The sequence below is a fragment of the Enterobacter cloacae complex sp. S2 genome, from assembly GCF_015159675.1.
GTDB classification, from domain to species: Bacteria; Pseudomonadota; Gammaproteobacteria; order Enterobacterales; family Enterobacteriaceae; genus Enterobacter; species Enterobacter intestinihominis.
The window spans coordinates 1-57,553 of record NZ_JADDTS010000042.1 but is presented as its reverse complement, the minus strand read 5'-3'; the positions used below and the strand labels follow the sequence as shown (position 1 = coordinate 57,553).

The window sequence follows — 57,553 nt, the reverse complement described above, 5'->3', positions numbered from 1 at the left end:
TGGTCAGCAGAAAGTGGCGATGGACGTAACCTGGCGTTTCCTGAAAAACGTTCAGCATACCTACGATCGCGAGAAGAAACTGGTTGAGAAGTACGATGTCTCTTCGACCGGTACCGGCGGTGGCGGCGGTGAGTATCCGTTGCAGGACGGTTTCGGCTGGAGTAACGGCGTGACGCTCAGGATGCTGGACATGGTCTGTCCGAAAGAGAAGCCGTGCGACAGCGTACCGGAGAATCAGCCTGCGGCAAACGATGATGTTGCACCTGCGAAACAGGCGGCGCAGTAGCGCCCCTCACCCTGACCCTCTCCCCGGTGGGGCGAGGGGACGGTTCCGTGCAATAGATTGGCCCGGTAGCGAAGCGCCACCGGGCTTTTTTCAGAAGCTGTAACTCGCCCCGACCTGGAACGTGCGGTCGCGGCCTATCCAGCAGTTGGTCGCGTCATAGCAGGTGAGCGTCTCTTTGTTGGTGACGTTCTGCGCGCTCGCTTTCAGCGTCAGCCCCTCCAGCGATGGCGCCAGCTCGCCCATGCGGTAAGATGCCGCCAGATCGTATTGCGTCGTACCGCCCAGCTTGCCTGCGTCGTTGGCTGGCGAGATCTCCATTGGCCCGGTGTAGCGTGCCCCTGCCCCCAGCGTTAACCCTCTCAGCGGTGTGCTGTCAAAGGTGTAATCTCCCCACAGATTAAAGGCGTTCTCAGGGACCTGCGTCGGTCGTTTGCCCTGGTACTTGTCATCTTCGGTATTGATGGCGTGGGTGTAGGCATAGTTGGCAATCAGCGTCAGGTTATCCGTTGGACGACTCATAGCGGAAAGCTCCGCACCTTTCGATTCCACTTCCCCGGTCTGGCGATAGTTGAGGAAGCCCGGATCGCTGGTCACCACATTTTTCTGACGAATGTTAAACACCGAGGCGGTGAAGGTGGTTGCGTAATCCGCCAGCAGGTATTTCACCCCACCCTCCACCTGCTTGCTGGTGGTGGGCTTAACGTCTTTCGCGGTCAACGTGCCCTGCGGCGATACCGGGGCGAACCCTTCCGAATAGCTGATAAACGGTGAGAGACCATTGTCGAAGGCATAAAGCGCGCCCAGTCGCTTAGTGAGGCGATCCTGCGATACCCAGGCTTTGTCACCGTTTTGCAGATAGTTGGTGGTGACAGAACGGTAGTCGTCATAGCGCAGGCTGGCCAGCACGTTCAGCCCGCCAAACGCAATCTGATCCTGGAGGTAATAGCCATTCTGCTGATAGCTGAGACGGTTTTTCTGCGCGGTTTCAAGCCCCAGCGCATCGTTATCGATCTGCGAGTGATCCGGATTACGCATATCGATACCCGGTGTGGACGAGGCGTAACGATAATGGAAGTGAGAGTTCAGCTTCTGGTAGTCAAAGCCCGCCAGCAGATGATGTTTCCAGTCCCCCAGCGCGACGGTTCGGGTGACCTGGTTATCAATGTTGAAGCTCTGTAAATCTTCATCCGTGGTATAGGCGAAGCGGTTAAGCTGGTAGACCTCGCTGCCCGTCCCGGTTGAATAGGCGCTGCGCTGGTGGGTGTCCACGTCAAAGTAGCGCGCTTTCTGGCTAAAGCCCCAGCCACTGTCAAACTCATGTTCAAAGCTGTAGCCCAGCATCCACTGACGCTGCTTAAAGCCGCTCCACTCATCCCCGGCATAGTCACGACGATCGGCGTATTTAGACCGTAGATAGCTTAGCGGCATCGGATCAGACGGCGTCAGGCTCGGCGTATTTTGCGCCAGCGCGTCAATGGTCAGGCGCGTTTTGTCATCCGGCTGCCAGGTCACGGAGGGGGCCACCAGATAGTTTTCATAGCGCGTGGTGTGCGCCTGTTCGTCACTCTCTGTCGCTTTACCCAGCAGGCGATAGTTCCAGTCGCTGGTCGCAATCTGCCCCGTGGAATCCAGGTACCCCTCTTTCAGATTGCGGTTTCCGGTGTTAAAGCCCAGTTCTGTTTTCGCCTCTTTCTGCGGCTTTTTACTCTGAATATTGACCAGCCCGCCCGGGGAGCCGCCGCCATACAGCACGGATGACGGCCCCTTCAGAATATCGACGCTCTCAATCAGCAGCGGATCGATTCGCGCTTTAGTGTTCCCGGTGACGTTATAGGGAAGTTGCAGGCCGTTGTAGAACTCCTGCTCGACGTTGAACCCGCGGATTTTGTACTCGCTCATGTAAGAGGTGCTCCCGCGCACCTCCGTGGAAACGCCCGGCGCATAGCGCAGGATCTCGTTTACCGAACTGGCGTGCCGCTGCTCAATCTCTTTAGCGGCGATGGTGTTGATCACCTGGGGCGTTTTACTTTCCGCGACGGCTGATTTCGTGGCGCTGTTGGTCCAGGCAGGGAGCGCGCTGCCCTGCTCTGTACCGGTCACCACGATGGTGGGTTCTTCTGCAAAAGCCTGTGTTTGCAATGCCAGCGTGACGGCGCCTGCTAACGCGCATAACGCAAAACGTGAGGTGCTCATAGTGTTGTCTTGTTATTAGATGGTATTGGGAACGCCAATTATTATCATTTCCATTAGCAAATCAATATCGGCGGAGAAAAACAGATCGTTTGTATTAAGTTTCATGCCAGCGTGCCGATAACCCAGAGACAGTCTGTCATCTATCGAGGAGCCATCTGGCGTGAGTAGCTACAGTGAGCAGTTCCTGAAACAAAATCCGCTGGCTGTATTAGGGGTGTTACGCGACCTGAAAAAGGGCGAGGTGCCGCTGCGCATCAACTGGTCAACCAGCCAGTTTATCAGCAAGATCCTGGACGTGACGGCAGAACACCTGATCGTGGATCTGGGTAGCCAGAGCGAAGAAAACCGTGCCGCGCTCCAGGCAGAAAACCTCTCGGTGATGGCCGAAACGCAGGGGGCTAAAGTCGAGTTTATACTGCCCCGCCTGACCACGATCGCGTACCAGGGTTTGCCTGCGTTTATCGCTCCCCTGCCCGCTAACCTCTGGTTCGTGCAACGCCGCGAGTTTTTTCGCATCAGCGCCCCGCTTCACCCGGCCTATTTCTGTAAGGCAAAAATGCCGGACAAAAAAGAGATCCGCTTTCGTCTCTTCGACCTGTCACTGGGCGGGATGGGCGCGTTAATGGATACGCCGAAGCCGGAAGGACTGGTGGAAGGCATGCGTTTTAGTCAGATTGAGCTGGATATGGGCGGATGGGGACGCTTCTGGTTTGACGCCCAGCTGATTGCCATCAGCGAGCGTAAGGTGGTGGACAGCAAAAACGAAACCATTACCACGCCGCGACTGAGCTTTCGCTTTCTGAATGTCGGGCCAGGCGCCGAACGCGAACTACAGCGCATCATCTTCTCACTGGAGCGTGAAGCGCGGGAACGCGCGAACAAAGTGCGCTGAAAGGCGTCGGGCAGCATGCTGCCGCCCGACAAAGGCGTTACATGGCGTCCATCGCTTTCTGTACTTTCCAGATATAACGTGGAGCCTGTGCTGAAGGATGATTCTTCACAACGTGCTCGAAGAATTCATCTTTATCCATATCGTTAATCTCTTCTATCGCCTCTTTGCGATCGGATGAGAAGGTTCGGAGCAGCGCGCCGGCTCCGTTAACGTACGACACCACCAGCGCATATTGCATCACTTCCGGATCGTCAATCCCCTTCAGAATGCCATGCTCGAGAATACTCAGGTAAGCGGTTCCCATAGAGATATTACGTTCCGGGTTTTTCAGCTCGCTGGTGGATGGCTGTCCCTTCCAGCCCATGTAGCGATAGACCTCTCTTCCCGCCGTCGAGGCTTTTAACTGCATCAGCCCCACCGCATTCGATTTACTCACCAGCGTCGGGTTGCCACCGGATTCCACGGCAATGATCGCCGTGATCAGACGCGGGCTCACGCCCCAGGCCTTCCCGGCTTGTTCGCTGATCGGCATCCACTGCATGGCCCGCTTTACCGGCACTTCAGGGTTCCAGGGGGGATTTTGATAATCATGTTTTGAACTACAGCCAGCGAGCAGCACAATCAAAAAAGCAAACCATCTCAATTTCACGTCATCTATCCTTATAGCCGGTCATCGCGGTACGTCGCCCCTTGAAGCAGGCGGCGTATAAGCGGCATGATATAGACAATTAGATTCTCATTCAGCAAGGAATTGCCATGCCTCAGTTTCATCTCATCGCACCGTCAGGCTACTGCATCAACCAGGAGGCGGCACAGCGGGGCGTTCAGCGCCTGCTGGAAATGGGCCATCAGGTAGAAAATCAGACAATTATCCCCCGCCGTATGCAGCGTTTTGCCGGTACGGAGGCGCAGAGACTGAGCGATATCAACAGCCTGGCGACGCTGGAAGGTGAAAACACTATTGTGCTGGCCGTGCGCGGCGGCTATGGCGCAAGCCGGCTGCTGGAGAGCATCGACTGGGCCGGGCTGGCCGCGCGCCAGCAGCAGGATCCGCTGTTAATCTGCGGACACAGCGATTTCACGGCGATCCAGCTCGGCCTGCTTGCGTTGCATAACGTCATTACCTTTAGCGGCCCGATGCTGGCCGGCAACTTTGGTGCGCCGGAGCTGGATGCATTTACGCAGGACCATTTCTGGCGCGCCCTGCAAAACCCGACGTTCACCGTCGAGTGGCAAGGCAATGGACCGCACTGGGAATGTGAAGGACAGCTGTGGGGCGGCAACCTCGCGATGCTGGTGTCGCTGATTGGAACGCCGTGGCTGCCGCAGATCACGGACGGCATACTGGTGCTGGAAGATATCAACGAACACCCGTTCCGCGTCGAACGTATGCTGTTGCAGCTGTATCACGCCGGGATCCTGGATCGGCAGTCGGCCATTGTGCTGGGCAGTTTTAGTGGTTCAGCCCCCAACGATTACGATGCGGGCTATTCCCTGGAGACGATGATTGATTTCATTCGTTCCCGGCTGGATATCCCGGTGATCGCCGGTCTGGATTTCGGCCATGAGCCGCAAACCGTTACCCTGCCGCTGGGTGCCCAGGCGCACCTTGTACACGATAATTCAGGCAGTCGGTTAACAATCAGCGGTCATCCGGTCTTAAAGGCATAAAAAAGCCGTTATTCCCCCTCAATAAAACGCAGTTAACGTTGTTATTATGTTAGGGTTTTAATAACAGCGTTCACATTGAGGTGGGAGTAAGACGACATTGGGTGCCACAGCGATAATCAGTCTTTTCATTCTGGGTTCCATCCTGGTAACCTTTAGCATTTTATTAAGTTCATTTTCATCGCGTCTTGGCATACCTATTCTTGTCATTTTCCTGGCTATCGGCATGCTTGCCGGGATCGACGGTATCGGCGGTATCCCCTTCGATAATTACCCTTTCGCCTATATGGTGAGTAACCTCGCGCTGGCGGTGATTCTGCTGGACGGCGGCATGCGCACCCAGGCAAGTTCGTTTCGCGTTGCCTTAGGCCCGGCGCTGTCTCTGGCGACCGTCGGCGTGCTGATCACCTCCGGCCTGACCGGCATGATGGCGGCCTGGCTGTTTAACCTCGATATAATGGAAGGCCTGCTGATTGGCGCGATTGTCGGCTCTACCGATGCGGCGGCGGTTTTCTCGCTGCTCGGCGGCAAGGGGCTGAACGAACGCGTGGGCTCCACACTTGAGATTGAATCCGGCAGTAACGATCCGATGGCGGTGTTTCTGACCATTACCCTGATTGAGATGATCCAGCAGCACGAAACCGGCCTGAGCTGGATGTTCGCCTGGCACATCCTCCAGCAGTTTGGCCTCGGGATTATCATTGGTCTCGGCGGCGGTTACCTGTTACAGCATACGATTAACCGTATTACGCTGCCTTCCGGCCTTTACCCGCTGCTGGCCCTGAGCGGTGGGATCCTGATCTTTGCCGTCACCACCGCGCTGGACGGCAGCGGTATTCTGGCGGTTTACCTTTGCGGTTTCCTGTTGGGCAACCGACCGATTCGCAACCGTCACGCCATCTTGCAGAACTTCGACGGTCTGGCCTGGCTGGCGCAGATCGCCATGTTCCTGGTGCTGGGCCTGCTGGTGACGCCGTCGGACCTGCTGCCTATCGCCGTACCGGCGCTGCTTTTGTCGGCCTGGATGATCTTCTTCGCCCGTCCGCTGTCGGTGTTTGCCGGGCTGCTGCCGTTCCGCGGGTTTAACCTGCGTGAGCGGATATTTATCAGTTGGGTGGGGCTGCGCGGCGCGGTGCCAATTATTCTGGCAGTGTTCCCGATGATGGCCGGGCTGGACAACGCCCGCCTGTTCTTCAATGTCGCCTTCTTCGTAGTGCTGGTGTCGCTGCTGTTCCAGGGAACGTCGCTGGGCTGGGCGGCGAAAAAAGCCAAAGTGGTGGTACCGCCCATTGGCTGGCCGGTCTCCCGCGTGGGGCTGGATATTCACCCTGAGAATCCCTGGGAACAGTTTGTCTACCAGCTAAGCGCCGATAAGTGGTGCGTGGGCGCGTCCCTGCGCGATCTGCATATGCCCGCTGAAACGCGCATTGCCGCCCTGTTCCGGGATAACGCCCTGCTTCACCCGACCGGCAGCACGCGGCTGCGTGAGAACGATATCCTCTGCGTGATTGGCCGCGAGCGCGACCTGCCTGCCCTCGGCAAGCTGTTCAGCCAGTCGCCCCCGGTGGCGCTGGATCAGCGTTTCTTCGGCGATTTTATCCTCGAAGCCAGCGCCCGCTTTGCGGATGTGGCGCTGATTTATGGCCTGGAAGGTGGACTGGAGAATCGCGATAACCAGCAAACACTGGGTGAAATTATTCAGCAATTATTAGGGGCTGCGCCGGTCGTCGGTGACCAGGTGGAGTTTGCCGGGATGATCTGGACGGTAGCGGAGAAAGAAGATAACGCGGTGCGCAAAGTCGGCGTAAGGCCGATGGAGGAGGAGGCGGAGTAGCTGCTTTTTTGCCGGGTGGCGCTAACGTTTACCCGGCCTACGTTCGGGCTTTTGTAGGCCGGGTAAGGCGAAGCCGCCACCCGGCACACACATGTTACACCGTCACAACAGGCACTCTTGACGCCAGCGCGCACATCAGCTCATACCCGACTGTGCCCGCCGCAGCGGCCACATCATCAATTTTAACCTCGTTGCCCCACAGCTCAACCGGTGAGCCGATCCCCGCCTGGGGACACGGCGTCAAATCGATGGCCAGCATGTCCATGGAGACGGTACCTACCGTGCCGGTGCGCACGCCATCGACCCACACCGGCGTGCCGCTCGGGGCGATGCGCGGATAACCATCTGCATAGCCCCCCGCCACGATACCGATGCGCTGTTCACCTGCTGCCCGATAGCGGCTGCCATAGCCCACCGTATCGCCCGCTTTCAGGGTTTGCACGCCGATAATCTCGCTTCGTAACGTCATCACCGGCTTCAGGCCGCTGTTGGCAATATCCTGCCACTGACCTGAGGGTGACGCGCCGTACAGTACGATCCCCGGACGTACCCAGTTGTAGTGCGCCTCGGGATGCCAGAGCGTTGCCGCTGAGTTCGACAGCGAGCGCGGACAGTCCAGACCTTCTGCCGCCTGCTCAATGCGGACCATGGCATCGGCAATGCCGTCCGGCTTTTCCGCATCGGCGAAGTGCGCCATCAGCGTCATCTCACCGACGTTTTTCAGCGCACGAAGCTGCTGCCAGACCGTATGCACCCGTTCAGGCTGGAAGCCCAGACGGTTCATCCCGCTGTTCACTTTGAGATAGATATCCAGCGGGGCATGCAGCTTCGCGTCCTGGATGGCCTTGATCTGCCAGTTACTGTGAACGCTGGTCGTCAGGCGGTACTTATCCAGCAGAGGCAGATCCTGCGCATGAAAGAATCCTTCCAGCAGCAGGATCGGTCCTTTCCAGCCGCGCTCGCGCAGCAGGATGGCCTCTTCCAGATTCAGCAAGGCAAAACCATCGGTGCCGCCGAGCGCACTCCAGATACGGTCGATACCATGACCGTAGGCGTTGGCTTTCACCACCGACCAGACACGAGAACCCGGCGCAGCACGGCGAACAATTTGCAGGTTATCCTTCAGCGCCTGCAAATCCAGCTGGGCCAGAATAGGACGGGACATGACGACTCCTTAATTATGCGCGCCGTGCAGGTGTTGTGGACGCGATGGGGTAAACCCTGATTGATAGCGTGCGGCGCTCAAATCGTCAAACGGAATTGCCGGCGTCCTTCCGGAGATCAGGTCGCTCAGCAGCTGGCCCGAACCGCAGGCCATGGTCCAGCCAAGCGTGCCGTGGCCGGTGTTAGTCCACAGATTTTTGTATGGTGTACGGCCCACAATCGGCGTGCCGTCCGGGGTCATTGGGCGCAGGCCGGTCCAGAACGTCGCCTGCTCAATGAAGCCGCCGCGCGGGAAGAGATCGCCCACGACCATCTCCAGCGTTTCACGACGCGGTTTGAGCAGCTCGGTATTGAAGCCCACGATTTCCGCCATGCCGCCGACGCGGATCCGGTTATCGAAGCGGGTGATGGCGATTTTGTAGGTTTCATCGAGAATGGTCGAGACCGGCGCGCCGCTGTCCTCTTTCACAGGAATGGTCAGGGAGTAGCCTTTCAGCGGATAGACCGGGATATCCAGGATGCCTTTCAGCATCGCGGTTGAGTAGGAGCCAAACGCCATCACGTAGGCATCGGCTTTAATTACCTCTTCCCCACACTTCACGCCGTAAATCTTCTCCCCTTCCGACAGCAGTTTGTCGACAGAAGTATTGAAGCGGAATTTCACCCCGGCCTGCTCACACATGCGCGCCAGACGCTGGGTGAATAGCTGGCAGTCGCCGGTTTCATCGTTCGGTAAACGCAGACCGCCCGTGAGCTTGTGCGCGACCTCGGCAAGCGCTGGCTCCACCTGCGCCAGCTGGCTGGCTTCCAGCAGCTGATACGGTACGCCCGCATCTTCAAGCACGGCGATATCGCGGGTCGCGTTTTCGTACTGTTGCGCGGTACGGAACAGCTGAAGCGTGCCGCCCTGACGCCCTTCATATTCAATGCCCGTTGAGGCACGCAGCGCCTTCAGGCAGTCGCGGCTGTATTCCGCCAGCCGCACCATACGCCCCTTGTTTTCCATATAGTGGCGGGTGTCGCAGTTGCGCAGCATCTGCCACATCCACTTAAGCTGGAACTGCGTGCCGTCAAGGCTGATCGCCAGGGGCGCATGTCGCTGAAACATCCATTTGATCGCCTTCAGCGGAACGCCCGGGGCCGCCCACGGCGCAGCGTAGCCCGGAGAGATTTGCCCCGCATTCGCCGCACTGGTTTCCAGCGCCGGACCGGATTCGCGATCGATAACGGTAACCTCATGTCCCGCCTGACTTAAATACCAGGCGCTGGTTACGCCAACGACACCACTTCCCAGTATGACAACACGCATAGCCACTCCATTATGAGCAAAAGAACAATCATCTAATTACAGATTGATAACCTAGTTGAAAATATTATTCAACATATGACTTTTTTATGGTGACTCAACTCACATATCCCGCTGTATCAGGGGATGGCGCTTATTTGGGATCTCCTGCTGCGCGTTATTTTTAACCAGTAGAAAATTCTGTGAGCACCGCATTATTTGCCGTATCGAAAACGCGAAATCGCAAAGAAAAAATTTCTGCGCCCCGCGTATTTGAATGGGGTGATCTATGCTTGAAAGGAGGCTCTCCAGTCAGAGAGAGCGACCAACAACGAGGGCGCGCTAATGGCTACACTAGATTCCATGTCCAGGGACAGCACCCGTCTGAGCGATGGACCCGACTGGACCTTCGAGTTGCTGGATGTCTACCTGGCGGAGATCGACCGGGTGGCCAAACTCTATCGTCTGGATACCTATCCCCATCAGATTGAAGTCATCACCTCGGAACAGATGATGGACGCTTACTCCAGCGTCGGGATGCCAATTAACTATCCGCACTGGTCGTTTGGCAAAAAATTCATTGAGACAGAGCGGCTGTATAAGCACGGGCAGCAGGGACTGGCGTATGAAATCGTCATTAACTCTAACCCGTGTATTGCCTACCTGATGGAAGAGAACACCATTACCATGCAGGCGCTGGTGATGGCGCACGCCTGCTATGGACATAACTCGTTCTTCAAAAATAACTATCTGTTCCGCAGCTGGACGGACGCCAGCTCCATCGTCGATTACCTGATCTTCGCCCGCAAATACATTACCGACTGCGAAGAGCGCTACGGCGTGGACGAGGTGGAGAAGCTGCTGGACTCCTGCCACGCGCTGATGAACTACGGCGTTGACCGCTATAAGCGTCCGCAGAAGATCTCATTGCAGGAAGAGAAAGCCCGGCAGAAGAGCCGCGAGGAGTATCTGCAAAGCCAGGTGAATATGCTGTGGCGCACCCTGCCGAAACGTGAAGAGGAGAAAACCGTCGCCGAGGCGCGTCGCTACCCTTCCGAGCCGCAGGAAAACCTGCTCTACTTTATGGAGAAAAACGCCCCGCTGCTGGAGCCGTGGCAGCGTGAGATCCTGCGCATCGTGCGCAAGGTGAGCCAGTATTTCTATCCGCAGAAGCAGACCCAGGTGATGAACGAAGGCTGGGCGACCTTCTGGCACTACACCATTCTTAACCACCTGTACGACGAAGGAAAAGTCACCGAGCGGTTTATGATGGAGTTTCTGCACAGCCACACCAACGTGGTATTCCAGCCGGCATATAACAGCCCGTGGTACAGCGGCATTAACCCGTACGCGCTCGGCTTTGCCATGTTCCAGGATATCAAGCGTATTTGTCAGTCGCCCACCGAAGAGGACAAATACTGGTTCCCGGATATTGCCGGTTCCGACTGGCTGGAAACGCTGCACTTCGCGATGCGTGATTTTAAGGATGAAAGCTTTATCAGCCAGTTCATGTCGCCGAAGATCATGCGTGATTTCCGCTTCTTCACCGTACTGGATGATGACCGCAACAACTACCTGGAGATCTCCGCGATCCACAACGAAGAGGGTTATCGCGAGATCCGCTCGCGCCTGTCATCCCAGTACAACCTGAGTAATCTTGAACCAAACATTCAGGTCTGGAACGTGGATCTGCGCGGCGACCGCTCCCTGACGTTGCGCTATATTCCGCACAACCGCGCGCCGCTGGATAAGGGGCGTAAGGAAGTGCTGAAGCATGTGCATCGCCTGTGGGGATTTGACGTGTTGCTGGAGCAGCAGAACGAAGATGGCAGCGTGGAGCTGCTGGACCGGTGTCCGGCGCGGTTGAATACGCTGTAGTTTGTTGCCGGGTGGCGGCTACGCCTTACCCGGCCTACGGGTTTTGTAGGCCCGGTAAGCAAAGCGCCACCGGGCGAAAAAAAACCTCTCAATCGAGAGGTTTTTTATTTCAGCGACTCTGAATCGCTAAATCACCCGGCAGCGTTTTCTGCATCCGGTGCCAGATTTCACCGGAGTCGTGGCCGTAACGACGCACCGTTTCATAGACCTGATCGTGCAGCCCTTCGGTGCAGAGTTTGCTCAGTTTATGGTAGAAGCCGAGCGCCAGGCTGCGGGCTTCAGGGTTAGCAAAGTAGTGACGACCAATGCGCGTATATAACCCTTTCATTCCATTCAGGATCAGACCGTAAACCGGATTGCCGGAAGCAAACGCCAGACCGCGGAACACATTGTAATCCAGGGTCGCAAAGGCATCCGCGTGGTCTTCCACCTCATTAGCGGTGGCAAGCACTTTCAGCGCATCTTCAGGATGCTGACGAAACGCGGTGCGGATGAAAATGGTGGCGATGTTGGTGCGCACGGAAAGCAGATTATCAATCAGCTGCGGTACGCTTTCGTGGTCGAGACGCGCCAGCGTTTCCAGAATGTTCAGCCCGGACGTTTCCCAGAAGTTGTTCACCTTAGTGGGTTTGCCATGCTGTATCGTCAACCAGCCATCGCGCGCCAGACGCTGGAGCACTTCTCGCAGCGTGGTACGGGTGACGCCAATCAGTTCAGAGAGTTCGCGTTCAGCAGGTAGAATTGATCCCGCAGGGAAACGATTATTCCAGATGCTTTCAATGATGTACTCTTCCGCGAAACCCGCCGGGCTCTGCGCCTTAATGACCATAGTGAGATTTCCATTACACAGCTTTAGCAAATTGCACTCATCATACCAGAGGCGCGCAGAGGCAGATAGCGCAGCAGAGACAGAAAAGAGGGATCGCCGTTTCATTTTTATGAAATTTACAAATGGCTTAATCCCCCGCTCTGCCGCCATTTTTGCGTATACTGATGTCTTGTCTTATTTGACGGGTAAAGGACGTCTGTCGTGGAAATTTCATTTGGGCGCGCGCTGTGGCGCAACTTTTTAGGTCAGTCACCTGACTGGTACAAACTTACTTTACTGGTATTCCTGGTCGTTAATCCCGTTATCTTTTTGCTGGATCCCTTCGTTGCCGGGTGGATGTTGGTCGCCGAGTTTATCTTTACCCTGGCGATGGCGCTGAAGTGCTATCCGCTGTTGCCCGGCGGGCTGCTGGCGCTGGAAGCCGTGGTCATTGGAATGACCAGCGCGGAGCATGTTAAAAACGAGATAGCGTCGAATCTTGAAGTCCTGCTGCTGCTGATCTTCATGGTGGCGGGGATCTACTTTATGAAGCAGCTTCTGCTGTTTATCTTCACCCGTTTGCTGCTGAGCATTCCGTCGAAAACGCTGCTCTCGCTGGCGTTTTGCCTCGCCGCGGCCTTCCTCTCTGCCTTCCTGGATGCGCTGACGGTCGTTGCGGTGGTGATCAGCGTCGCCGTCGGCTTTTACGGGATTTACCACCGGGTGGCCTCGTCTCGTCCTGGCGATAACTTGCAGGACGACAGCCACGTTGAGGCGCACAACCGCGATGTGCTGGAACAGTTCCGCGCGTTTCTGCGCAGCCTGATGATGCATGCGGGCGTGGGGACGGCGCTGGGCGGCGTGATGACCATGGTCGGGGAGCCGCAAAACCTGATTATCGCCAAAGCGGCTGAGTGGCATTTTGGCGAATTTTTCCTGCGCATGGCGCCCGTCAGCGTGCCCGTGCTGGTCTGCGGGTTAGCCACCTGTGTGCTGGTCGAAAAATTCAACCTCTTTGGGTATGGCGCGAAGTTGCCCGATCAGGTCCGCCAGGAGCTGCATAAGTTTGACGAGCAGAGCCGCAAACAACGCACGCGCCAGGAGACGCTGCGCCTGATTGCACAGGGTTTCATCGGCGTGTGGCTTATCGCGGCGCTGGCCTTCCACCTTGCCGAGGTGGGGCTGATTGGCCTGTCGGTAATTATCCTTGCAACCAGCCTGGGCGGCGTTACGGACGAACATGCTATCGGAAAAGCCTTTACCGAAGCGCTGCCGTTTACCGCCCTGCTGGCGGTGTTTTTCGCGGTCGTGGCGGTGATTATTGACCAACATCTGTTCGCGCCGATCATCGCGTTTGTGCTTCAGGCTACGCCAGATTCGCAGCTAACGCTGTTCTATTTGTTTAACGGTCTGTTGTCCTCTATATCCGATAACGTCTTTGTCGGGACGGTATACATCAATGAGGCCAAAGCCGCGATGGAGCAAGGGATTGTCAGCAGTGAACAGTTCGAGCTGCTGGCGGTGGCGATCAACACCGGAACCAACCTCCCCTCCGTGGCAACCCCGAACGGTCAGGCGGCATTCCTCTTCCTGCTGACCTCGGCGCTGGCACCACTCATACGACTTTCTTATGGAAGAATGGTCTGGATGGCGCTGCCGTATACGCTGGTGCTTACCCTGGTTGGTTTGCTGTGCATCAAAATTACTCTCGTTCCCTGTACGCAATGGTTATTGCAAGAAGGTATACTTGCGGCGCATTAAAATTCGTTTACACTGCGCTGTCTAAGCATGTTCCAGGGAAATGATTATGTTGCGATTTTTGAACCAGTGCTCACGCGGTCGCGGAGCGTGGTTGTTGATGGCCCTGACCGCCTTTGCGCTGGAAATGGTCGCGCTGTGGTTTCAGCATGTGATGGGGCTGAAACCTTGCGTACTGTGTATTTATGAGCGTTGTGCGCTGTTCGGCATTATGGGCGCGGGTCTGGTAGGTGCGATTGCACCCAAATCACCGTTACGCTATGCGGCAATTGCCATCTGGCTATACAGCGCCGGGAAAGGGATTGCGCTTGCCTGGGAGCACACCCAGATGCAGCTTCACCCGTCGCCGTTTATGACCTGTGATTTTGCCGCCCGCTTCCCGAGCTGGCTGCCGCTGGATAAATGGCTGCCGCAGGTGTTTGTGGCCTCCGGTGACTGCTCTGTACGCCAGTGGGAGTTCCTGACGCTGGAGATGCCGCAGTGGCTGGTGGGCATTTTTGTCGCCTACTTTGTGGTGGCACTGCTGGTGCTGATTGCCCAGCCGTTCAAACCAAAGAAACGCGATCTTTTTGGAAGGTAAAAGCAAAACGGCAACGTCAGTTTTGTTGGTCGGGTAAGCGCAGCGCCACCCGACAAAATTGCGCACAATAAAAAACCCGCCGAGGCGGGTTTTTTATTGTCACCGATTAGGGTGATTCATAATGTGGTCTTCCCAGTCGCGCACCTCGGACTCTTTCACCGCAATGTGGCGCACGGAAATACGTTCACCGTGCATCGCCGCTTTCGACCCCGTCAACAGCGGATGCCATGTGGGCAGATCCTTTCCTTCCGCCAGCAGGCGATACGCGCAGGTATGCGGCAGCCACTCAAAGGTCGGCAGATTTTCACGGGTTAACTTGATGCAGTCCGGCTCATATTCGAAACGGCGCTCATAGTTGCGGCACTGGCAGGTTTTGATGTTTAACTGCTTGCAGGCTACGTTGGTGAAATAGATCTCGTCCGAATCTTCATCCATCAGCTTATGCAGGCAGCACTGCCCACAGCCGTCACACAACGATTCCCACTCCGCGTCGGTCATGTCGTCGAGAGTTTTGCTTTGCCAGAAAGGAATGTCGTTCATCGGGATGTCCATACGTCAAAATAGAGCGCACCTTATAACGAGTCTGGCACGTTGATGCAAGTTTTGCCGCCCTTTTCAGGCGGCAAGGTGCTTTTACAGCACGCGGGTTTTCAGCGACAGGCCGTTAAAACTGACGTCCAGTTCGTCGCCGCTAAGCAGCGGCCCCACACCTTCCGGAGTGCCGGTGAGGATCACGTCGCCAGGTTTCAGGGTGAAGAAGCGGCTCATGTAGGCAATCAGCGGAACGATCTTATGGATCATGTCAGCGGTTGTTCCCTGCTGGCGGATCTCGCCGTTGACCTTCAGGCTGAGCGGCGTGTTCTGCGGATCGTCGGTAAATTCACTCACCGGAACGAAACCGGAAATCGGGCATGAATTATCAAAACCCTTGGCTTTTTCCCACGGCTGCCCCGCTTTCTTCATTTTGCCCTGGACGTCACGCAGCGTCAGGTCGAGCGCGACACCGTAACCCGCAATCGCCTTCTCTACATGCTCTTCAGTTGCCTGGCGCAGCGTCGCGCCGATCAGCACCGCCAGCTCCACTTCATGATGCACCGAGCCCAGTCCCTGCGGCAGAACCAGCGGCTGGCGAATATCGCACAGTGCGGTTTCTGGCTTAATAAACAGAACCGGCTCTTCCGGCACGGCGCTGCCCATCTCCTGAATATGTTTTGCATAGTTGCTGCCCACGCAGACCACTTTGCTGACGGGATAATCCAGTAATGCACCTTGCCAGTTATGATGTTGATACATGGTCGACCCCTAATCGGTTGATGAGTTGTTCCCGGAAGGACCCGGGCTTATTTCTTTCCGCTCAGCTCAAGGTGCTGTTTTAATAAATTCTCTGGTGGCGGCGGAAGCTGTAAATAATAGCCCTGCTCGATTAACGCCTTTTTGACTTTCTCAAGATCGGCGTTCACCAGCTTCTTACGGCCGTCCAGCGGCAGCAGCATCGCCAGCTGCGGTCGGCCAAAGCTTTTCATTAATTCTTCAGGCACGCGGGAAAAATCGTCTTTCTTTTCGACATAAAGGTAGGTCTGGTCGCGGCTGGTACTTCTGTAGATCACACAAAACATGTTTTTACTCTGAATTAACGGGTGGTTGCTTGCCTCAATATACTCCTGACTATAACATGCCTGATACTCTTCGGAATATCGCGGCGATGTGTTGCGGTTAATAGCAAATTGAGTAAGGCCAGGATGTCAAATACGCCCATCGAGCTTAAAGGCAGTAGCTTCACCTTATCAGTGGTTCATTTGCATGATGCAAAACCCGAGGTTATTCGTCAGGCGTTAGAAGACAAAATCGCGCAGGCTCCCGCTTTTCTTAAGCATGCTCCTGTCGTCGTCAATGTAAGCGACCTTGAGGGGCCGGTTAACTGGAAGCGACTCCAGCAGGCCGTCGTCTCCACGGGGTTGCGCATCGTGGGTATTAGCGGCTGCAAAGACGCAGAGTTAAAAGCCGAAATTGAACGCGCGGGTTTGCCCTTGTTAAACGAGGGCAAAGAAAAAGCCCCGCGTGCAACGCCTGCAACCGTTCCCGCTCCCCCGCCTCCGGCGCAAAATGTAGCCCCAGTCACAAAAACGCGATTGATTGATCTGCCGGTTCGTTCCGGCCAGCGCATTTATGCGCCAAACTGTGATCTGATTGTTACAAGCCACGTCAGTGCGGGCGCAGAACTGATTGCAGATGGCAATATTCACGTTTACGGTATGATGCGTGGGCGTGCGCTTGCGGGCGCCAGCGGCGATCGAGAAGCACAAATTTTTTGTACTCACCTGACGGCAGAACTGGTGTCTATCGCAGGTGAATATTGGCTGAGCGATAAAATCCCAGCCGAATTTTATGGCAAAGCGGCCCGTCTGCAACTGGCAGATAACGCTTTGACCGTTCAACCGTTAAATTGATCCCTTTTAACAAGGAATTTCTATGGCACGCATTATTGTTGTGACTTCGGGTAAAGGAGGCGTTGGCAAGACCACCTCCAGCGCGGCCATCGCTACTGGTTTGGCCCAGAAGGGAAAGAAAACCGTCGTAATCGACTTCGATATCGGTCTGCGTAACCTGGACCTGATCATGGGTTGCGAGCGTCGCGTGGTGTATGACTTCGTGAACGTCATTCAGGGCGATGCCACCCTTAACCAGGCGCTGATTAAAGATAAGCGTACCGAGAACCTCTACATTCTTCCGGCGTCCCAGACCCGTGATAAAGACGCCCTGACCCGCGAAGGCGTGGAAAAGGTGCTCGACGATCTGAAAAAGATGGAGTTCGACTTCGTGGTCTGCGACTCCCCGGCCGGTATCGAAACAGGGGCTTTGATGGCGCTCTACTTCGCGGATGAAGCCATCATCACCACCAACCCGGAAGTCTCGTCAGTACGTGACTCCGACCGTATTCTCGGCATTCTGGCCTCGAAATCCCGTCGCGCGGAAAATGGCCAGGAGCCAATCAAAGAGCACCTGCTGCTGACCCGCTACAACCCGGGCCGGGTGAACAAAGGTGACATGCTGAGCATGGAAGACGTGCTGGAGATCCTGCGCATCAAACTGGTTGGCGTGATCCCGGAAGATCAGTCCGTGTTGCGCGCCTCTAACCAGGGCGAGCCCGTGATCCTGGATACACAGGCAGACGCAGGTAAAGCGTATGCGGATACCGTTGACCGTCTGCTGGGAGAAGAACGTCCTTTCCGCTTCATTGAAGAAGAGAAGAAAGGTTTCCTCAAACGCCTGTTCGGAGGATAAGTTATGGCATTACTGGACTTTTTTCTCTCGCGGAAAAAAAGCACCGCCAACATCGCAAAAGAACGTCTGCAAATCATTGTGGCGGAACGTCGTCGTAGCGACGCCGAACCGCACTACCTGCCGCAGTTGCGCAAAGACATTCTGGAAGTGATCTGCAAATACGTGCAGATTGACCCGGAAATGGTCACCGTTCAGCTGGAGCAAAAAGACGGGGATATTTCGATTCTGGAGCTGAACGTGACGCTTCCGGAAGCGGAAGAGTCGCGTTAATCCGTTTGTGGTTTTGTAGGCCGGGTAAGCATCGCGCCGCCCGGCAATTTCCCCGGTGGCGCTGCGCTTACCGGGGCTACAATTCTTTAGCGCGGATACCCTTCCAGCAGGGTATTCAGGCGTTCGGCCATCAGTTCCCCCCGCCATCCGGCGACCAGTTCCGGTAAACCATTTTGCGGTTTCAACTTCCAGTGCCAGTTCAGCAGCTGGTTAATCTGACGACGTGAAGCCAGCAGTTCGGCACTCAGTTTGCTTTCCCCCGCCACCGTCTGCACCAGCGCTTTGATATCTTTGAACGCCTTGCGGTAGCCCGGCATATCCATCAGGTTAAGCAGCGGTTCTGGCAATGCGTCCTCCGGCAGCTGCTGAGCTTTCTCTACCAGCGCGAGCAGCGTTTTACCGTGGAAACGGATCTCACTTCCGGAAAGGCCAATGCTGTCCAGCTCACCAAGGCTACCCGGCATATAGCGCGCCACCGCCCACAGGTGTTCTTCACGCACCACGAAGTTAACCGCCAGATCGCGCTCACGCGCTTTACGCAGACGCCAGTCAGCCAGCAATTGCAGACAGGCCAGTTGACGGGTGCGCAGCTGCCAGGCGTTGGTGATGTCACGCCAGGCTTCTTTCGGATCAACCACTTCCTGGCGACGCTGCTGCGTCATGCGGCACTCGTCCAGTGCGGCAGACAGCCAACCGGACGCCTCAGCCTCTTTCATGAGCTGGCCGGCAATTGGAAGAAGATAAAAGACGTCTGCCGCGGCGTATTCAAGCTGACGCGCCGTCAGCGGACGCGCGAGCCAGTCGGTACGCGATTCGCTCTTATCCAGCGTCAGACCGGTGTACTCTTCCACCATCGCCGCAAAACCCCAGGAGAGCGGACGACCGCTGAACGCCGCGAGGATCTGGGTATCAATCAGCGGCTGCGGCATGATGCCAAAGGTGTTGAGAAAGACTTCCAGATCTTCACTGCCCGCGTGCAGATATTTGGTCACGGCGGTATCCAGCAACAGCTCGCGCATTGGTGCCCAGTCGGTAATGCCGAGGGGGTCAATCAACGACACGTGTTTGCCGTCATACATCTGAATCAGACCCAGCTGCGGATAGTACGTTCGGGTGCGGACAAATTCCGTATCCAGGGCAATAGCGGGAAATTCACGCGTCACCTCGCACAGCGAAGCCAGCTCGTCGTTGGTAGTGATCATCTGGTAATTCAAATCGGACTCTCTTTTGTTTGCGCCCATAAAAAACGCCGGATTAACCGGCGTCTGGGCGATTAACGTGAAGCTCAGGCCTTATTGTCCACTTTGGCACGGGCTTCGTCACGTAATTCTCGTCGTAATATCTTCCCGACGTTGGATTTCGGCAGCTCATCCCGGAATTCCACTAGCTTCGGCACTTTATAGCCCGTCAGCTGACGGCGACAAAACGTTATCAGCGCATCCTCGGTCAGAGAAGGATCTTTCTTGACCACAAATATCTTCACCGCTTCACCGCTGCTGCCGGAGGGAACGCCCACCGCCGCCACTTCCAGCACGCCGCTGTGCTGCATCACCACGTCTTCGATTTCGTTCGGATAGACGTTGAACCCTGACACCAGGATCATATCTTTCTTGCGATCGACGATGCGCAGGAAGCCTTCGTCATCCATCACCGCGATGTCGCCCGTGTGCAGCCAGCCGTCTTTGATGATCTCATCCGTGGCATCCGGACGTTGCCAGTAGCCCAGCATCACCTGCGGCCCTCTGACGCACAGCTCTCCTGGCTCACCGTGAGGCACTTCGTTATCCTCATCATCCACCAGTTTTGCTTCCGTCGACGGGACCGGCAGACCGATACTGCCGCTGTGATAGTCGATATCATGCGGGTTAACGCTGACCAGCGGGGCGCACTCCGTCAGGCCATAGCCTTCCAGCAGATATTGCCCGGTGAGTTTCACCCAGCGCTCGGCAACCGCCTGCTGAACCGGCATCCCGCCACCGGCAGAGAGGTGCAGCGTGGAGAAATCGAGCTGCTGGAACTCTTTATTGTTAAGCAGCGCGTTAAACAGGGTGTTCACGCCGGTCATGGCGGTGAACGGGTATTTCGCCAGCTCTTTGACCAGCCCCGGAATGTCGCGCGGGTTGGTGATCAGTACGTTTTGACCGCCAAGCTCAATAAACAGCAGGCAGTTCATGGTCAGCGCAAAAATGTGATACAGCGGAAGCGCGGTGATCACCAGCTCCTTGCCCGGGTGCAGCAGCGGCCCGTAGGTGGCATTAACCTGCTCAAGGTTCGCCAGCATATTTCGGTGGGTCAGCATCGCCCCTTTCGCCACGCCGGTGGTACCGCCCGTGTATTGCAGAAATGCCAGATCCTCAGACACGATCTCCGGCTTCACGTACTGCATCCGGTAGCCCGCATGCAGGGCGCGGCGGAAAGAGATGGCATCCGGCAGGTGGTATTTCGGCACCAGCCGCTTAACGTATTTAACGACAAAGTTGACCAGCGTACCCTTCGCGGTAGAGAGCTGGTCGCCCATGCGCGTCAGGATGACGTGTTTAACCTGGGTTCTTTCAACGACTTTTTCCAGCGTGTGGGCAAAGTTGGAGACAATCACAATCGCCGCCGCGCCGCTGTCATTCAACTGATGTTCTAGCTCGCGCGGGGTATAGAGCGGGTTAACGTTAACCACGATCATCCCTGCCCTGAGGATCCCGAACAGCGCCACCGGGTATTGCAGCAGGTTTGGCATCATCAGCGCGACGCGATCCCCTTTCTGCAAGCCCAACCCTTCCTGTAAATAGGCTGCAAACGCCCGGCTGCGCTCTTCCAGCTTACGGAAGGTCATCACTTCGCCCATATTCACAAATGCAGGCTGGTCAGCGTAACGCCGTACCGAGTGTTCAAATAATTCAATCAGGGATTGATAACGGTCAGGATTGATCTCCGCAGGGACATCCGCGGGATAACGGTTAAGCCAAACCTTTTTCAATGCATCACCTCTGAAATGAGTGTTCGTCGTCATCACAGCCCCGATAATAAACAGTTTGTTAACATTATATTAACTCAGCGTACCAGTTTATTAATTGTTCAGATTGCAGGTTGCGAAGCGCGTCACTCTTTTTTTTCGTTTTATCCGTAAAAAAACAGAGACAGCGGCTGAGCCGCTGCCTCTTTCCTAACAATAACAGTAAGTTACTCAGTTACGATTGTTTGAACCTGTGCAGGGCCTGGATTGTACCAACCCCAGCCACCGTAGCCGTAACGATACGGATGCGGTCCCCACATCCACGGATCGATTGGCTGTGGCGGCATCACCACCTGCTGGGCGATACGCCAGCGTTTGTAGCCGTTAACCTGCATGGCCATAAATTTGTATGGCGTATTGCCGATTTTGCCCGCCACCGAACCGGTAATCGGCCCGACGACGGTCACCAGCTGCCCGCGGAAATCTACCGGATCAAGGAAGCCGCTGACGTCAGCGTAGATCCGCCCGCGCGAGGCTTCACCCAGAACAGGCCGCGCGCCGTCGTCCAGCGGGACAGTGGCAATCTCCAGCCGGGTTTTCCCCTGCTGGTTTAGCACTTCAACCACCTTGCCGCCAAACCGCGCTTCCTGCCCGACATACAACTCCGGGGCATTCATCACGCGTACCAGATCCTGCTGTGGCGTCGGGCTGGTGCCCTTGATCGCATCAGGAACGGTGACGCACCCGCTCAGTGCTATGGCAACCGCGCCTGCCATAAGAAAGCGTACAACTTTAGTCTGAACCGCCATGATGCGACTCCTTTTTCTCAGTTCCTGTTACTGAGATTCACTCGCGGCCAGGAAGTTTCTTCCACGCGACGGTGTTTCGTAAATAAACCGGTTCAGCATGTTCAACCGCCACGGTTTTTCCTGCGGCAAGCAGCTGACAGGCAATCGGCAGCATATCTTCTGCGGCGGGCAGGAGCATGTTACCGTCCACCAGCGTAAGGCCGGTGTCCTTCGCCATCTCTGGCCATGCCGGCCAGCCGGTTCCGACCGTCGCCCACTCACCGGAGAGCTGCTTCAGGCGCCCGGTGACGGCTTCAGGTTTAAGCACCGCTTCCGTCTCTTCGCCGTGCCAGACGCCGTTTTCGTCACGGGTGTACTCCGCCCAGTAGACTTCCCCCATGCGGGCATCAATCGCAGCCAGCACGCGGGTGGCCCCGGTCATGCGCCAGGCGCCCTGAGCCATGGTCGCAAGCGTTGAGACGCCGATCATCGGCAGGTCAGCGCCCAGCGCCAGCCCCTGCGCAATGCCAATCCCGATACGTACGCCCGTAAAGCTGCCCGGACCACGGCCGTAGGCCAGCGCGTCGAGGTCGGTTAAGGAGGTGTTGCCCTCGGTTAAAATGGTTTTTACCAGGGGCAGAATACGTTGGGTGTGTTCCCGTGGGCACTCTTCGAAATGAGCAAAAGTCGTACCGTCGTTCCACAGGGCAACGGAACAGGCCTCTGTCGCGGTATCAATAGCCAGAATTCGCATCAGTCGTCGCGCTCTCGCAATGGTCAGTCACAAAATGGCGCGCATCTTAACACACTCCGGGAAGAATTACTCCGCCGTCGGGTTCGCCAGGAAGCGGACCGCGCGTTTAATATCCCGCGTACGCGGCGCGGGCGGCAGGCTGGCGAGGAAAGTGGCGCCGTAGGGACGCATCACCAGGCGGTTGTCGCAGATCACCAGCACCCCGCGGTCGGTGACGTCGCGGATCAGTCGCCCTACCCCCTGTTTAAGCGTGATGACCGCGTCCGGCAGCTGGACGTCGTCGAACGGATCGCCCCCGCGCAGACGGCAATCCTCCATGCGCGCTTTCAGGAGCGGATCGTCCGGCGATGTGAACGGCAGCTTATCGATAATCACCAGCGAGAGCGTATCGCCGCGCACGTCCACCCCTTCCCAGAAGCTGCTGGTCGCCACCAGCAGGGCATTACCGGCGCTGACAAACTGCTGGAGCAGCTGGCCTTTGCTGGTTTCCCCCTGCAACAGCACCGGTAGCGTCATGGTGGCGCGGAACTGCTCGGCCAGATCGCGCATCATGGCGTGTGAGGTGCAGAGCATAAAGCAGCGCCCGTTGTTGGCCTCAATCATCGGCTTCAGCATGGCCGCCAGATGGCGCGCCGCGCCCGGCTGGTTAGGCAGCGGCAGATTGCGCGGCACGCACAGCAGCGCCTGTTTCTCATAGTCGAACGGGCTCGGCAGAAGCAGGGATTCCGCCTGCTCAATGCCGAGGCGCTCGGTAAAGTGGTGCAGATCGTCATTGACCGACAGCGTGGCCGAGGTAAAGACCCAGGTGCCGGGCTTTTGCGCCATCACCTCTTTGAATTTATCAGCAACGGTCAGCGGCGTGAGCGCCAGGGTGAAGTGGCGCGAGGTACATTCGTACCAGTAGCTATAGCCCGGCTGGTTGATCTCTTTCAGCCGCTTCAGCCGCCCACGGTAGAGCGTGGCGCGCTCGAAAGCGGCGTCCAGCAGCGCTGAACGTCCGAGGGACAGCTTCGCCACGTCGTAACAGAGTTCAAGGGCATCATCGAGCAGCAGCAGCGCGCGCTGGATATTTTTGTCTGCGAGCAGTTCGCGCAGGTTGCCGCGATAGCCCGGCTCGCCAAGCTGTAAGCGGAAATCCTGTGCGCATTGCGCCAGGCGGTCCGCGCACTTCTGCAACTGCTGGGTATCTTTGAGTTCGGTGCGATAGGCAATGGTAATATCTTTCGCCAGATCCTGAAGCTGACGGCTGGAGAGCGACTGACCAAAATACTGGCTGGCGATGTCCGGTAGCTGATGGGCTTCATCGAAGATCATCACCTCCGCCTCCGGGATCAGCTCGCCGAAACCACTGTCCTTGACCACCATATCCGCAAGAAACAGGTGATGGTTCACCACCACCACGTCGGCGTCCATCGCGGTTTTACGCGCTTTCACCACAAAACAGTCCTTATACAGCGGGCAGTCGCTGCCGAGGCAGTTGTCATTGGTGCTGGTCACCAGCGGCCAGGCCGGGGAGTCTTCCGGCACGCTCGCGCAGGTGCTGATGTCCCCCTCCTCCGTCTGGTTGGCCCAGGCGCGCAGGACGATCACATCGCTCAGGGTTTGTACCGGCAGGTCGCCGCCCGCCAGCGCCTGCTGTTCAAGACGCTCCAGACACAGGTAGTTAGAACGCCCTTTCAGCAAGGCCAGACGCCCTTTGTATTTCAGCGCTTTCGCCACCGTGGGTAAATCGCGGCTGTAGAGCTGATCCTGGAGCGCTTTTGATCCCGTAGAGATGATCACCTTTTTTTTCGCCCGCAGCGCAGGAGCGAGGTAAGCATACGTTTTCCCCGTACCGGTGCCGGCCTCCACGACCAGCGGCTGCGCCTTGTCGATGGCGTGCGCGACGGCATGCGCCATCTGACGTTGGGGTTCGCGCGGTTTAAAGCCGGGAATAGCCTGTGCTAACTGACCTTCTGGGGAAAAATCGTCTGCCACGGTGTTCTCTCACTGTATTTTTGCACAGGGATTATGTCAGCCCCTTCTCTCCGGTGCCACCCCAAATAGTGACGACGGCGGAACATTATGGCAGTCTTGCCGCCTGACGACGAAAGATAACGAGGATACGTTTATGACAATTACGCGCATTGATGCCGAAGCCCGCTGGTCTGATGTGGTGATCCACAACCAGACGCTGTACTACACCGGCGTCCCTGCCAATCTGCACGCCGACGCCTTCGAGCAGACCGCCAACACCCTGGCGCAGATCGACGCCGTACTGGAAAAACAGGGCAGCGACAAATCCCGCATTCTGGATGCGACGATTTTTCTGGCGAATAAAGACGATTTCGCGGCGATGAATAAAGCCTGGGATGCGTGGGTGGTGGCGGGTCACGCGCCTGTACGCTGCACCGTACAGGCCACGCTGATGAAACCGGAATATAAGGTTGAGATCAAGATTATCGCGGCAGTGTAAGCCGGTTATTCTTCATCTTCATCCTCAAAGCGCGCCACGATCCGCTCGCCGGTATGGGTGGCGCGAAGTTCTTCCGCGACCTGGGAAATTGCCTGTCCGCTGCTCATCCCCTGGGACATCAGCTCCTGAATACGTTCAACGGCTTTCTGCTGTTGGTCATGGCTGAGAGAAGGTAAACCTGCAAACATCGTTAACTCCTGCTAAATTATTCGCGCTAATTATTTCACGCTGCCCGGTAGTATGCCATACATGAACATGCGCTTCCCCACTGTTATGACCTTGCCCTGGCGTGCAGACGCCGCCGAGTTCTGGTTTGCCCGTCTGAGCCACCTGCCTTTTGCGATGCTCCTGCACTCCGGGCATGCGGATCATCCCTACAGCCGCTTTGACATTCTGGTGGCCGACCCGGTTAAAACGCTGACGACCGATGCGCTGTCGCCAACGGACGATCCGCTGATGCGGCTCCAGAACGAGATCCATGCTCTGGGCTTATCTGCCACACCGGATCCGGATCTGCCTTTCCAGGGGGGCGCGCTGGGCCTGTTTGGTTACGATCTGGGTCGCCGTTTCGAAAAGCTGCCCGAGCATGCGCAGGCGGATATTTCCCTGCCGGATATGGCGGTGGGGCTGTATGACTGGGCGCTGATCGTGGATCACCGTAAGCAGACGGTTTCTCTGCTAAGCCACCGGGACGTGCAGGCGCGTCTGGCCTGGCTTGAGGCGCAACGGCCCGCCGCCCCGGAACGCTTTATGCTAACCTCCGGCTGGCGCTCGAACATGAGCGCGGAGGAATACGCGGAAAAATTCTCCCGCGTGCAGGCGTATCTTCACAGCGGCGACTGTTATCAGGTCAACCTCGCCCAGCGTTTCCAGGCGGCATACGAGGGAGACGAATGGCAGGCGTTTACCCGCCTCAATGCCAGCAATAAGGCCCCGTTCAGCGCATTTTTACGCCTTGAACACGGCGCCATCCTCAGCCTTTCGCCTGAGCGTTTTATTCACCTGGCTGACGGTATGATTCAGACCCGCCCGATAAAGGGCACCCTGCCGCGCCTTGCGGATGCCGACGCCGACCGTCAGCAGGCGGAGACGCTGGCGGCCTCGCCGAAAGATCGCGCTGAAAACCTGATGATTGTCGATCTGATGCGCAATGATATTGGCCGCGTCGCCGAGCCGGGCAGCGTGCGCGTGCCGGAGCTGTTCGTCGTGGAGCCATTCCCGGCGGTGCATCATCTGGTCAGCACCATCACCGCACGTCTGCCGGCCTCGCGAACCGCCTGCGATCTGCTCCGCGCCGCGTTTCCGGGCGGCTCCATTACCGGCGCGCCGAAGGTCCGGGCGATGGAGATCATCGACGAACTGGAACCGCATCGCCGCAACGCCTGGTGCGGCAGCATCGGCTATGTGAGTCTGTGCGGCACCATGGATACCAGCATCACTATTCGCACCCTGACGGCCTGCGACGGTAACCTGTACTGTTCCGCAGGCGGTGGCATTGTGGCCGACAGCCAGGCGGAGGCGGAATATCAGGAAACCTTTGATAAAGTGAATCGTATCCTGAAACAACTGGAGAACTCACGGTGAAGAAAGACAACCTGACGCTGGATGATTTTCTGTCGCGCTTTCAGCTTCTGCGGCCCCAGGTTAACCGCGCCACGCTGAATCAACGTCAGGCGGCGGTGCTGATCCCGGTCGTGCGTCGTGAGCAGCCGGGTCTGTTGCTTACCCAGCGCTCACCGCATATGCGAAAACACGCCGGTCAGGTTGCGTTCCCGGGCGGCGCGGTGGACAGCACCGATGCATCCCTGATTGCCGCCGCACTGCGCGAAGCGCATGAGGAAGTGGCGATCCCTCCGGAGGCGGTCGAGGTGATCGGCGTGCTGCCGCCAGTGGACAGCGTAACCGGTTTTCAGGTCACGCCGGTCGTTGGCATTATTCCGCCCGATCTTCAGTATCACGCCAGCGTCGATGAAGTTTCAGCGGTATTCGAAATGCCGCTGGAAGAGGCCCTTCGTCTGGGTCGCTATCACCCGCTGGATATTCACCGCCGCGGACACGATCATCGGGTCTGGCTGTCGTGGTATCAGCATTATTTTGTCTGGGGCATGACGGCAGGCATCATTCGTGAGCTGGCCCTGCAAATCGGCCTGAAGCCTTGACTATACTTTACATTCCACCCTTTTCTGGCAGGTTTGCGATCGGCGTCGCGCTATTAGCAAAACCATCGTTAACCATTAGTTTAATTCATGTGAATAGTTAAGCCGAGGTTGGTGTTCCCTCTTACACTATGCGCAGTTATAACATCGTTACTGGAACCCCAGTAACCCTGTCAGGAGTGTGAAAGTGATTAGTATATTCGACATGTTCAAAGTGGGGATTGGTCCATCTTCTTCCCACACTGTAGGGCCGATGAAGGCCGGTAAACAGTTCGTCGATGATCTGGTCGAAAAAGGATTACTGGAAAGCGTTACCCGTGTCGCCGTAGACGTTTACGGTTCACTGTCATTAACGGGTAAAGGCCACCACACCGATATCGCCATTATTATGGGTCTGGCGGGCAATATGCCGGACACAGTTGATATTGATGCCATTCCGGCATTTATCCGCGACGTGGAAACGCGCGGTCGTTTGCTGCTGGCTAACGGCCAGCACGAAGTGGACTTCCCGCAGGATGACGGGATGCGTTTTCGTAGCGACAACCTGCCGCTGCATGAAAACGGCATGACCATCCACGCCTGGAGTGGCGAAAAAGAGATCTACAGCAAAACTTACTACTCCATCGGCGGCGGCTTTATCGTTGACGAAGAACACTTTGGTAAAGAGAGCGCGGGCGACGTCAATGTGCCCTATCCGTTTAAATCGGCCACCGAGATGCTGGGCTACTGCAAAGAGACCGGTCTGTCCCTGTCAGGCATGGTGATGCAGAACGAACTGGCGCTGCACAGCAAGAAAGAGATCGAAGACTATTTTGCTAACGTGTGGCAAACCATGCGCGCCTGTATTGACCGCGGGATGAACACCGAGGGTGTTCTGCCTGGGCCACTGCGCGTGCCGCGTCGTGCCTCTGCTCTGCGCCGCATGCTGGTCACTACCGACAAGTTCTCCAATGACCCAATGAACGTGGTCGACAGGGTGAACATGTTTGCCCTCGCGGTTAACGAAGAGAACGCAGCGGGTGGTCGCGTCGTGACGGCGCCGACCAACGGCGCGTGCGGTATCGTTCCGGCGGTGCTGGCCTATTACGATCACTTTATTGAGCCCGTGACGCCGGACATCTATATCCGTTATTTCCTCGCGGCAGGTGCTATCGGCACGCTGTACAAGATGAATGCGTCCATCTCCGGTGCTGAAGTGGGCTGTCAGGGTGAAGTGGGCGTGGCCTGCTCTATGGCAGCAGCGGGTCTGGCGGAACTGCTGGGCGCCAGCCCTGAGCAGGTGTGCGTGGCGGCGGAAATCGGCATGGAGCACAACCTCGGTCTGACCTGTGACCCGGTTGCCGGCCAGGTGCAGGTGCCGTGCATTGAGCGTAACGCCATCGCCTCCGTCAAAGCGATCAACGCCTCGCGTATGGCGATGCGCCGTACCAGCGAGCCACGCGTGTCGCTGGATAAGGTTATTGAAACTATGTACGAAACCGGCAAGGACATGAACGCGAAGTACCGTGAGACCTCGCGCGGCGGTCTGGCCATTAAGGTGCAGTGCGACTAAGCTTTCCTTTCGCCCATCTGCAACGGATGGGCGAATTTTCCCCTCTCGTCTCGTCGCTTCACGTATTCCCCACTACACTGTCACTGTTGCGTCTGGCTTTTCCGGCCGGTGCTTAACAGGCGACCGTTCATGCAAACTGCACAAACGATCATTAAAGACTATCGCCGAAAACGCGTTATCGTCTGTGTCGCGGTTGCGCTCGTTACGCTCGTCCTGACGCTGGGTATTCGCTTTATTTCACAGCGCAACATAAATCAGGATCGGATCCACGACTTTACCCACCACACCGTGCGTGCGCTTGATAAGGTGCTTCTTTCGTTAGAGGCCCAGCGGGAAACGCTACTTTCACTGGTTGGCATACCCTGTTCCGAAGCAAATCTGATCCTGCGAAAACAGGCGGCGATCCTCCAGACCGTACGCTCCATCGCCCTCATTCAAGACGGAATACTGTATTGCTCAAGCGTCTTTGGCAGCCGTAATGTGCCCGTCAGTGAGTTTGTGCCGGAGCTGCCGGTCAGTGAATCCTGGCTGTTGCTGCTGACCGATCGGTGGCTGGTAAAAGGCAGCCCGGTACTGATTCAGTGGTCTCCCCTCGCGAGCGACGGCAACGACGGGGTGATGGAGGTGGTGAATATCGATCTCATCACTAAAATGATTCTTGAGCCGCAGCGGCCGCAGATCACCGACGTTGTCCTGAGAGTAGGAGATAACTTCCTCCGCGACGGGCAACAGGTGACGACTACGCCGACCTTCGATGACAACGCCTCCCTGCTGGAACAATCGTCACAGCATTACCCTTTCAGCGTCACGGTGAGCGGCCCCGGGCCTGGCGAAATGGCGTTAAAAAATCTGCCCACCCAGCTGCCGCTGGCGTTAATGCTCAGCTTACTGATGGGCTATATCGCCTGGCTCGCCACCGCGCGGCGCATCAGTTTCACCTGGGAAATCAATATGGGAATTGCGGCCAGGGAGTTTGAGCTCTTCTGCCAGCCGCTGGTGAATGCCCGCACCCGGGAATGCGTCGGCGTCGAGATCCTCCTGCGCTGGAACAACCCGCGTCAGGGATGGATTTCGCCCGATGTCTTTATCCCTCTGGCCGAAGAACATAACCTGATTGTTCCGCTTACCCGCTACGTCATCAGCGAAACGGTGCGGCAGATAGGCTATTTCCCGGCCTCGCGCGATTTCCATATCGGCATTAACGTGGCCGCCAGCCATTTTCGCCGCGCTGCGCTGATCCAGGATCTCAACCGCATCTGGTTTAACGCCAGCCCTGTTCAACAGTTGATCGTGGAGTTAACCGAACGCGATGCGTTGCTGGATGTGGATTACCGCATCGTGCGGGAGCTGCACCGCAAAGGGGTGAAACTTGCGATTGATGATTTTGGTACCGGCAACAGCTCACTTTCATGGCTAGAAAAACTGCATCCGGATGTGCTGAAAATTGATAAATCCTTCACCACCGCGATCGGCACCGACGCCGTGAACTCAACGGTAACGGATATTATTATTGCGCTGGGTCAGCGGCTGAATATTGAACTGGTTGCGGAAGGGGTGGAAACCGAGGAGCAGTCACGCTACCTGCGCCGTCACAGCGTACATATTTTGCAGGGGTACTTGTATGCGCGGCCAATGCCGCTGCGCGAGTTTCCGAAATGGCTGGCGGAAAGTCACTCTCCGCCAGCCCGCCACAACGGACACATCGTGCCCTTACTGCCGTTACGCTAGATAGCGTTACTCTTCTTCGTCGTGTGCAGAGTGCTCTTTAACAATACGCACCATATCAACGCGATAGTCGTTGGCTTCGACGATGGTAATTTGCAGCGGCGGCAGCTCCAGCACATCACCAATACGCGGGATCTGCCCGTTAACGGCAATCACCAGCCCCGCGACGGTGGCAATGTCTTCATCATCATTGACCACGTTTTCGACGCCCAGCGTGTGCGAGAGCGCGTGCAGGTCGGTGGTGCCTTTCACCAGCCAGCCGTCACCGTCGGCAACGATTTCCGGGGTTTCATCCGCATCAGGGAATTCACCGGCAATGGCTTCCAGCACGTCCAGCGGCGTCACCAGGCCCTGTACCACACCAAATTCATTGGTGACGATAACAAAGCTCCCGCGGGCACGACGCAACACGCCCAGCAGGTTGATCGGATCCAGCGTCTCCGGTACCACGATGGCGGGCGACGCGGCCGCTACGGCCTCGACGTTAACGCCCTCTTCCAGCGCCACCAGCATCTCTTTCGCGCGTACCACACCGATAATCTCATCCAGCTCACCCCGGCAGACCGGGAACAGGCTGTGTGGCGAGGAGAGCAGCTGCTGACGAATTTCGTCGACGCTCAGGTTGGCGTCCACCCAGCTGATCTCACCGCGCGGCGTCATAATGCCGCGCAGGGAGCGGGAAGCCAGCGAAAGCACGCCGTTGATCATGTAGCGTTCTTCTTCCACAAACGCGCCTTCCGGCACCGGAACCGGGTTACGGTTCTCGTTATCAGCCTGCACGTTGACCTGACGACGTCCGCCCATCAGTCGCAGAATCGCATCTGCGGTACGGGCTCGCAGCGGCTGATTCGACTGCTGCTTAATAAAGTTACGGCGCGCAATCTGGTTAAACAGCTCGATCAGAATCGAGAAGCCAATCGCGGCGTACAGGTAGCCTTTCGGAATATGGAAGCCAAACCCTTCTGCCACCAGGCTCAGACCAATCATCAGCAGGAAGCTCAGACACAGCACAACGACCGTCGGATGCTGGTTGACGAAACGCGTCAGCGGTTTTGACGCCAGCAGCATTACCGCCATCGCAATCACCACCGCCGCCATCATCACCGGCAGATGGTTCACCATGCCGACCGCCGTAATCACCGCATCCAGTGAGAAGACCGCATCAAGCACCACAATCTGGAGAACAACCACCCAGAAGCTGGCGTAACCCTTACCGTGGCCATCATCGTGCTGCCGGTTCTCCAGCCGTTCATGCAGCTCTGTTGTGGCTTTGAACAGCAGGAACAGTCCCCCCACCAGCATGATTAAATCGCGGCCGGAGAAGGTGAAATCCATGACGGTGAACAGCGGCTTCGTCAGGGTAACCATCCACGAGATCACAGACAGCAAGCCCAGACGCATGATCAGCGCCAGCGAGAGGCCGATCAGACGGGCTTTATCACGCTGTTTCGGCGGGAGCTTATCCGCGAGGATGGCGATAAACACCAGGTTATCAATACCGAGAACGATCTCCAGCACGACCAGCGTAAGCAAGCCTACCCAGATTGACGGGTCCATTAAGAATTCCATGACACGCTCCTGCTAAAGGAATGACAAAACGGTGCCCCGCTAATTTCGGGCATTTCAAAGGGAATGAGAGTCGATGCGTGGCGAAGATCGCCGATGAATAAGGCGCGGAATGGCCTGGAAGATGACTGACGTCGGTGACGGTCCATATAGTGGGCTGTAGCCCTATACTCCTGAATAATTAAACGGACGCTAAACATATCAGAGACAATTGGTTTTTAGCAAAGATTTACGTTCCTTTGCAAACTTCTGTAACACACGCGGATTAACTTAAAGAAAAATCTGTAAGGCGTAGCTAAATTACGGATCTTCATCACATAAATTATTTTTTCACTATCTAAAATAATTCGCGGAAGTCTTAGTTTTTTGAACTCTAACCCTTATCTGAATCGATTCGGTTCGCCAATACGATTCTCAGTACGCCTGCCTGGCAGACGTATACATGATAATAAAAGGAGGTAGCAAGTGACCATTGCTATTGTCATAGGCACACATGGTTGGGCTGCGGAGCAGTTACTCAAAACGGCAGAAATGCTGTTGGGCGAGCAGGAAAACGTCGGCTGGATCGATTTCGTTCCCGGTGAAAATGCCGAGACGCTGATTGAAAAATACACTGCTCAGCTTGAGAAGCTGGATACCAGTAAAGGCGTGCTGTTTCTCGTGGATACATGGGGCGGCAGCCCGTTCAACGCTGCCAGCCGCATTGTCGTCGATAAAGAGCATTATGAAGTCGTCGCCGGGGTGAATATCCCGATGTTGGTGGAAACCTTCATGGCGCGTGACGACAACCCAGGTTTTGATGAACTGGTGGCACTGGCGGTGGAAACCGGTCGCGAAGGCGTGAAGGCGCTGAAAGCGCAGCCGGTTGAAAAACCGGCCCCTGCCCCTGCTGCACCAAGGGCGGCAGCACCGGCGAAGCCAATGGGTCCGAACGATTACATGGTTATCGGCCTTGCGCGTATTGATGACCGTCTGATCCACGGCCAGGTGGCAACACGCTGGACCAAAGAGACCAACGTACAACGCATCATCGTGGTCAGTGACGAAGTGGCCGCCGACACTGTCCGTAAAACCCTTCTTACCCAGGTTGCACCGCCGGGCGTCACCGCGCACGTCGTGGATGTCGCCAAAATGATCCGCGTTTACAACAACCCGAAATATGCGGGTGAGCGCGTGATGCTTCTCTTCACCAACCCGACAGACGTCGAACGCATTGTTGAAGGCGGCGTGAAAATCACCTCCGTTAACATTGGCGGTATGGCATTCCGTCAGGGCAAAACGCAGGTCAACAACGCGATTTCAGTGGATGCGAAAGATATCGAGGCCTTCAACAAACTGAATGCACGCGGTATCGAACTGGAAGCCCGTAAGGTTTCCACGGACCAGAAACTGAAAATGATGGATTTGATCGGCAAAGTGGGGAAATAAGCCCGGGCCGGTTTTTCATATAGAGCTTATGTAATAGGAGAAGTGCAATGGAGATTACTACTCTTCAGATTGTGCTGGTGTTCATCGTCGCATGTATTGCGGGTATGGAGTCCGTACTTGATGAATTTCAGTTCCACCGCCCTCTGGTGGCCTGTACGTTGATTGGCGCCGTTCTCGGTGACATGAAAACCGGTATCATCATCGGTGGTACTTTGGAAATGATCGCCCTCGGCTGGATGAACATCGGTGCGGCAGTTGCGCCAGATGCCGCGCTGGCGTCCATTATTTCAACCGTTCTGGTTATCGCTGGTCATCAGAGTATTGGTGCCGGTATCGCGCTGGCCATCCCGCTGGCCGCAGCGGGTCAGGTGCTGACCATTATCGTCCGTACTATTACCGTTGCCTTCCAGCACGCGGCGGATAAGGCGGCCGAAAACGGCAACCTCACCGCGCTCTCCTGGATCCACGTTTCTTCCCTGTTCCTGCAAGCGATGCGTATCGCAATCCCTGCGGTTATCGTGGCGATTTCTGTCGGTACCAGCGAAGTTCAGGGCATGCTGAATGCGATCCCTGAAGTGGTTACCAGCGGTCTGAATATCGCCGGGGGTATGATCGTGGTGGTCGGTTATGCGATGGTCATCAACATGATGCGCGCGGGCTACCTGATGCCATTCTTCTACCTTGGCTTCGTTACCGCTGCGTTCACCAACTTCAACCTGGTTGCGCTGGGTGTGATTGGTGCGGTGATGGCGATTCTTTATATCCAGCTCAGCCCGAAATACAACCGTGTCGCGGGTGCCCCTGCGCAGGCTGCTGGTAACAACGATCTCGATAACGAACTGGACTAACAGGTGAGCGAAATGGTTGATATGACAAAAACTACCACTGAGAAAAAACTCACTCCGGGTGATATTCGTGGCGTGTTCATCCGTTCTAACCTGTTTCAGGGTTCATGGAACTTCGAACGTATGCAGGCGCTCGGCTTCTGCTTCTCCATGGTGCCGGCCATCAAACGCCTGTATCCGGAAAACAACGAAGCACGCCGTCAGGCAATTAAGCGTCACCTGGAATTCTTCAACACCCATCCTTATGTTGCGGCGCCGGTTCTGGGCGTGACGCTGGCAATGGAAGAGCAGCGTGCGAACGGGGCTGAGATCGACGATGGTGCCATCAACGGTATCAAAGTTGGTCTGATGGGGCCGCTGGCAGGCGTGGGCGACCCGATCTTCTGGGGTACCGTGCGGCCGGTCTTTGCGGCGCTGGGCGCCGGGATCGCCATGAGCGGCAGCCTGCTCGGTCCTCTGCTGTTCTTCATCCTGTTCAACGCGGTGCGTCTGCTGACCCGTTACTACGGCGTGGCGTACGGTTATCGTAAAGGGGTGGATATCGTTAAGGATATGGGCGGCGGCTTCCTGCAAAAACTGACTGAGGGGGCGTCAATCCTCGGCCTGTTTGTAATGGGGGCGCTGGTTAACAAGTGGACGCACGTGAACATCCCGCTGGTGGTATCGACGATCACTGGTCAGGATGGTCAGACGCGCGTTACCACCGTGCAGACGATTCTGGACCAGCTGATGCCGGGCCTGGTACCGCTGCTGTTAACCTTCGCCTGTATGTGGCTGCTGCGTAAGAAAGTGAACCCGCTGTGGATCATCGTTGGCTTCTTCGTCATCGGTATCGCGGGCTACGCCGTCGGCCTGCTGGGTCTGTAATAAAATGCGTTACCGACCGGGGGCTTGCCCCCGGTCTTTTTATCTGGAGGATGAATGACTGTCACGGACACCGTACTGGTTTTATTTATTGTTGCCCTTCTGGCTTACGCGATCTATGACGAGTTCATTATGCCTCGCCGCCACGGCGAGACGCTGCTGACCCTTCCCCTCTTACGCCGTGGACGCATTGATGCGTTTATCTTCGCCGGTCTGGTAGTCATCCTGATTTACAATAATGTGACCAGCCACGGCGCAATATTAACCACATGGTTATTATGTGCGCTGGCATTAATGGCGATTTACCTGTTCTGGATCCGCTCGCCAAAACTCATTTTTAAAAAACACGGATTCTTCTTCGCCAATGTCTGGATAGAATATAACCGTATTAAAGAGATGAATTTATCCGAAGACGGGGTTCTGGTGATGCAATTAGAACAACGCCGCCTGCTCATCCGGGTCAAAAATATTGATGACCTGGAAAAGATCTACAAATTACTCGTTAAAACTCAATGAGTTAATATTATAGCATCGGCTATATATTGCATTATTCTTAAACCAGCAATATAGCCGATGCTATATCTCCTCTGTTAATTGCCTTATATTTGTTAACGATATTTTCACGCATAAATCTAAATGAAAATCGTTATCAATATAGTGGCTATATAAAGCCATCTTCGTTGTTGTTTTATATTCTCAAAATATGTTAAGGTTGCGCCCGTCGTTGGGGAGTAGCCGATTTCCTGCCTGCGGGAAATGTACGTGTCAACATACTCGTTGAAAAACGTGGCGCGTACGGATCGTTTTCAGCACACTTACTGTGCCAAAAGCGATCAGGCGAGACCATAGATACATCAACTGCTGTTTACTGGGGGCAGTGATGTGTCATATGGATATCCCCGGTCTGGACGCTCTTATGAATATCTCCGCTACGATCCTTCTGGCTTTTGGCATGTCCATGGACGCATTTGCCGCCTCTATTGGTAAAGGTGCCACCCTCCATAAACCTAAATTTTCCGACGCCCTGCGTACCGGTCTCATATTTGGTGCTATCGAAACGCTGACGCCGCTTATCGGCTGGGGTCTGGGGATGCTCGCCAGCCAGTTCGTGCTGGAGTGGAATCACTGGATTGCTTTCGTGCTGCTGGTGTTCCTCGGCGGACGCATGGTGATTGAAGGCTTTCGTGGTAACGGCGATGAAGATGATGCGCCGCTGCAACGCCACGGCTTCTGGCTTCTGGTGACAACCGCCATCGCAACCAGCCTGGATGCAATGGCCGTGGGTGTCGGTCTGGCGTTTTTGCAGGTCAATATTATCGCCACCGCGCTGGCGATTGGCTGCGCCACGCTGATCATGTCAACGCTGGGGATGATGGTGGGTCGGTTCATTGGCCCGCTGTTAGGCAAACGCGCCGAAATTCTGGGCGGTATCGTGTTGATCGGGATTGGTGCCCAAATCCTTTGGGCACACTTCGCGGGTTAACCTTCGCGCTGCCAGCAATGGATGCTGAAATCCGTCTGGCAGCGAAATTCTGTCTGCGCTGCCAGCGTTTCCCACACCTCTGGTTTTGCCCGCCATGCAAACGGCGTCATTTGCAGTAACGCCACGGCTTCACTTCCCTGCAACGTCATTTCATACGCTACCGACTGCGCCTGCTTTAACGCAAAGCCCGCCAGCTGTTCAGAGTGCGGCGCATGCAGGTGAACTTCATCATAGATCAGCCCTTTTAACTCCAGCAGATGACGCGGCCCTGGCGTGACGGTGATAACCCAGCCGCCAGGCTTAACGACGCGCGCCAGCTCCTCTGCCTTGCACGGCGCATAGATACGCACCACGGCGTCCATACTCGCTTCCTCAAACGGCAGGCGGTGGCTGGAGGCCACGCAGAACGTTACCGCTGAGTAGCGTTTAGCTGCCGCACGGATAGCCACTTTCGACACGTCCAGCCCGAAAGTTTCGGCACCCTTCTCAGCCGCCACGTCAGCAAACGTGGCGGTGTAGTAACCTTCGCCGCAGCCGATATCCAGCATGGCGGATACGCCTTCTGTCAGAGATTGACGGAGTAAGGCGACAACGGCATCCCTGAGCGGTTGATAGTGCCCGGCATCGAGAAACGCCCGGCGCGCCTGCATCATCTCCGCGCTGTCACCCGGGTCCCGGGAGCGCTTGTGCTGTACCGGCAGAAGATTTACATAGCCCTCTTTCGCCCGGTCAAACTGATGTCCCTGTGGACAGATAAACGTTTTCTCCGCGCACGTCAGCGGCGCGTGGCAAAGGGGACAACTGAAAGACATGACAGCTCCAGGGCGTAAACCAAAAGGCGAAGTGTACCGCTATTCGCCAGGGTTATAAACGGCTGGGTGACGCATCACGATCAGATGGTTAGAATCTGCCGGCAGCCCGTCTGGCTTCACGTTTTCCAGGCGCAGGACGTTACCCATAATTTCGCTGAACACGGGCGCGGAAACGGCCCCGCCGTAATAGGCACCGTTTTGTGGATCGTTGATCACCACCACCAGCGCAAAACGGGGATCGCTGGCAGGCGCAACGCCTGCGGTATAGGCGACGTATTTATCCACATACTTACCGTGTTCATCGATTTTTTTGGCCGTTCCGGTTTTTATCGCCACGCGATAGTTACGCACCGCCGCTTTGATCCCGCCACCGCCGGGTAACGCAACGCTCTCCATCATATGTTCCACCTCGTGAACAATTTCCTCGGGCATCACCCGCTTGCCAATCACCGGCGGGTCAATACGGGTGATGGACAGAGGCCGTTCAATGCCGTAGCTGCCGATGGTGGCATACACATGCGCCAGCTGGAGGGGGGTTACCATCAGGCCATACCCAAAGGCAAAGGTCGCCCGATCTAACTGACTCCAGAATTTTCGCTGCGGCAGTAAACCTGCGCTTTCTCCCGTTAAACCAAGCCCGGTACTCTCGCCAAAACCAAAGTTTTTATAGGTATCCAGTAACCGTTGCACGGGCATCGCCAGCGAAAGACGGGATACGCCTGTGTCGCTAGATTTTTGCAAAATCCCGGTCATCGTCAGCTCGGGGTAGTAGCCCACATCACGAATACGATGACCATCAATGGTGTAGGGATGCGTATCTATCACGCTGTCAGGCTGTACCAGCCCCTGCTGTAGCGCCGTCATCAGCACCAGAGGCTTAACGGTCGAGCCAGGTTCAAAGGTGTCGCTGATCGCGCGATTGCGAAAATCATCCAGCGTTGCCCCTTCCCGGTTGTTGGGGTTGAAGTCGGGGAAGCTCGCCATCGCCAGAATTTCGCCCGTCCGGATATTAATCAGCACCGACGCGCCTGACTCGGCTTTGTTCCACGCCACGGCATTATCCAGCGCGTCTTCGGTGATAGTTTGCAGGCGTTCATCGATACTAAGCTGGATATTATGTGCAGGTACGGGAGCCACCTCCGTAAGGTTCTCCACCACATGTCCGTAGCGATCTTTCCTGACCAGCCGCACGCCTGCCTTCCCGGTAAGCTGCGTGTTAAAGCTTTTCTCGACGCCCTCAATGCCCTGACCATCAATATTGGTGAAGCCAATCAGGTTCGCCGCCACGTGCCCGGCAGGATAAAAGCGGCGGGACTCATCGCGAAGGTTGATACCGGGGAGACGTAGCTTATCGATCCACTTTGCCTGGGCGGGATCAACCTGACGGGCCAGGTAAATAAATCGCCCGTGCGGGTTACTGTTAATTCGCAATGCGAGCGTGCTCAGAGAAAGGTGTAAGGCATCTGCCAGGGCCTGCCAGCGCGAGTCAAAACCGATCCCCCCTTTTTCCAGCACTGTTTTGGGATCGGCCCAGACGGCCTGGACGGGTACGCTCACCGCAAGGGGTCGCCCTTCACGGTCAACAATCATCCCACGCGGGGCGTCTATCGCCACTTCGCGCAGGGAGCGCATATCCTCCTGCTTCACCAGATTATCCGGTTTGATAATTTGTAGCCACGCTACGCGGCCCAGCAGAAACGCAAGGCTACAAAAGATGGCGAGACACAGAAGTGCAAAACGTGCCGGAGTAAAATTTCCGGTGGTGGTTATTGTCTTTTTTTTCACCTTAACCCCAGGGCTGTTAATCAACGCCCTGATTTAACGAGAAAAGCGGATAATAAGGCGGGAAAACAATGCTAATAATCTCGCGGGTTTGCAACAAGATAATAACAGAGGAGGATTACGTAATATTTTGAAAAATAAGCGAATAAAAAAGCCCCGCATCGGCGAGGCTTATGTCTGAGATCGAAGCGCTGAGCGCTTCAGTCAGCAGTGATTCGATCAGATAGCAGTTACGTTAACCGCAGCTGGGCCTTTCTGGCCATCCTGAATTTCGAACTCAACGTTCTGGCCTTCAGCCAGAGTTTTGAAGCCGTTACCCTGGATTGCAGAGAAGTGTACGAACACGTCTTTGCTGCCGTCAGCAGGAGTAATGAAACCAAAACCTTTAGACTCGTTGAACCACTTAACTTGACCTTTAATCTTTGCCATTTGCAAAATTCCTTAGAGTGTTTTCTTAGCCCGCGGGCTTTGACATAGATAAAACTGAGACATTACTGCTTGAGGCACTAATATAAGGTTCGGCAGAGAAGCGGTATTCAACGACAACGTGTTTACTCAGGACTTCTTTACTGAAAATGCCACACATAAACAGAACTGTACCTCGTTTGACCCAAAACGTGTTATCACACACAACGTTTAATATGGCAAGCCATTTTTAAACGTGTCTCGATCCGCCGCACAAATTCAGACGTTACTCCATAACAATCTGCACAGTTATGCGAATTGTCAAATGAAGCGCCACCTGACCTCACTGCCCGCAGGGTGCGTTGACGCGCCCTGTAATCAAAGACTTTTTAAACATAGCTCAATCATTTCAAAGCGTCCATCCCAATCCCAGAATTTCTTTAAAGGAATGACTGAGTTAGAACATTTTGTGAAAAGTTATGCTGAAAACATTGCAACGCACCAACATGTGTCAGGGAATATACGATGTTAATTACATTTTGCTAACTGTATTAAAAACCACCATTTAATAAGTGTTATTCTGCACCAAAATAATGAAATTTTTATGACTCTGCCTCAAAACAAGGCAAGCAAAACGTTTCGATAAAAATAAAACACTTCAGGAAAGATAAAGCACACTATTTATTCAACGAAACTGAATTTGTTAAATAAGGATAAATATTCGCCAGTTTTCAGTGTGCTAAAACATGAGTTAACTGCTGCTTAATTAAATGCCGGGAAGTTGTGGGATGCATTTGATAAGGGAGGGGATTTACGCCGTACGTCAGGCCACCTCCCCGCTCCGGGCAGACTATCGTTCAGCTACCAGGCGAATGAAGTCTTCCTCGTCTTGTTGTTGAGCAACAGCGTCCTTCGGTAACGCTTTCTCCTCCGGCTCGTTGGCTTCGCACAAACGACGCAGCAGCGCAGTCTGCCGTTTCTGCTGATCGAGCAATGCTTCCAGCAGCTCAATCTGCTCGTTTGTGCGGGAGCTGGCGCGGTTAACGAAAAACCACAGCACCAGCCCAACGACCAGCACCAACAAAGACATTACCAGGGATGCAATGCTCAGCAGCCCCGAATTCAGTAACTCACCCATTTCACCACCTCAGTAAAAACCGCCATTTTACCACTGCCGCCGCGTAAGGACATCACTCAGCGTAAAAATGGTCTCTACCAGGGAATAAACTTATTGATTGAACAAATGCCGCTAAAGAACTGTACATCCTGATCGCACATCACATTGATAGTCTGCGTCCACAGCACCACGCATGCTATCAACACTATAATCAGAATTACCCAGCGTATTTTTTTCACTCCACACTCCGTCTTATGACCTGATACAGCCAGGTTATCACGGTTATCTTAAACAGGGGCTAACTGTACCTTCAACAGACGCTTTTCGGAATCGTGCACTTGTTTCACTGCGTAAAGCCGTTACGCTTACTCTATGACAACAAAGAAAAAAGAGGCAACGATGCGTTTACTTATTCGTACAGTAATTGTACTGGCCATTGTCTGGATCGGCCTGTTATTAAGTGGGTACGGCGTATTAATGGGGAGCAAAGAAAATGCCGCGGGTCTGGGTATCCAGTGTAAATATCTTACCGCCCAGGGGATAAGCACGGCTCAGTACATCCATTCCGACAGCGGGATCATCGGGTTAACCAACTGTCCTGTGCTGCGTAAATCATCTGTTGTGGTTGATAACGGTTAATCAGCGCTGAACTTCGCTTACAGAAACGCCGCAAAAGTGCGGCGTTTTTATTGGTGGCGTCGATCAGAACGGATAATCGTTATAGCCCATCTGCTCTGAAATTTTGCGCGCTGCGGTATGCAGAATCGCCACATATTCATGAAGACGCTCTTCAGAGAAACGCAGCGTTGGGAACGAAATGCTCAGGCCCGCAATGACAACGCCGAAGCGGTCAAACACCGGCACACCGATGCAACGCAGCCCCTCTTCCTGCTCTTCGTTATCTTCCCCGTAACCCTGTTCACGCACTTTATCCAGCACGCTCAGCAGTTCTTCCGTACTGGTAATCGTGCGGTCGGTGCTGCGTTTGTACTCCACCCCGTCAAGGATTTGCTTCACCTCTTCGCGATCGCGCCAGGCCAGCAGTACTTTACCAATTGCGGTGCTGTACAGCGGGTTACGACGACCAATGCGTGAATACATGCGCAGGTTGTACATGGAGTCAATTTTGTGGATGTAAACAATGCTGTCTTCATCCAGCGCACCGAGGTGAATTGTCTCTTTCGTCAGTCGTGAAAGTTCACGCATCTGAATGTCAGCGCTGCGGATCAGATCCACGTTCTGCAAGGCGCGGGCGCCCAGTTCAAACAGTTTCAGGGTCAGAGAATATTTTTCTGATTCTCCTTCCTGCGCGACATAACCCAATGATTTCATCGTCTGCAAAAAGCGATAAACGGTGCTTTTCGACATCATCACACGCTGCGACAACTCTGTAATACCAATTTCACGCTCTTCTCCGAGCGCCTGCAAGATGCCAAACACCTTCAGCACGGAAGAAACAGAATCTGGCTGCTTATCCAAATCTGCGATTGCCATTTATCACCTCATGGAGAGTGTTTTATAAAAATCAGAACCGGTTTTTATTATAAATTCGTGTGATGCGTGCTGCAATCTATCTGGGTTTACTTCGTTACAAATCTGCGACATAAAACCGAAATAACGATGCTAAAATAGTTACTCTGAAAATAATTTCACGCTGAGTCATTCTTTCCCCATGCAAAAAAACGTTTCTGATGGCCTGCCCTTACCGCAGCGGTACGGGGCAATTGCCACTATTGTCATCGGTATTTCGATGGCTGTCCTTGACGGTGCGATTGCCAACGTGGCTCTTCCTACCATTGCCAAAGACCTTAATGCTTCGCCGGCAAGCTCCATCTGGATTGTGAACGCGTACCAGATAGCGATTGTGATTTCCCTTCTGTCACTCTCTTTCCTGGGCGATATGTTTGGTTATCGCCGGGTTTACCAGTGCGGGCTGGTGGTCTTTACCCTCACCTCGCTCTTCTGTGCCCTTTCAGATTCACTACACACCCTTACGCTGGCGCGTATCGCGCAGGGCTTTGGCGGCGCGGCGCTAATGAGCGTGAACACGGCCCTGATACGGCTTATTTATCCTCAACGCCACCTGGGGCGCGGCATGGGCATTAACTCCTTTATTGTGGCCGTGTCGTCCGCCGCCGGCCCAACGATTGCCGCCGCCATCCTGTCCGTTGCCTCGTGGCAGTGGTTGTTTGCCATTAACGTGCCGCTGGGCATTGTGGCGATCTTCTTCGCCCTGCGCTATCTTCCGGAAAATGGTCCGAAAAGTACCATGCCACGTTTCGATCTGCCCAGCGCCGTGATGAACGCGCTGACTTTTGGCCTGCTAATTACGGCGCTGAGCGGATTTGCGCAGGGACAGTCTCTGTCGCTCATTGCCGCAGAAATCGTTGCCATGCTTATCATCGGCTTTTTCTTTGTACGACGTCAGCTGGCGCTGCCCGTGCCGTTACTGCCGGTGGATTTGCTGCGTATTCCGCTGTTTTCGCTATCCATTTGTACCTCCATTTGCTCGTTCTGCGCCCAGATGCTGGCGCTGGTTGCACTGCCGTTCTTTTTGCAGAGCGTGATTGGCCGTTCAGAAGTGGAGACAGGCTTGCTGCTCACGCCCTGGCCGCTGGCAACCATGGTGATGGCCCCGCTGGCCGGTTACCTTATTGAGCGCGTCCATGCCGGGCTTCTGGGGGCGATTGGGCTGGTTGTCATGGCGGTGGGACTGTTTTCGCTGGCGCTCCTGCCCGCCTCGCCGGGGGATCTGGATATTATCTGGCGCATGGTCCTGTGCGGGGCCGGTTTTGGTCTGTTCCAGTCCCCTAATAACCACACGATTATCACCTCTGCCCCACGTCATCGCAGCGGTGGCGCCAGCGGGATGCTGGGCACGGCAAGACTGTTAGGGCAAAGCACCGGGGCCGCACTGGTGGCGTTGATGTTTAACCTTTCCGGGCAGAATGCGACACACGTTGCGCTGATTACCGCAGGGACCCTGGCGACCCTCGCGGCTGTCATTAGCGGCCTTCGCGTCACCCAGCCAAAGGCGCAGGCATAAAAAAACCGGGCGGAGAATGGCTCCAGCCCGGTTCTTTTCAACCCGATTACGTTACTTCAGGTATTCGCCGCTACGCAGCGCTTCAATACGTTTATCCAGCGGCGGGTGAGACATAAACAGCTCGCTCAGCGACTTTGATTTGCCGTTGATGCAGAAGGCCATCATGCTGTTTGCTTCCTGCGGCTCGTAGCTGGTTTTAAGACGTTGCAGCGCAGCAATCATCTTTTCACGACCCACCAGTTTCGCGGAACCGGCATCCGCGTGGAACTCACGATGACGGGAGAACCACATGGTAATGATGCTTGCCAGGATACCGAACACCAGCTCCAGCACCATTGAAACAGCAAAATAGATCAGCGGGTTGCCGTTGCTCTCTTCACCCTCATCACGGTTGCCCCCCATAAACCCGGCAGCAATCTGTGCCAGAATACGAGAAATAAAGATAACGAAGGTGTTCACCACGCCCTGGATCAGGGTCATGGTGACCATATCGCCATTGGCGATATGGCTGATCTCGTGAGCAATAACCGCTTCCGCTTCGTCACGGCTCATGTTTTGCAGCAGGCCGGTACTGACGGCCACCAGGGACGCGTCACGACGCGCACCGGTAGCAAACGCGTTAATATCCGGCGCGTGGTAGATGGCTACCTGCGGCATGGCAATGCCCGCCTGCTTTGACTGCTGAGCAACCGTGCTCATCAGCCACTGCTCCATATCGTTACGCGGTTGCTCAATAACTTCACCGCCCACGGATTTCAGTGCCATCCACCTGGACATCAGCAGTGAAATGAAAGAGCCACCGAAACCAAACAGCAGCGCCATAATCAACAGACCCTGAACGCTGCTCGACTGAATTCCCGTCAGGCTTAGCACCAGCCCGAATACCACCATCACCGCCAGGTTGGTGAGCAGGAAGAGCGCGATTCGCATCATAATATTCTTTTAACCTCAGTTTAACAAAACGCACTATGCGATTACCCACATCGTATGGGTATTACGGCTATTTTCAAGCATCCAGACGGCGTAAGTCACCAGAAAGACACAACTTTACACAATTGGAAATCTGCCTGACGGAAGGAGGAGGTACATAAAGAAACAGGCACAATTTCTTGTGCCTGTTGGGGGATTATTTTGTCGGAGCAGGTTGCAGAGCGGGTTTCTCTTTTTCCAGCTTCGCGAGATCAAGCGCGATATGCACCGTCTCGTCCAGATACGGATCGGGCTCCTGGTAATCCTTAGGCAGATCGTCCAGTTTTTTGAGCAGAGGCTTGCCTTCACGTTTGAAGCGATCGTTGATACGCGCCAGACGTGTCGCGTCATCTTCATTGTTCTCTTTCTCACGCTGGGCGTAGTTCAGAGACACAATGTTCCGTTTCGCTTTCAAAGCGTTGAAACGCGCGATGTCCTTCATGATGTACTGGAATTCCGGATCCTTCCCGATGCGATCGTTGTGATTTTTCAGCAGTTCCGGTCCGAACTGTTTCATATCACCCGATTTCACGAATGTCGCGGCATCAATGCTATCCCACGGCAGCGCGTTATCTTCAAACTTCTCGCCCGTTTCCGTCTCTTCGGTACCTGTCGGCATCATGATATCCGGCGTCACGCCTTTGCGCTGCGTACTGCCGCCGTTGACGCGGTAAAACTTCTGAATAGTGTACTGTACTGAGCCCAGCGCAGGCCACTCAGGGCGCAGCATCTGGTCGTAAATACGGTTCAGAGAGCGGTACTGCTGAACGGTGCCCTTGCCAAACGTCGGTTCGCCGACGATTAATGCCCGGCCGTAATCCTGCATGGCAGCAGCGAAGATTTCCGATGCAGAGGCGCTGAAGCGATCGACAAGCACCACCAGCGGACCCTTATAGTAGACCACACCATCGGTATCGGCATCTTCACGCACTTTACCGTTGTTATCGCGCACCTGTACCACCGGGCCAGACGGGATAAACAGCCCGGAAAGCGAGACGGCCTCGGTCAATGCCCCGCCGCCGTTGCTGCGCAGGTCAATGATCACGCTGCTGACATTCTGCTTTTCAAGCTTCTGGAGCTGCACTTTCACATCATCGGTCAGGCCGACGTAGAAACCTGGGATATCCAGAACGCCAACCTTCTCTTTACCCACGGTTTTCACCGACATTTTCACCGCGCGATCTTCCAGACGGATACGCTCACGGGTGAGAGTAACGATACGGGTTTTAGTCCCCTTACCGGCTGGCAGGATCTCCAGGCGGACTTTGCTGCCCTTCGGCCCTTTGATCAGCGCAACAACATCATCAAGACGCCAGCCAATCACGTCCACCATGCTCTTTCCGGTTTGACCCACACCGACAATACGGTCGCCTACGCTGATCGCTTTGCTTTTCGACGCAGGGCCACCGGCCACCATGGAGTTGATTACGGTGTAGTCATCGTCCATCTGAAGCACAGCACCGATACCTTCCAGAGACAGGCTCATTTCGGTATTGAACTGTTCGGTGTTACGTGGAGAGAGATAATTAGTGTGCGGATCAATTTCATGCGCAAACGCGGTCATCGCCAGCGAGAAAACATCTTCACTGTTGGTCTGCGCCAGACGACGAATAGCGAATTTGTATCGACGATTTAACGTCTCACGGATCTCTTTCTCGTCTTTGCCTGTAAGCTTGAGGCTCAGTTCGTCATATTTGACTTTTCCGTCCCACAGCGCATTCAGTTCAGCCTCGTCTTTCGGCCATGGCGCTTTGCTTCGGTCCAGATTAAAGGTGTCGTTGCCGGTGAAGTCCATCGGACGTTCCAGCACTTTCAGCGCGTATTGATAACGCTCAAAACGGCGCTTTTGCGATAAGTTGTACAGATCGTAGAACAGATCGAGCTTTCCGGAGCGCAGCTCATCACCCACTTCGGATTTGCGTTTAGCGAACTGTTCGACATCGCTGGCCAGCAGTACGTTATGGCTGTAATCCAGCAAGTTCAGATAACGGTCAAAGATTTTGGCCGAAAAGGCCTGATCGAGATCGAACTGACGATAGTGCGAACGAGTAAAGCGCGACGTCACGCGCTCACTCACCGTCGCGTGCTGAGTCTCTTCCTTGAGAACCGGAATTTGATCAACACGCGTAATATCGTCCACAGCGAAAGCATGGCCTGTTATAGCAAACAGGCCAGCCAGCGCGGTGAGCTTAAAAAAAGTGTTCATGCCAGGCTCGGCCTCCGTTTCAGAACAACAAGTGTTCTGCGCGTACAATCATTGACATACCAGAAGTCAGCTGTACACGAACGCCATCTTTGGTGATTTCCAGTACGGTGGCGTCCATCGCGTTGTTACCCGCTTTCACCTTCAGTGACTGACCTACGCTCAGTGCGTTGATGTCAGAAACTGGGGTGTGGCGCGGCTCTTCGCGCGGCGCACGTGGGGCTTTAGCTGCTGGTTTGTCAGCACGCGGTTTGCGATCGTTATTTTCAGTACGACGCGGTGCCGGGCGCGGTTTACGCTCGCGACGAGGGGCGTCTTCCTGACCGTTTGCCGCTGCGGCTTCGCGTTTTTTCGCCTGCTGTTCCGCACGCTGTGCCTGCACGCGAGCTTTGGCTTCTTCAAGCTGCTTACGCGCATGTTCTACGTGCTGCTCGTCCAGCTCACCGCACGGGTTGCCGTCAAGGTCGACACGGGTCGCACCCGGCTTGATACCGTACAGGTAACGCCAGCTCGAGGTATAAAGGCGCAAGGCAGAACGAAGCTGCGTTTTGCTGAGGTTCATCTCCCCCTCAACGCGCGCGACCAGATCCTGAAAGATACCGACTTTCAGAGGACGCGCTTCACCTTCAGCGCTGAAGCACTGCGGGAAACGCTCGGCCAGAAATGCGATAACTTCTTTACTGCTATTCAACTTAGGTTGATTTTCCATGAAATTTCCTGATTACAACGGACGTTGCCAACAAGCGCAGGCATGAACAGGCGACATTATAATGACGCTATCAGTAAATGCTACGTTATCCGTTGATTATCCTGCGACGCTCGCAAAGAATTTATGATAATCGGTCTCTGCCAGAACATTTTCCAGGTTTGCGGCCAGCGCGCGCAGCCCCTGCTCATCCTCGGCAGTAAAGCGGCTGAAGACCGTGCTGTCGATATCCAGAACGCCAATAATCTGATTTTTAACCACCAGCGGCAGTACGATTTCAGAATTGCTGCTGGCATCGCAGGCAATGTGGCCGTCAAACGCATGAACATCTTCGACACGCTGAACCTGACGAGTCGCCACTGCGGTACCGCACACGCCACGACCTACCGGGATGCGTACGCAGGCGAGTTTCCCCTGGAAGGGCCCGAGCACCAGCGTGTCGCCTTCCAGCAGATAAAAGCCCGCCCAGTTCACGTCAGAAAGGCGTTCGAACAGTAACGCACTGGTATTTGCCAGAGTGGCTAAGAAACTGGTTTCCCCTGCCATTAATGCCTTAAAATCGCGATTCAGATCCGCGTAGAATTCTGTTTTGTTCATTATTCAATCACTTAGTTATCTTACATAGTTACCGCATAGCCTATTAAAATAAGCATTAAATGCGCTCATGCTCAAGATGAATCCGTTCATGAGTTATTATAACTTTCAACAATACTAATCTGTGTGCGACTGATGGCCCTAAAAACACCCCAAATTACGCCGACACGAAAGATCGTTGTCCGTACGGTAAGCCAGGCTCTGCCCCGTGCACATTATCAGCGTTGTCCCCAGTGCGATACGCTTTTTATGTTGCCGAAGATGAAATCGCACCAAAGTGCTTTTTGTCCTTGCTGCGATGCCAAAATTCGCGATGGCCGGGACTGGTCATTGACGCGCCTGGCAGCAATGGCGGTCACCATGCTGCTGCTGATGCCCTTCGCCTGGACCGAGCCGCTGTTAAAGCTCTACCTGCTTGGCGTGCGTATTGACGCTAACGTGTTGCAGGGGATCTGGCAGATGACGCGCCAGGGCGATCCGCTTACGGCCGCCATGGTGCTGTTCTGCGTCGTCGGCGCGCCGTTGGTGCTGGTCGCGGCAATTGCCTACCTGTGGTTTGGCAACATTCTGGGGATGAACCTGCGCCCTGTCCTGCTCATGCTGGAAAAGCTCAAGGAGTGGGTGATGCTGGACATCTATCTGGTAGGCATTGGCGTGGCCTCCATCAAGGTGCAGGATTATGCGTTTTTACAACCCGGCATCGGCCTTTTCGCGTTTATTTCACTGGTCCTGCTGAGTATTTTGACCCTGATTCATCTCAATGTTGAACAGCTTTGGGAGCGATTTTACCCGCAGCGCCCCGCGACCCGGCCTGATGAAAACCTGCGCGTCTGCCTGGGCTGCCATTACACCGGTTTTCCGGATAAACGCGGGAGGTGCCCACGCTGCCACATTCCGTTAAGATTGCGACGCAACAACAGCCTGCAAAAGTGCTGGGCGGCGCTAATCGCCTCCCTGGTATTTTTGTTCCCGGCCAACATGCTGCCGATCTCCGTAATTTATGTGAACGGCGCCCGTCAGGAAGATACTATCCTTTCGGGGATTATCTCTCTGGCGCACAGTAACGTGGGGGTCGCCGCCATTGTTTTCATCGCCAGTATTCTGGTGCCCTTTACCAAAGTGGTGGTGATGTTTACGCTGCTTATCAGCATTCACTTTAAATGCGAACAAGGACTACGCACCCGCATCCTGCTTCTGCGATTTGTGACCTGGATTGGTCGCTGGTCGATGTTGGATCTGTTCGTGATTTCGCTGATGATGTCGCTCATCAATCGCGATCAGTTACTTGCTTTTACCATGGGACCCGCAGCTTTTTATTTCGGCTCTGCGGTGATATTGACTATTCTTGCAGTGGAATGGCTGGACAGCCGCTTACTTTGGGACGCACATGAGTCAGGAAACGCCCGCTTCGCCGACTGAAGCGAGAATTAAAACAAAACGCCGCATTTCGCCATTCTGGTTGCTGCCTGTTATCGCGCTGATGATCGCAGGCTGGCTTATCTGGACGAGCTATGAAGATCGCGGAAGTACCATCACGATTGATTTCCAGTCTGCGGACGGCATTGTCGCCGGACGTACCCCCGTTCGCTTCCAGGGGGTGGAAGTGGGTACCGTGCAGGATATCTCCCTTGACAAAGGGCTGAACAAAATCCAGGTCCGGGCGAGCATTAAGTCTGACATGCAGGATGCCCTGCGTGCCGAAACGCAGTTCTGGCTGGTCACGCCTAAAGCCTCCCTGGCCGGCGTTTCCGGGCTGGATGCGCTTGTGGGCGGTAACTATATCGGCATGATGCCCGGCAAAGGTGAGCCACAGGATCACTTTGTTGCGCTGGATACCCAGCCGAAATATCGGCTGAATAACGGCGATTTGATGATCCATCTCCGCGCGCCGGATTTGGGCTCGCTGAACAGTGGTTCTCTGGTCTATTTCCGCAAAATTCCGGTAGGCCGCGTTTACGACTACGCCATTAACCCGAACAAAGATGGCGTGACTATTGATGTACTCATCGAGCGCCGTTTTACCAACCTGGTGAAAAAAGGCAGCCGCTTCTGGAACGTCTCAGGCGTCGATGCCGACCTGAGCTTAAGCGGTGCGAAAGTGAAGCTTGAGAGCCTGGCGGCGCTGGTGAATGGCGCTATCGCCTTTGACTCACCAGCTAACTCCAGCCCTGCCGCCGCAGAAGATACCTTTGGCCTGTACGCCGACCTGGCGCACAGCCAGCGCGGTGTCATCGTCAAGCTGACCCTGCCGGATGCCAAAGGCCTGAAAGCCGGTTCGACCCCGCTGATGTACCAGGGTTTAGAGGTCGGGCAACTGACAAAATTAACCCTCAATGCGGGCGGTTCCGTTACCGGCGAAATGACGGTGGATCCGAGCGTGGTGGATCTCCTGCGGGAAAAAACGCGCATTGAACTGCGTAATCCGAAGCTCTCCCTCAGCGACGCCAGCATCAGTTCTCTGCTGACGGGAAGCACCTTTGAGCTGATCCCCGGCGAAGGTGCGCCGAACAAAAACTTTGTTATCGCGCCGGCAGATAAAGCCCTGCTGCAAAAACCGGGCGTGTTGACGGTTACGCTGAATGCACCGGAAAGCTACGGTATTGAAGCCGGGCAACCGCTGATCCTGCACGGTGTGCAGGTGGGCCAGGTCCTCGAACGTAAGCTGTCGGAAAAAGGGGTCTCCTTCTCCGCCGCCATCGATCCGCAGTACGGCAACCTGGTCCACGGCGACAGTAAATTTGTGGTTAACAGTCGGGTCGACGTGAAGGTGGGTCTGGACGGGGTTGAGTTCCTCGGCGCCAGCGCCAGTGAGTGGGTTAACGGCGGGATCCGCATTCTGCCGGGCAGCAAAGGTGCGCTGCGCGAAAGCTATCCGCTGTTCGCCAATCTGGACAAAGCCATTGAAAACAGCCTCGGCGACCTGCCAACCACCACGCTGACCTTAAGCGCTGAAACGCTGCCGGATGTCCAGGCAGGCTCCGTCGTGCTTTACCGTAAGTTTGAGGTGGGGGAAGTGATCACCGTTCGTCCTCGTGCGGACGCGTTTGATATCGAACTGCATATCAAGCCGGAGTACCGCAAGCTGCTCACGCCAAACAGCGTGTTCTGGGCTGAGGGTGGCGCGAAAGTGCAGCTCAACGGCAGCGGGCTGACCGTACAGGCATCGCCTCTCTCCCGTGCCCTGCGCGGTGCGATCAGCTTCGATAACCTGAGCGGCGCCGGCGGCAACATGCGTAAAGGTGACAAGCGGATCCTCTTCCCGTCCGAAACCGCGGCGCGCGCGGTCGGGGGGCAAATTACCCTGCACACCTTTGATGCCGGTAAACTGGCAGAAGGCATGCCCATCCGCTATCTCGGCATTGATATCGGGCAGGTCCAGAAGCTGACGCTGATCACCGCACGCAATGAAGTGCAGGCGACCGCCGTGCTTTATCCGGAATATGTGCAGACGTTCGCCCGGGCAGGCTCGCGCTTCTCGGTAGTTACGCCGCAAATTTCTGCCGCAGGGGTTGAGCATCTCGATACCATACTTCAGCCGTACATTAACGTTGAACCGGGTCGCGGCAACGCACGTCGTGAATTTGAGTTGCAGGAGGCCACCATCACCGACTCCCGTTATCTGGACGGTCTGAGCATTGTGGTTGAAGTGCCGGAAGCCGGTTCGCTGGGCATCGGTACGCCGGTCCTGTTCCGCGGCATTGAAGTAGGGACAGTAACAAGCCTGACGCTGGGTAATCTGTCCGATCGCGTGATGGTCGGCCTGCGCATCAGCCAGCGTTATCAGCATCTGGTGCGCAACAACTCGGTGTTCTGGCTCGCTTCAGGCTACTCGCTGGACTTCGGCCTGACCGGTGGCGTGGTCAAAACGGGGACCTTTAATCAGTTCATTCGCGGCGGCATTGCCTTCGCGACGCCGCCTGGCACGCCTCTGGCGCCTAAGGCGCAGGCAGGTAAACACTTCCTGCTGCTGGAAAGTGAACCGAAAGAGTGGCGCGAATGGGGAACGGCGCTGCCGCGTTAATCTCGCAGGCTCCGGTGTCAACGCGCCGGAGCCTTTATGTTACACTGCGCACCTGAATGTTTCCCTGTGGTGTGCCCGTGGCTCAAAACTCCGTATTTCTTCCCGAACAATTCCTCGCACAGATGCGCGAGGCGCTTCCAGCTCATCTCTCTTTCGACGATTTCGTTGCCGCCTGCCAGCGCCCTTTGCGCCGGAGTATTCGCGTCAATACGCTGAAAATCAGCGTCGGGGCGTTTCTGGATCTCGTCTCCCCCTACGGCTGGCAATTAACGCCAGTGCCGTGGTGTGAAGAGGGTTTCTGGATCGAACGGGATGACGAGGAGAGCCTGCCGCTCGGCAGCACCGCCGAGCACCTGAGCGGGCTGTTTTATATTCAGGAAGCCAGCTCCATGCTGCCGGTTGCTGCGCTGTTTGCCGACGGGAACCAGCCTGAGCGGGTTATGGATGTCGCGGCGGCGCCGGGCTCTAAAACCACGCAGATTGCCGCCCGGATGAACAACCGCGGCGCGATCCTCGCCAACGAATTTTCCGCCAGCCGGGTTAAAGTCCTGCATGCCAATATCAGCCGCTGCGGGATCCACAACGTCGCGTTAACGCACTTCGATGGTCGCGTGTTTGGCGCTGCCCTGCCGGAAGCCTTTGATGCCATCCTGCTCGACGCGCCCTGCTCCGGCGAAGGCGTGGTGCGTAAAGATCCTGATGCGTTAAAAAACTGGTCCGTTGAAAGCAACCTGGAGATCGCCGCCACACAGCGCGAACTGATCGACAGCGCGTTTCATGCCCTGCGCCCAGGCGGGACGCTGGTTTACTCTACCTGCACGCTGAATCGCGATGAAAACGAGGACGTCTGCCTGTGGCTCAAGCAACGCTATGCGGATGCCGTCGAGTTTCTGCCGCTGGACACCCTCTTCGACTCGGCCAGTCATGCGGCCACCCCTGAAGGCTTCCTGCATGTCTTCCCGCAGATTTACGATTGCGAAGGCTTCTTTGTTGCCCGTCTGCGTAAAACCCGCGCCGTCGATCCCTTGCCTGCCCCTAAGTTTAAGGTCGGCAACTTCCCGTTCACGCCGGTCAAAGGCCGTGAGGCGGCACAGGCGCAAGCGGCTGCGAGCAAAGTCGGCCTGCACTGGGATGAGAGCCTGCGCCTCTGGATGCGTGACAAAGAGCTGTGGCTGTTCCCGGTCAACATCGAACCGCTGATTGGTAAGGTGCGTTTCTCCCGCCTCGGTATTCGCCTGGCGGAGATCCACAACAAAGGCTATCGCTGGCAGCACGAAGCGGTCATTGCGCTGGCCGGCAGTGAGAACACCTTTGCCCTGACGCATCAGGAAGCGGAAGAGTGGTATCGCGGTCGTGACGTTTACCCGGAAGACGGCCCGTCACAGGATGAAGTCATCGTGACGTATCAGGGCTATCCGCTGGGGCTGGCGAAAAAAGTCGGCTCGCGGCTGAAAAACAGCTATCCGCGCGAACTGGTACGCGATGGCCGCCTGTTTACCGGTAACAACCGCAGCGCCTGAAAAAAAGCGCATTTTTTTACTGGCGATTTCGCTCTCCTTGTCTAGGATCAAAAATGGGTGACTGCACTGGTCATACCAGATTTTGGGCAACAAACCGGAGAGCATTATGACGAAAACCAGCGTACGCATTGGCGCTTTTGAAATCGACGACGCTGAATTGCGCGGCGAATCACAAGGCGAACGAACGTTAAGTATTCCCTGCAAATCCGATCCGGATTTGTGCATGCAGCTGGACGCCTGGGATGCAGATACCAGCGTCCCGGCAATCCTAGATGGGGAACATTCCGTTCTGTACCGTGAGCATTACGACAGTAAAACCGATGCCTGGGTCTTGCGTCTTGCCTGACCCAAAGAGAACCCGCCCGAAGGCGGGTTATTTATTACTGAAGCTGCGCCAGCGTCAGAAAGCCCCCGAATACTGCCCCCGTATCAATGTAGTGCAGATTGTTAAAATCGTAGCGTTTGTCCACAGGCGTATGTCCAAACCAGAAGTGATCCGCGCCGCTAATGCCCTGCCCTTTGCCCACCATAAAGCCCATTAACCGGTCGCGATCCCACAGCACGCGCTGGACATCCACCGGCTTATGCCAGCCATATTCAGCGGAGGGATAATCCGCATGAGCAATCACGTTCAGACCGTTTTTGCAGGTTATTTCAATAATGTGCGGTAAGTCCCGACACGCATCGAGTAAACCCTTCGCCTGTTTTTGTTGAGCGTCCTTAAGCCCGGTAAACCAGTTACCGCCATTTATCGACCAGAGACTAAAATCATTATTTTCAAGCGCATCTAACGCCATTTGCTCGTGATTACCGCGTACCGCATAAAACCAGTTTTCCTGCATCAGCTGTAAACATTTTACGCTGTCAGGCCCGCGATCGATAATATCCCCCACCGAGATCAGCAGATCCGTATCAGGATTAAAATGCCGTCGTTTCAGCTCATCCATAAGCCACTGATAGCAACCATGAATATCGCTGACAACCCAGACATGACGCCAGTGTTCTCCCTCTATTTTCTGATACATAACGCCTCCTGTAAGAAGTATAGCTGCCACAGAAAATGTCATGAGCTGGCGTTGGATTTTGCCAATCCAAACAAACCATAAACCAGCCGGAAATAAAGATCGCTGCGCTATTAATCCCTTATTCCCTGGCCTTTAAAATAGAGCGGAATAAAAAGAGGGATTTTCACGTGTCAAACATACACCTGCAAAACGATGTTTTTTATCCGCATCGCACAAATATTATTTCTGAACTGGTGAGAGGAAAACGCGTTCCCGGCCCAATCTGGCACAAACGTGATTACCGGTTAAAGTTTCTTCTACGCTCGCTTTTATTCTGGTCCTCCACCCATCGCATGCTGGAGGCCCTGTCCGGGCGCGATGATTTCGACAGGCTGCTCACCTCTCAAATTACCTTGCCGAGCAAAACTCACCGCCAGTATCTGATGCGCGGCCTGAACTCAAACGATCGGGCCGATGCTATCATCAGCCACTATCAGTGGATTGATAGTCTGAAAAACATCGCCCTCGCCCACGCGCTGACCAGCCCGCAAGAGGCGCCAGTTGTCCGGTTCGAGGCAAAAAACGGCGAAATCTATACCGTCCACGCCTCGTCCGCAGGTAAGGCCGAACGCGAAGGCGAAAGCACGCTTTGGCTGCACGACAATGACAATACGCTGCTTGCCAGCCTGACGTTCTGTGTCGCACGCAGTAACGGCCGTACGGTGCTGGTGATCGGCGGCCTTCAGGGTCCACGTCGTCATGTTTCACGGGAGGTGATTAAGCAGGCTACCCGTGCCTGCCATGGGCTTTTCCCGAAACGCGTGCTGATGGAGGTGATCTTCCAGCTTGCCTCACGCTCGAACATTAGCGCGATTTTTGCCGTCAGCGATGAAGGCCATGTTTTCCGCGCGCTGCGCTACCGTCTGAGCAAAGGCCGTCATTTTCACGCCAGCTACGACGAGTTCTGGGAAGGCCTGAACGGAAAGAAACTCTCCCCCTTCTGCTGGCAGTTGCCGCTCCAGATGGAGCGTAAAGCACTGGAGGAGATTGCCAGCAAAAAACGCGCCGAATACCGTCGCCGCTTTGCGTTACTTGATGATATTGCGGCTTCCGTACATGCGCGCATTGATCCCGCAGTCGTCTCAGGCAAAATACAAACAAAAATTTAACAAAACAGCCAAAAAGGACTGGACTTACGCCTGCCGGGTTGTGGTATGTTTGAAGCAGGCGCACAGGAAGTGAACCTTCTGCTGAGACGAAAACCGGATTTTATCGTTTATTTTCAAGCAGATAAAAAGAGACCGAATACGATTCCTGTTTCCGCTTCAACCAGTCCTTTTTGAATTTATTCAAACACTTACATATCAAAAACCCTTTTTTAACGGGTTTCAATGCTTACCAATACATCCATTCAAGATCAAACCGTTGCCATCTTTTTCGAGTGGGCGACGAGTGAACTTCGGGATCGCTTCGATCCGAAATCTCCAACTTTGCGTAGCTCCTTCCAGTTTCGTAACACGCTGCTTTACGCCTTCCCATACCATCAGAATAATCACCACCGATCCGATTGTAAGACTTAACTAGCGCGCGCTACTTTTTCTCCCTGCCCTATACTTTCAGTCTGATTGACTGGAGGTTTCTATGTGTGGACGCTTTGCACAAGCCCAAACCCGTGAGGAATACCTGGCCTACCTTGCCGATGAAGCCGATCGCGACATTGCATATGACCCGGAACCTATTGGCCGATTCAACGTCGCACCTGGTACCAAGGTCCTGCTACTGAGCGAACGCGATGAGCAGTTACATCTCGATCCGGTGCCGTGGTCATACGCGCCTGGGTGGTGGGATAAACCGTCGTTGATTAACGCGCGCGTAAGAATCGTGGCCACAAGCAGAGTGTTCAAACCTCATGGGCAATAAGAATAGCCCTACTACATCGAGCGGACTTTATTCACGGCATCTATCGTCAATCAGCCATTCTAAGGGTACAATTCATATTCAGTATTTTCTGAATGTGACATCAATAAAATGTTTGTGTAAATATTAACCACTTCGAGATAAAAAACACCTCGTAACAAAAGAACAATGAAATTGATTCACAATGTTATCTTCAGACATTTTCACTTGAAATTGATAGTTCGCGATAGAGACTCCATTTATCACTACTTTCGCTTTCCTTAAATGAAGTTCACATGATCACCCTCATATCTATCGACCAACATTTATTCAATAGGCTTTATAATCACAGGTGTATTCAGCTCTAAACTGTATAATGTAAGCTACTGTACCAACAAAAATTTAGTAAGTTTTTTTAGTTATTTAACTTGCCCATGCAATGAATAGTAGCTTCAAATGAAAATATCACAAAACATCTAATTAAAATAGCATCGAATATCCTTACACTAACTGAGGTATAAATTCCTTTAAATAAATAACAGCATTACTCATTAATTGACAAACCAAAAACCCCAATTAAACTTACATACTAAATTTAATTAATGGTTGTCAAATGCTCACATATATTGAAAAGACTCTTATAAAAAAAGAAATTCTTAAAGGTCACTCAACATTTAAATTTAGAGTTAAAAGATTCAGCCTTGCAAATGAATTGGCTTATAATTCCAACCCGTCTTTTTATAACTATTCCACAAAGCAAAAAAGACTAGATGCAATAACATTACTTTGCCGTGGTTTCTTTATAGGAAAAGATGAAACCTTATCCATCACCAAAAAAACATGCAATGATAATTTTGGCATCAGTGAGAACAGCATCACCTCAATAATCAACACATTAAGCGTAAAAAAAAGCATCACTATTTCAAGAAAATATCATGATAGGAGAGAATTGTTAATTGAACCCACTAATAAAGGGATAACAGAAATGTTTTTGTTCTTTATGAGAGTGTCGTATCC

At 54.9% G+C, this 57,553-nt stretch carries 55 protein-coding genes, 2 pseudogenes and 1 riboswitch (1 of these 58 cut by a window edge); of the genes and pseudogenes, 29 read left to right on the top strand and 28 right to left on the bottom strand.

Features of this window, described 5'->3' with window-relative positions:
- Positions 1–286: the 3' portion of an alpha,alpha-trehalase gene (locus IPZ49_RS19270; protein WP_032619545.1), read on the top strand. The gene continues 1,397 nt to the left of window position 1, outside the view; the window shows 286 of its 1,683 coding nt (coding positions 1,398–1,683); the start codon falls outside the window, past its left edge; its stop codon occupies positions 284–286.
- A 90-nt stretch (positions 287–376) separates the two neighbouring features.
- Here the strand turns inward: IPZ49_RS19270 and IPZ49_RS19265 are convergent, their stop codons facing one another.
- On the bottom strand, positions 377–2,479 hold the full coding sequence (locus IPZ49_RS19265) for a TonB-dependent siderophore receptor (protein WP_045142101.1): 2,103 nt from the start codon (positions 2,477–2,479) through the stop codon (positions 377–379).
- 160 nt (positions 2,480–2,639) lie between these two features.
- On the opposite strand from IPZ49_RS19265, the gene IPZ49_RS19260 reads away from it, so the two are divergent.
- Positions 2,640–3,371 (top strand): flagellar brake protein, encoded by a 732-nt coding sequence (locus IPZ49_RS19260; protein ID WP_017384309.1) that lies wholly within the window; start codon positions 2,640–2,642, stop codon positions 3,369–3,371.
- Positions 3,372–3,408: 37 nt separating this feature from the next.
- On the opposite strand, the gene emtA is transcribed toward IPZ49_RS19260, so the two are convergent.
- Positions 3,409–4,020 (bottom strand): membrane-bound lytic murein transglycosylase EmtA, encoded by a 612-nt coding sequence (gene emtA, locus IPZ49_RS19255; protein WP_017384310.1) that lies wholly within the window; start codon positions 4,018–4,020, stop codon positions 3,409–3,411.
- Between the two features lie 107 nt (positions 4,021–4,127).
- Between emtA and ldcA the strand changes: the two genes are divergently transcribed.
- Positions 4,128–5,042, top strand: a complete 915-nt coding sequence (gene ldcA / locus IPZ49_RS19250; RefSeq protein WP_032671646.1) for a muramoyltetrapeptide carboxypeptidase — start codon at positions 4,128–4,130, stop codon at positions 5,040–5,042.
- Between the two features lie 97 nt (positions 5,043–5,139).
- Positions 5,140–6,873 (top strand): potassium/proton antiporter, encoded by a 1,734-nt coding sequence (locus IPZ49_RS19245; RefSeq protein WP_017384312.1) that lies wholly within the window; start codon positions 5,140–5,142, stop codon positions 6,871–6,873.
- A 94-nt stretch (positions 6,874–6,967) separates the two neighbouring features.
- Here IPZ49_RS19245 and dadX read toward each other — a convergent pair whose 3' ends face one another.
- Together dadX and IPZ49_RS19235 are read right to left on the bottom strand one after the other, a co-directional pair.
- Positions 6,968–8,038 (bottom strand): catabolic alanine racemase DadX, encoded by a 1,071-nt coding sequence (dadX, locus tag IPZ49_RS19240; protein ID WP_023296789.1) that lies wholly within the window; start codon positions 8,036–8,038, stop codon positions 6,968–6,970.
- 9 nt (positions 8,039–8,047) lie between these two features.
- Positions 8,048–9,346: a D-amino acid dehydrogenase gene (locus IPZ49_RS19235; protein ID WP_015570317.1), complete on the bottom strand. Its 1,299-nt coding sequence runs from the start codon at positions 9,344–9,346 to the stop codon at positions 8,048–8,050.
- 321 nt (positions 9,347–9,667) lie between these two features.
- Between IPZ49_RS19235 and IPZ49_RS19230 the strand changes: the two genes are divergently transcribed.
- A complete protein-coding gene (locus tag IPZ49_RS19230; RefSeq protein WP_017384314.1) occupies positions 9,668–11,200 on the top strand; it encodes a SpoVR family protein in 1,533 nt (510 codons plus the stop codon).
- 109 nt (positions 11,201–11,309) lie between these two features.
- On the opposite strand, the gene fadR is transcribed toward IPZ49_RS19230, so the two are convergent.
- A complete protein-coding gene (gene fadR, locus IPZ49_RS19225) occupies positions 11,310–12,029 on the bottom strand; it encodes a fatty acid metabolism transcriptional regulator FadR (RefSeq protein WP_015570315.1) in 720 nt (239 codons plus the stop codon).
- A 201-nt stretch (positions 12,030–12,230) separates the two neighbouring features.
- On the opposite strand from fadR, the gene nhaB reads away from it, so the two are divergent.
- Both nhaB and dsbB read left to right on the top strand, forming a co-directional pair.
- The gene (gene nhaB, locus IPZ49_RS19220; protein WP_047057146.1) at positions 12,231–13,769 is read left to right on the top strand and encodes a Na(+)/H(+) antiporter NhaB; all 1,539 of its coding nucleotides are present in this window, start codon (positions 12,231–12,233) and stop codon (positions 13,767–13,769) included.
- 46 nt (positions 13,770–13,815) lie between these two features.
- Positions 13,816–14,346: a disulfide bond formation protein DsbB gene (dsbB, locus tag IPZ49_RS19215; protein WP_017693268.1), complete on the top strand. Its 531-nt coding sequence runs from the start codon at positions 13,816–13,818 to the stop codon at positions 14,344–14,346.
- 99 nt (positions 14,347–14,445) lie between these two features.
- Here dsbB and IPZ49_RS19210 read toward each other — a convergent pair whose 3' ends face one another.
- The 3 genes from IPZ49_RS19210 to IPZ49_RS19200 form a co-directional block, all read right to left on the bottom strand.
- Complete coding sequence (locus IPZ49_RS19210; RefSeq protein WP_015570314.1) at positions 14,446–14,886, bottom strand: YcgN family cysteine cluster protein; 441 nt, start codon at positions 14,884–14,886, stop codon at positions 14,446–14,448.
- 93 nt (positions 14,887–14,979) lie between these two features.
- Positions 14,980–15,639 (bottom strand): fumarylacetoacetate hydrolase family protein, encoded by a 660-nt coding sequence (locus tag IPZ49_RS19205; RefSeq protein WP_032619529.1) that lies wholly within the window; start codon positions 15,637–15,639, stop codon positions 14,980–14,982.
- Positions 15,640–15,686: 47 nt separating this feature from the next.
- Positions 15,687–15,962 (bottom strand): YcgL domain-containing protein, encoded by a 276-nt coding sequence (locus IPZ49_RS19200; protein WP_015570312.1) that lies wholly within the window; start codon positions 15,960–15,962, stop codon positions 15,687–15,689.
- A gap of 123 nt (positions 15,963–16,085) precedes the next feature.
- Here IPZ49_RS19200 and minC point away from each other — a divergent pair, with 123 nt between their 5' ends.
- From minC to minE, 3 genes are read left to right on the top strand one after another with little or no spacing between them, the layout of a single operon-like run.
- Entirely contained in the window at positions 16,086–16,793 is a 708-nt protein-coding gene (gene minC / locus IPZ49_RS19195) for a septum site-determining protein MinC (RefSeq protein ID WP_015570311.1), read from the top strand.
- A 22-nt stretch (positions 16,794–16,815) separates the two neighbouring features.
- Positions 16,816–17,628, top strand: a complete 813-nt coding sequence (minD, locus tag IPZ49_RS19190) for a septum site-determining protein MinD (RefSeq protein WP_003859938.1) — start codon at positions 16,816–16,818, stop codon at positions 17,626–17,628.
- A 3-nt stretch (positions 17,629–17,631) separates the two neighbouring features.
- Positions 17,632–17,898, top strand: a complete 267-nt coding sequence (gene minE, locus IPZ49_RS19185) for a cell division topological specificity factor MinE (protein WP_003859937.1) — start codon at positions 17,632–17,634, stop codon at positions 17,896–17,898.
- A gap of 86 nt (positions 17,899–17,984) precedes the next feature.
- Here minE and rnd read toward each other — a convergent pair whose 3' ends face one another.
- The 5 genes from rnd to IPZ49_RS19160 all read right to left on the bottom strand — a co-directional run bounded on the left by rnd (position 17,985) and on the right by IPZ49_RS19160 (position 24,364).
- Positions 17,985–19,100 (bottom strand): ribonuclease D, encoded by a 1,116-nt coding sequence (gene rnd / locus IPZ49_RS19180; RefSeq protein ID WP_122959317.1) that lies wholly within the window; start codon positions 19,098–19,100, stop codon positions 17,985–17,987.
- An 83-nt stretch (positions 19,101–19,183) separates the two neighbouring features.
- On the bottom strand, positions 19,184–20,869 hold the full coding sequence (gene fadD / locus IPZ49_RS19175; protein WP_017693264.1) for a long-chain-fatty-acid--CoA ligase FadD: 1,686 nt from the start codon (positions 20,867–20,869) through the stop codon (positions 19,184–19,186).
- Between the two features lie 203 nt (positions 20,870–21,072).
- Complete coding sequence (locus tag IPZ49_RS19170; protein WP_058688649.1) at positions 21,073–21,654, bottom strand: Slp family lipoprotein; 582 nt, start codon at positions 21,652–21,654, stop codon at positions 21,073–21,075.
- A gap of 37 nt (positions 21,655–21,691) precedes the next feature.
- On the bottom strand, positions 21,692–22,387 hold the full coding sequence (gene tsaB, locus IPZ49_RS19165) for a tRNA (adenosine(37)-N6)-threonylcarbamoyltransferase complex dimerization subunit type 1 TsaB (protein ID WP_047365539.1): 696 nt from the start codon (positions 22,385–22,387) through the stop codon (positions 21,692–21,694).
- Between the two features lie 66 nt (positions 22,388–22,453).
- A complete protein-coding gene (locus IPZ49_RS19160; RefSeq protein ID WP_023303884.1) occupies positions 22,454–24,364 on the bottom strand; it encodes an ATP-dependent DNA helicase in 1,911 nt (636 codons plus the stop codon).
- 133 nt (positions 24,365–24,497) lie between these two features.
- On the opposite strand from IPZ49_RS19160, the gene IPZ49_RS19155 reads away from it, so the two are divergent.
- A complete protein-coding gene (locus IPZ49_RS19155) occupies positions 24,498–24,842 on the top strand; it encodes a RidA family protein (protein ID WP_045911200.1) in 345 nt (114 codons plus the stop codon).
- A gap of 5 nt (positions 24,843–24,847) precedes the next feature.
- Here the strand turns inward: IPZ49_RS19155 and IPZ49_RS19150 are convergent, their stop codons facing one another.
- Positions 24,848–25,030, bottom strand: coding sequence for a YoaH family protein (locus tag IPZ49_RS19150; protein WP_003859925.1), 183 nt, complete (start codon positions 25,028–25,030; stop codon positions 24,848–24,850).
- A gap of 61 nt (positions 25,031–25,091) precedes the next feature.
- On the opposite strand from IPZ49_RS19150, the gene pabB reads away from it, so the two are divergent.
- The 4 genes from pabB to IPZ49_RS19130 all read left to right on the top strand — a co-directional run bounded on the left by pabB (position 25,092) and on the right by IPZ49_RS19130 (position 30,278).
- Positions 25,092–26,426 (top strand): aminodeoxychorismate synthase component 1, encoded by a 1,335-nt coding sequence (gene pabB / locus IPZ49_RS19145; protein WP_017384323.1) that lies wholly within the window; start codon positions 25,092–25,094, stop codon positions 26,424–26,426.
- Positions 26,423–27,001, top strand: a complete 579-nt coding sequence (locus IPZ49_RS19140; RefSeq protein ID WP_017384324.1) for a CoA pyrophosphatase — start codon at positions 26,423–26,425, stop codon at positions 26,999–27,001. The genes pabB and IPZ49_RS19140 overlap by 4 nt, the downstream gene beginning before the upstream one ends.
- A gap of 184 nt (positions 27,002–27,185) precedes the next feature.
- Entirely contained in the window at positions 27,186–28,550 is a 1,365-nt protein-coding gene (sdaA, locus tag IPZ49_RS19135; protein WP_063932746.1) for an L-serine ammonia-lyase, read from the top strand.
- A gap of 129 nt (positions 28,551–28,679) precedes the next feature.
- Positions 28,680–30,278: an EAL domain-containing protein gene (locus tag IPZ49_RS19130; protein WP_063932745.1), complete on the top strand. Its 1,599-nt coding sequence runs from the start codon at positions 28,680–28,682 to the stop codon at positions 30,276–30,278.
- Between the two features lie 6 nt (positions 30,279–30,284).
- On the opposite strand, the gene yoaE is transcribed toward IPZ49_RS19130, so the two are convergent.
- Together yoaE and IPZ49_RS23460 are read right to left on the bottom strand one after the other, a co-directional pair.
- The gene (gene yoaE / locus IPZ49_RS19125) at positions 30,285–31,844 is read right to left on the bottom strand and encodes a CNNM family cation transport protein YoaE (RefSeq protein ID WP_006810992.1); all 1,560 of its coding nucleotides are present in this window, start codon (positions 31,842–31,844) and stop codon (positions 30,285–30,287) included.
- Entirely contained in the window at positions 31,832–31,990 is a 159-nt protein-coding gene (locus tag IPZ49_RS23460) for a hypothetical protein (protein WP_371286258.1), read from the bottom strand. The genes yoaE and IPZ49_RS23460 overlap by 13 nt, the downstream gene beginning before the upstream one ends.
- Before the next feature lie 316 nt (positions 31,991–32,306).
- On the opposite strand from IPZ49_RS23460, the gene manX reads away from it, so the two are divergent.
- From manX to mntP, 5 genes are all read left to right on the top strand, one after another.
- The gene (gene manX, locus IPZ49_RS19120) at positions 32,307–33,269 is read left to right on the top strand and encodes a PTS mannose transporter subunit IIAB (protein WP_017384327.1); all 963 of its coding nucleotides are present in this window, start codon (positions 32,307–32,309) and stop codon (positions 33,267–33,269) included.
- Positions 33,270–33,316: 47 nt separating this feature from the next.
- Positions 33,317–34,117: a PTS mannose transporter subunit IIC gene (manY, locus tag IPZ49_RS19115; protein WP_003859914.1), complete on the top strand. Its 801-nt coding sequence runs from the start codon at positions 33,317–33,319 to the stop codon at positions 34,115–34,117.
- Between the two features lie 12 nt (positions 34,118–34,129).
- A complete protein-coding gene (locus tag IPZ49_RS19110) occupies positions 34,130–34,981 on the top strand; it encodes a PTS mannose transporter subunit IID (RefSeq protein WP_006810994.1) in 852 nt (283 codons plus the stop codon).
- A gap of 54 nt (positions 34,982–35,035) precedes the next feature.
- Positions 35,036–35,494, top strand: coding sequence for a DUF986 family protein (locus IPZ49_RS19105; protein ID WP_015570303.1), 459 nt, complete (start codon positions 35,036–35,038; stop codon positions 35,492–35,494).
- Positions 35,495–35,692: 198 nt separating this feature from the next.
- Positions 35,693–35,893, top strand: a riboswitch (yybP-ykoY riboswitch).
- Position 35,894: 1 nt separating this feature from the next.
- Positions 35,895–36,461: a manganese efflux pump MntP gene (mntP, locus tag IPZ49_RS19100; RefSeq protein ID WP_023296797.1), complete on the top strand. Its 567-nt coding sequence runs from the start codon at positions 35,895–35,897 to the stop codon at positions 36,459–36,461.
- Here the strand turns inward: mntP and rlmA are convergent.
- The 6 genes and pseudogenes from rlmA to mgrB form a co-directional block, all read right to left on the bottom strand.
- A complete protein-coding gene (gene rlmA, locus IPZ49_RS19095; protein WP_048974190.1) occupies positions 36,458–37,273 on the bottom strand; it encodes a 23S rRNA (guanine(745)-N(1))-methyltransferase in 816 nt (271 codons plus the stop codon). The two genes, mntP and rlmA, sit on opposite strands and share 4 nt — an antisense overlap.
- A gap of 39 nt (positions 37,274–37,312) precedes the next feature.
- Positions 37,313–39,058: a peptidoglycan glycosyltransferase FtsI gene (gene ftsI / locus IPZ49_RS19090; RefSeq protein ID WP_058688645.1), complete on the bottom strand. Its 1,746-nt coding sequence runs from the start codon at positions 39,056–39,058 to the stop codon at positions 37,313–37,315.
- 216 nt (positions 39,059–39,274) lie between these two features.
- Positions 39,275–39,484: a transcription antiterminator/RNA stability regulator CspE gene (gene cspE, locus IPZ49_RS19085; protein ID WP_001062678.1), complete on the bottom strand. Its 210-nt coding sequence runs from the start codon at positions 39,482–39,484 to the stop codon at positions 39,275–39,277.
- A gap of 12 nt (positions 39,485–39,496) precedes the next feature.
- A pseudogene (locus IPZ49_RS19080) lies at positions 39,497–39,641 on the bottom strand (DUF2627 domain-containing protein).
- A gap of 669 nt (positions 39,642–40,310) precedes the next feature.
- On the bottom strand, positions 40,311–40,598 hold the full coding sequence (locus tag IPZ49_RS19075) for a YebO family protein (protein ID WP_058688644.1): 288 nt from the start codon (positions 40,596–40,598) through the stop codon (positions 40,311–40,313).
- 74 nt (positions 40,599–40,672) lie between these two features.
- Positions 40,673–40,816: a PhoP/PhoQ regulator MgrB gene (gene mgrB / locus IPZ49_RS19070; RefSeq protein ID WP_003859906.1), complete on the bottom strand. Its 144-nt coding sequence runs from the start codon at positions 40,814–40,816 to the stop codon at positions 40,673–40,675.
- A gap of 160 nt (positions 40,817–40,976) precedes the next feature.
- Between mgrB and IPZ49_RS19065 the strand changes: the two genes are divergently transcribed.
- Entirely contained in the window at positions 40,977–41,216 is a 240-nt protein-coding gene (locus IPZ49_RS19065; protein WP_017384332.1) for a YobH family protein, read from the top strand.
- 63 nt (positions 41,217–41,279) lie between these two features.
- Here the strand turns inward: IPZ49_RS19065 and kdgR are convergent, their stop codons facing one another.
- Complete coding sequence (gene kdgR, locus IPZ49_RS19060) at positions 41,280–42,071, bottom strand: DNA-binding transcriptional regulator KdgR (RefSeq protein WP_015570299.1); 792 nt, start codon at positions 42,069–42,071, stop codon at positions 41,280–41,282.
- A 178-nt stretch (positions 42,072–42,249) separates the two neighbouring features.
- Between kdgR and IPZ49_RS19055 the strand changes: the two genes are divergently transcribed.
- On the top strand, positions 42,250–43,623 hold the full coding sequence (locus tag IPZ49_RS19055) for an MFS transporter (protein WP_058688643.1): 1,374 nt from the start codon (positions 42,250–42,252) through the stop codon (positions 43,621–43,623).
- 51 nt (positions 43,624–43,674) lie between these two features.
- Here the strand turns inward: IPZ49_RS19055 and htpX are convergent, their stop codons facing one another.
- The 4 genes from htpX to IPZ49_RS19035 all read right to left on the bottom strand — a co-directional run bounded on the left by htpX (position 43,675) and on the right by IPZ49_RS19035 (position 48,098).
- Positions 43,675–44,556 (bottom strand): protease HtpX, encoded by an 882-nt coding sequence (htpX, locus tag IPZ49_RS19050; protein ID WP_015570297.1) that lies wholly within the window; start codon positions 44,554–44,556, stop codon positions 43,675–43,677.
- Positions 44,557–44,749: 193 nt separating this feature from the next.
- Positions 44,750–46,798: a carboxy terminal-processing peptidase gene (gene prc / locus IPZ49_RS19045; RefSeq protein WP_015570296.1), complete on the bottom strand. Its 2,049-nt coding sequence runs from the start codon at positions 46,796–46,798 to the stop codon at positions 44,750–44,752.
- A 19-nt stretch (positions 46,799–46,817) separates the two neighbouring features.
- On the bottom strand, positions 46,818–47,504 hold the full coding sequence (gene proQ / locus IPZ49_RS19040; protein WP_003859895.1) for an RNA chaperone ProQ: 687 nt from the start codon (positions 47,502–47,504) through the stop codon (positions 46,818–46,820).
- Positions 47,505–47,600: 96 nt separating this feature from the next.
- Positions 47,601–48,098: a GAF domain-containing protein gene (locus IPZ49_RS19035; RefSeq protein ID WP_006811006.1), complete on the bottom strand. Its 498-nt coding sequence runs from the start codon at positions 48,096–48,098 to the stop codon at positions 47,601–47,603.
- Between the two features lie 132 nt (positions 48,099–48,230).
- Here IPZ49_RS19035 and yebS point away from each other — a divergent pair, with 132 nt between their 5' ends.
- The 4 genes from yebS (at position 48,231) to IPZ49_RS19015 (ending at position 53,982) form a co-directional block, all read left to right on the top strand.
- Positions 48,231–49,514, top strand: coding sequence for a membrane integrity lipid transport subunit YebS (gene yebS, locus IPZ49_RS19030; protein WP_020480541.1), 1,284 nt, complete (start codon positions 48,231–48,233; stop codon positions 49,512–49,514).
- A complete protein-coding gene (locus IPZ49_RS19025; protein WP_033486808.1) occupies positions 49,483–52,116 on the top strand; it encodes a PqiB family protein in 2,634 nt (877 codons plus the stop codon). Before yebS ends, IPZ49_RS19025 begins: the two co-directional genes overlap by 32 nt.
- Before the next feature lie 56 nt (positions 52,117–52,172).
- On the top strand, positions 52,173–53,636 hold the full coding sequence (gene rsmF / locus IPZ49_RS19020; RefSeq protein WP_017693253.1) for a 16S rRNA (cytosine(1407)-C(5))-methyltransferase RsmF: 1,464 nt from the start codon (positions 52,173–52,175) through the stop codon (positions 53,634–53,636).
- 106 nt (positions 53,637–53,742) lie between these two features.
- Positions 53,743–53,982 (top strand): YebV family protein, encoded by a 240-nt coding sequence (locus IPZ49_RS19015; protein WP_003859885.1) that lies wholly within the window; start codon positions 53,743–53,745, stop codon positions 53,980–53,982.
- Positions 53,983–54,016: 34 nt separating this feature from the next.
- Here the strand turns inward: IPZ49_RS19015 and pphA are convergent, their stop codons facing one another.
- Entirely contained in the window at positions 54,017–54,661 is a 645-nt protein-coding gene (gene pphA / locus IPZ49_RS19010) for a protein-serine/threonine phosphatase (protein ID WP_033486807.1), read from the bottom strand.
- 167 nt (positions 54,662–54,828) lie between these two features.
- Here pphA and IPZ49_RS19005 point away from each other — a divergent pair, with 167 nt between their 5' ends.
- The 3 genes and pseudogenes from IPZ49_RS19005 to IPZ49_RS18995 all read left to right on the top strand — a co-directional run.
- Positions 54,829–55,809 carry a VirK/YbjX family protein gene (locus IPZ49_RS19005; protein ID WP_033486806.1) on the top strand — a complete coding sequence of 327 codons (981 nt, stop codon included), beginning with the start codon at positions 54,829–54,831 and terminating at the stop codon, positions 55,807–55,809.
- Between the two features lie 472 nt (positions 55,810–56,281).
- Positions 56,282–56,557 (top strand): annotated as a pseudogene (locus IPZ49_RS19000) (SOS response-associated peptidase family protein); the annotation flags it as partial.
- Positions 56,558–57,149: 592 nt separating this feature from the next.
- The coding region (locus IPZ49_RS18995) for a hypothetical protein (RefSeq protein WP_193762863.1) at positions 57,150–57,553 on the top strand (404 nt) is incomplete at its 3' end.

Bases quoted from the DNA above. Each gene is read 5' to 3' on its own strand.
- IPZ49_RS19265 (WP_045142101.1), bottom strand. From the start codon at position 2,479: ATGAGCACCTCACGTTTTGCGTTATGCGCGTTAGCAGGCGCCGTCACG.
- ldcA (WP_032671646.1), top strand. From the start codon at position 4,128: ATGCCTCAGTTTCATCTCATCGCACCGTCAGGCTACTGCATCAACCAG.
- dadX (WP_023296789.1), bottom strand. From the start codon at position 8,038: ATGTCCCGTCCTATTCTGGCCCAGCTGGATTTGCAGGCGCTGAAGGAT.
- IPZ49_RS19235 (WP_015570317.1), bottom strand. From the start codon at position 9,346: ATGCGTGTTGTCATACTGGGAAGTGGTGTCGTTGGCGTAACCAGCGCC.
- IPZ49_RS19230 (WP_017384314.1), top strand. From the start codon at position 9,668: ATGGCTACACTAGATTCCATGTCCAGGGACAGCACCCGTCTGAGCGAT.
- fadR (WP_015570315.1), bottom strand. From the start codon at position 12,029: ATGGTCATTAAGGCGCAGAGCCCGGCGGGTTTCGCGGAAGAGTACATC.
- dsbB (WP_017693268.1), top strand. From the start codon at position 13,816: ATGTTGCGATTTTTGAACCAGTGCTCACGCGGTCGCGGAGCGTGGTTG.
- IPZ49_RS19210 (WP_015570314.1), bottom strand. From the start codon at position 14,886: ATGAACGACATTCCTTTCTGGCAAAGCAAAACTCTCGACGACATGACC.
- IPZ49_RS19205 (WP_032619529.1), bottom strand. From the start codon at position 15,639: ATGTATCAACATCATAACTGGCAAGGTGCATTACTGGATTATCCCGTC.
- IPZ49_RS19200 (WP_015570312.1), bottom strand. From the start codon at position 15,962: ATGTTTTGTGTGATCTACAGAAGTACCAGCCGCGACCAGACCTACCTT.
- minC (WP_015570311.1), top strand. From the start codon at position 16,086: ATGTCAAATACGCCCATCGAGCTTAAAGGCAGTAGCTTCACCTTATCA.
- minD (WP_003859938.1), top strand. From the start codon at position 16,816: ATGGCACGCATTATTGTTGTGACTTCGGGTAAAGGAGGCGTTGGCAAG.
- minE (WP_003859937.1), top strand. From the start codon at position 17,632: ATGGCATTACTGGACTTTTTTCTCTCGCGGAAAAAAAGCACCGCCAAC.
- rnd (WP_122959317.1), bottom strand. From the start codon at position 19,100: ATGATCACTACCAACGACGAGCTGGCTTCGCTGTGCGAGGTGACGCGT.
- IPZ49_RS19170 (WP_058688649.1), bottom strand. From the start codon at position 21,654: ATGGCGGTTCAGACTAAAGTTGTACGCTTTCTTATGGCAGGCGCGGTT.
- tsaB (WP_047365539.1), bottom strand. From the start codon at position 22,387: ATGCGAATTCTGGCTATTGATACCGCGACAGAGGCCTGTTCCGTTGCC.
- IPZ49_RS19155 (WP_045911200.1), top strand. From the start codon at position 24,498: ATGACAATTACGCGCATTGATGCCGAAGCCCGCTGGTCTGATGTGGTG.
- IPZ49_RS19150 (WP_003859925.1), bottom strand. From the start codon at position 25,030: ATGTTTGCAGGTTTACCTTCTCTCAGCCATGACCAACAGCAGAAAGCC.
- pabB (WP_017384323.1), top strand. From the start codon at position 25,092: ATGAACATGCGCTTCCCCACTGTTATGACCTTGCCCTGGCGTGCAGAC.
- IPZ49_RS19130 (WP_063932745.1), top strand. From the start codon at position 28,680: ATGCAAACTGCACAAACGATCATTAAAGACTATCGCCGAAAACGCGTT.
- yoaE (WP_006810992.1), bottom strand. From the start codon at position 31,844: ATGGAATTCTTAATGGACCCGTCAATCTGGGTAGGCTTGCTTACGCTG.
- IPZ49_RS23460 (WP_371286258.1), bottom strand. From the start codon at position 31,990: ATGGACCGTCACCGACGTCAGTCATCTTCCAGGCCATTCCGCGCCTTA.
- manY (WP_003859914.1), top strand. From the start codon at position 33,317: ATGGAGATTACTACTCTTCAGATTGTGCTGGTGTTCATCGTCGCATGT.
- IPZ49_RS19110 (WP_006810994.1), top strand. From the start codon at position 34,130: ATGGTTGATATGACAAAAACTACCACTGAGAAAAAACTCACTCCGGGT.
- IPZ49_RS19105 (WP_015570303.1), top strand. From the start codon at position 35,036: ATGACTGTCACGGACACCGTACTGGTTTTATTTATTGTTGCCCTTCTG.
- mntP (WP_023296797.1), top strand. From the start codon at position 35,895: ATGAATATCTCCGCTACGATCCTTCTGGCTTTTGGCATGTCCATGGAC.
- rlmA (WP_048974190.1), bottom strand. From the start codon at position 37,273: ATGTCTTTCAGTTGTCCCCTTTGCCACGCGCCGCTGACGTGCGCGGAG.
- cspE (WP_001062678.1), bottom strand. From the start codon at position 39,484: ATGGCAAAGATTAAAGGTCAAGTTAAGTGGTTCAACGAGTCTAAAGGT.
- IPZ49_RS19075 (WP_058688644.1), bottom strand. From the start codon at position 40,598: ATGGGTGAGTTACTGAATTCGGGGCTGCTGAGCATTGCATCCCTGGTA.
- IPZ49_RS19065 (WP_017384332.1), top strand. From the start codon at position 40,977: ATGCGTTTACTTATTCGTACAGTAATTGTACTGGCCATTGTCTGGATC.
- kdgR (WP_015570299.1), bottom strand. From the start codon at position 42,071: ATGGCAATCGCAGATTTGGATAAGCAGCCAGATTCTGTTTCTTCCGTG.
- IPZ49_RS19055 (WP_058688643.1), top strand. From the start codon at position 42,250: ATGCAAAAAAACGTTTCTGATGGCCTGCCCTTACCGCAGCGGTACGGG.
- htpX (WP_015570297.1), bottom strand. From the start codon at position 44,556: ATGATGCGAATCGCGCTCTTCCTGCTCACCAACCTGGCGGTGATGGTG.
- prc (WP_015570296.1), bottom strand. From the start codon at position 46,798: ATGAACACTTTTTTTAAGCTCACCGCGCTGGCTGGCCTGTTTGCTATA.
- proQ (WP_003859895.1), bottom strand. From the start codon at position 47,504: ATGGAAAATCAACCTAAGTTGAATAGCAGTAAAGAAGTTATCGCATTT.
- IPZ49_RS19035 (WP_006811006.1), bottom strand. From the start codon at position 48,098: ATGAACAAAACAGAATTCTACGCGGATCTGAATCGCGATTTTAAGGCA.
- yebS (WP_020480541.1), top strand. From the start codon at position 48,231: ATGGCCCTAAAAACACCCCAAATTACGCCGACACGAAAGATCGTTGTC.
- IPZ49_RS19025 (WP_033486808.1), top strand. From the start codon at position 49,483: ATGAGTCAGGAAACGCCCGCTTCGCCGACTGAAGCGAGAATTAAAACA.
- rsmF (WP_017693253.1), top strand. From the start codon at position 52,173: ATGTTTCCCTGTGGTGTGCCCGTGGCTCAAAACTCCGTATTTCTTCCC.
- IPZ49_RS19015 (WP_003859885.1), top strand. From the start codon at position 53,743: ATGACGAAAACCAGCGTACGCATTGGCGCTTTTGAAATCGACGACGCT.
- pphA (WP_033486807.1), bottom strand. From the start codon at position 54,661: ATGTATCAGAAAATAGAGGGAGAACACTGGCGTCATGTCTGGGTTGTC.